Origin of the sequence: Exiguobacterium sp. UBA1053 (genome assembly GCF_002316465.1) — a bacterium.
Taxonomy (GTDB): domain Bacteria; phylum Bacillota; class Bacilli; order Exiguobacteriales; family Exiguobacteriaceae; genus Exiguobacterium_A; species Exiguobacterium_A abrahamii.
On the sequence record NZ_DCDO01000005.1, the window covers coordinates 1 to 57671 of the forward strand.

54 protein-coding genes and 1 pseudogene are annotated in these 57671 nt (G+C 47.0%); 28 read left to right on the forward strand and 27 right to left on the reverse strand.

Annotation, left to right across the window (positions count from 1 at the left end; translation table 11 throughout):
- Positions 1-323 precede the first annotated feature (323 nt).
- On the reverse strand, positions 324-1193 hold the full coding sequence (locus tag B3G15_RS04135; protein ID WP_035398755.1) for a nucleotidyltransferase-like protein: 870 nt from the start codon (positions 1191-1193) through the stop codon (positions 324-326).
- Between the two features lie 114 nt (positions 1194-1307).
- On the opposite strand from B3G15_RS04135, the gene B3G15_RS04140 reads away from it, so the two are divergent.
- Positions 1308-1670 carry a DUF2614 family zinc ribbon-containing protein gene (locus B3G15_RS04140; protein WP_029340912.1) on the forward strand — a complete coding sequence of 121 codons (363 nt, stop codon included), beginning with the start codon at positions 1308-1310 and terminating at the stop codon, positions 1668-1670.
- Positions 1671-1684: 14 nt separating this feature from the next.
- Here the strand turns inward: B3G15_RS04140 and perR are convergent, their stop codons facing one another.
- On the reverse strand, positions 1685-2107 hold the full coding sequence (gene perR, locus B3G15_RS04145) for a peroxide-responsive transcriptional repressor PerR (protein WP_373954792.1): 423 nt from the start codon (positions 2105-2107) through the stop codon (positions 1685-1687).
- 175 nt (positions 2108-2282) lie between these two features.
- On the opposite strand from perR, the gene B3G15_RS04150 reads away from it, so the two are divergent.
- The gene (locus tag B3G15_RS04150; protein ID WP_290716046.1) at positions 2283-3581 is read left to right on the forward strand and encodes a glutamate-1-semialdehyde 2,1-aminomutase; all 1299 of its coding nucleotides are present in this window, start codon (positions 2283-2285) and stop codon (positions 3579-3581) included.
- A 50-nt stretch (positions 3582-3631) separates the two neighbouring features.
- Here B3G15_RS04150 and B3G15_RS04155 read toward each other — a convergent pair whose 3' ends face one another.
- The 4 genes from B3G15_RS04155 to mutY all read right to left on the reverse strand — a co-directional run bounded on the left by B3G15_RS04155 (position 3632) and on the right by mutY (position 7556).
- A complete protein-coding gene (locus B3G15_RS04155; RefSeq protein WP_290716693.1) occupies positions 3632-5365 on the reverse strand; it encodes an ABC transporter ATP-binding protein in 1734 nt (577 codons plus the stop codon).
- A 90-nt stretch (positions 5366-5455) separates the two neighbouring features.
- Positions 5456-5998, reverse strand: coding sequence for a nucleoside tri-diphosphate phosphatase (locus B3G15_RS04160; protein ID WP_023467311.1), 543 nt, complete (start codon positions 5996-5998; stop codon positions 5456-5458).
- Positions 5999-6114: 116 nt separating this feature from the next.
- A complete protein-coding gene (locus B3G15_RS04165; RefSeq protein ID WP_290716052.1) occupies positions 6115-6540 on the reverse strand; it encodes an SRPBCC family protein in 426 nt (141 codons plus the stop codon).
- Positions 6540-7556, reverse strand: a complete 1017-nt coding sequence (gene mutY, locus B3G15_RS04170; RefSeq protein WP_214725254.1) for an A/G-specific adenine glycosylase — start codon at positions 7554-7556, stop codon at positions 6540-6542. The genes B3G15_RS04165 and mutY overlap by 1 nt, the downstream gene beginning before the upstream one ends.
- Positions 7557-7659: 103 nt before the next feature.
- Here mutY and B3G15_RS04175 point away from each other — a divergent pair, with 103 nt between their 5' ends.
- On the forward strand, positions 7660-8643 hold the full coding sequence (locus tag B3G15_RS04175; RefSeq protein WP_290716062.1) for a metal-dependent hydrolase: 984 nt from the start codon (positions 7660-7662) through the stop codon (positions 8641-8643).
- 45 nt (positions 8644-8688) lie between these two features.
- On the opposite strand, the gene B3G15_RS04180 is transcribed toward B3G15_RS04175, so the two are convergent.
- From B3G15_RS04180 to B3G15_RS04200, 5 genes are all read right to left on the reverse strand, one after another.
- The gene (locus tag B3G15_RS04180; protein WP_023467307.1) at positions 8689-8961 is read right to left on the reverse strand and encodes a YfhJ family protein; all 273 of its coding nucleotides are present in this window, start codon (positions 8959-8961) and stop codon (positions 8689-8691) included.
- The gene (locus tag B3G15_RS04185) at positions 8958-9278 is read right to left on the reverse strand and encodes a DUF1811 family protein (RefSeq protein WP_023467306.1); all 321 of its coding nucleotides are present in this window, start codon (positions 9276-9278) and stop codon (positions 8958-8960) included. The genes B3G15_RS04180 and B3G15_RS04185 overlap by 4 nt, the downstream gene beginning before the upstream one ends.
- A 60-nt stretch (positions 9279-9338) precedes the next feature.
- On the reverse strand, positions 9339-11399 hold the full coding sequence (locus B3G15_RS04190) for an ABC transporter ATP-binding protein (RefSeq protein ID WP_290716075.1): 2061 nt from the start codon (positions 11397-11399) through the stop codon (positions 9339-9341).
- Between the two features lie 14 nt (positions 11400-11413).
- The gene (locus B3G15_RS04195; RefSeq protein ID WP_290716078.1) at positions 11414-13141 is read right to left on the reverse strand and encodes an ABC transporter ATP-binding protein; all 1728 of its coding nucleotides are present in this window, start codon (positions 13139-13141) and stop codon (positions 11414-11416) included.
- A 321-nt stretch (positions 13142-13462) separates the two neighbouring features.
- Positions 13463-14281 carry a RecX family transcriptional regulator gene (locus tag B3G15_RS04200; protein ID WP_149426886.1) on the reverse strand — a complete coding sequence of 273 codons (819 nt, stop codon included), beginning with the start codon at positions 14279-14281 and terminating at the stop codon, positions 13463-13465.
- Positions 14282-14413: 132 nt separating this feature from the next.
- Here B3G15_RS04200 and B3G15_RS04205 point away from each other — a divergent pair, with 132 nt between their 5' ends.
- The 7 genes from B3G15_RS04205 (at position 14414) to B3G15_RS04235 (ending at position 20947) form a co-directional block, all read left to right on the forward strand.
- Positions 14414-15322: a TIGR01777 family oxidoreductase gene (locus B3G15_RS04205; protein WP_290716081.1), complete on the forward strand. Its 909-nt coding sequence runs from the start codon at positions 14414-14416 to the stop codon at positions 15320-15322.
- An 18-nt stretch (positions 15323-15340) separates the two neighbouring features.
- The gene (locus B3G15_RS04210) at positions 15341-16480 is read left to right on the forward strand and encodes an amidohydrolase (RefSeq protein WP_290716084.1); all 1140 of its coding nucleotides are present in this window, start codon (positions 15341-15343) and stop codon (positions 16478-16480) included.
- 230 nt (positions 16481-16710) lie between these two features.
- The gene (locus B3G15_RS04215; RefSeq protein ID WP_023467300.1) at positions 16711-17271 is read left to right on the forward strand and encodes a GNAT family N-acetyltransferase; all 561 of its coding nucleotides are present in this window, start codon (positions 16711-16713) and stop codon (positions 17269-17271) included.
- Between the two features lie 127 nt (positions 17272-17398).
- Positions 17399-18082, forward strand: a complete 684-nt coding sequence (locus tag B3G15_RS04220) for a response regulator transcription factor (RefSeq protein WP_023467299.1) — start codon at positions 17399-17401, stop codon at positions 18080-18082.
- The gene (locus B3G15_RS04225) at positions 18079-19473 is read left to right on the forward strand and encodes a sensor histidine kinase (RefSeq protein WP_023467298.1); all 1395 of its coding nucleotides are present in this window, start codon (positions 18079-18081) and stop codon (positions 19471-19473) included. Before B3G15_RS04220 ends, B3G15_RS04225 begins: the two co-directional genes overlap by 4 nt.
- Positions 19470-20036 carry a TVP38/TMEM64 family protein gene (locus B3G15_RS04230; protein ID WP_290716092.1) on the forward strand — a complete coding sequence of 189 codons (567 nt, stop codon included), beginning with the start codon at positions 19470-19472 and terminating at the stop codon, positions 20034-20036. The genes B3G15_RS04225 and B3G15_RS04230 overlap by 4 nt, the downstream gene beginning before the upstream one ends.
- A gap of 32 nt (positions 20037-20068) precedes the next feature.
- A complete protein-coding gene (locus tag B3G15_RS04235; protein ID WP_290716095.1) occupies positions 20069-20947 on the forward strand; it encodes an aldo/keto reductase in 879 nt (292 codons plus the stop codon).
- A 50-nt stretch (positions 20948-20997) separates the two neighbouring features.
- Here the strand turns inward: B3G15_RS04235 and rlmD are convergent, their stop codons facing one another.
- Positions 20998-22383 carry a 23S rRNA (uracil(1939)-C(5))-methyltransferase RlmD gene (rlmD, locus tag B3G15_RS04240; RefSeq protein WP_290716098.1) on the reverse strand — a complete coding sequence of 462 codons (1386 nt, stop codon included), beginning with the start codon at positions 22381-22383 and terminating at the stop codon, positions 20998-21000.
- 40 nt (positions 22384-22423) lie between these two features.
- The gene (locus tag B3G15_RS04245; RefSeq protein WP_023467294.1) at positions 22424-22636 is read right to left on the reverse strand and encodes an SE1561 family protein; all 213 of its coding nucleotides are present in this window, start codon (positions 22634-22636) and stop codon (positions 22424-22426) included.
- A gap of 84 nt (positions 22637-22720) precedes the next feature.
- On the opposite strand from B3G15_RS04245, the gene yfkAB reads away from it, so the two are divergent.
- The 3 genes and pseudogenes from yfkAB to B3G15_RS04260 form a co-directional block, all read left to right on the forward strand.
- Positions 22721-23833 carry a radical SAM/CxCxxxxC motif protein YfkAB gene (yfkAB, locus tag B3G15_RS04250; protein WP_214749592.1) on the forward strand — a complete coding sequence of 371 codons (1113 nt, stop codon included), beginning with the start codon at positions 22721-22723 and terminating at the stop codon, positions 23831-23833.
- A gap of 86 nt (positions 23834-23919) precedes the next feature.
- On the forward strand, positions 23920-24102 hold the full coding sequence (locus B3G15_RS04255; RefSeq protein WP_023467292.1) for a hypothetical protein: 183 nt from the start codon (positions 23920-23922) through the stop codon (positions 24100-24102).
- A gap of 71 nt (positions 24103-24173) precedes the next feature.
- Positions 24174-25325, forward strand: a pseudogene (locus B3G15_RS04260) (MFS transporter); the annotation flags it as partial.
- Between the two features lie 41 nt (positions 25326-25366).
- Here the strand turns inward: B3G15_RS04260 and B3G15_RS04265 are convergent.
- A complete protein-coding gene (locus B3G15_RS04265; protein WP_023467290.1) occupies positions 25367-25654 on the reverse strand; it encodes a hypothetical protein in 288 nt (95 codons plus the stop codon).
- A gap of 163 nt (positions 25655-25817) precedes the next feature.
- Positions 25818-26747: a DMT family transporter gene (locus B3G15_RS04270; protein ID WP_050677392.1), complete on the reverse strand. Its 930-nt coding sequence runs from the start codon at positions 26745-26747 to the stop codon at positions 25818-25820.
- Positions 26748-26932: 185 nt separating this feature from the next.
- Here B3G15_RS04270 and B3G15_RS04275 point away from each other — a divergent pair, with 185 nt between their 5' ends.
- Positions 26933-28882: a heavy metal translocating P-type ATPase gene (locus B3G15_RS04275; protein WP_290716117.1), complete on the forward strand. Its 1950-nt coding sequence runs from the start codon at positions 26933-26935 to the stop codon at positions 28880-28882.
- A 49-nt stretch (positions 28883-28931) separates the two neighbouring features.
- Here the strand turns inward: B3G15_RS04275 and B3G15_RS04280 are convergent, their stop codons facing one another.
- The 4 genes from B3G15_RS04280 to B3G15_RS04295 all read right to left on the reverse strand — a co-directional run bounded on the left by B3G15_RS04280 (position 28932) and on the right by B3G15_RS04295 (position 32365).
- Complete coding sequence (locus tag B3G15_RS04280; RefSeq protein ID WP_023467287.1) at positions 28932-29840, reverse strand: YihY/virulence factor BrkB family protein; 909 nt, start codon at positions 29838-29840, stop codon at positions 28932-28934.
- An 86-nt stretch (positions 29841-29926) separates the two neighbouring features.
- Complete coding sequence (locus B3G15_RS04285) at positions 29927-30355, reverse strand: NUDIX hydrolase (protein WP_058704970.1); 429 nt, start codon at positions 30353-30355, stop codon at positions 29927-29929.
- Positions 30356-30384: 29 nt separating this feature from the next.
- On the reverse strand, positions 30385-31296 hold the full coding sequence (locus tag B3G15_RS04290) for a PfkB family carbohydrate kinase (RefSeq protein ID WP_149426878.1): 912 nt from the start codon (positions 31294-31296) through the stop codon (positions 30385-30387).
- Positions 31297-31471: 175 nt separating this feature from the next.
- Positions 31472-32365 carry a 1,4-dihydroxy-2-naphthoate polyprenyltransferase gene (locus tag B3G15_RS04295; RefSeq protein WP_029340886.1) on the reverse strand — a complete coding sequence of 298 codons (894 nt, stop codon included), beginning with the start codon at positions 32363-32365 and terminating at the stop codon, positions 31472-31474.
- 159 nt (positions 32366-32524) lie between these two features.
- Between B3G15_RS04295 and B3G15_RS04300 the strand changes: the two genes are divergently transcribed.
- From B3G15_RS04300 to menC, 6 genes are all read left to right on the forward strand, one after another.
- On the forward strand, positions 32525-33910 hold the full coding sequence (locus B3G15_RS04300) for an isochorismate synthase (protein ID WP_290716131.1): 1386 nt from the start codon (positions 32525-32527) through the stop codon (positions 33908-33910).
- On the forward strand, positions 33900-35543 hold the full coding sequence (menD, locus tag B3G15_RS04305; protein WP_290716134.1) for a 2-succinyl-5-enolpyruvyl-6-hydroxy-3-cyclohexene-1-carboxylic-acid synthase: 1644 nt from the start codon (positions 33900-33902) through the stop codon (positions 35541-35543). The genes B3G15_RS04300 and menD overlap by 11 nt, the downstream gene beginning before the upstream one ends.
- Positions 35540-36316, forward strand: coding sequence for a 2-succinyl-6-hydroxy-2,4-cyclohexadiene-1-carboxylate synthase (gene menH / locus B3G15_RS04310; protein WP_290716137.1), 777 nt, complete (start codon positions 35540-35542; stop codon positions 36314-36316). Before menD ends, menH begins: the two co-directional genes overlap by 4 nt.
- An 18-nt stretch (positions 36317-36334) precedes the next feature.
- On the forward strand, positions 36335-37159 hold the full coding sequence (gene menB, locus B3G15_RS04315; protein WP_023469886.1) for a 1,4-dihydroxy-2-naphthoyl-CoA synthase: 825 nt from the start codon (positions 36335-36337) through the stop codon (positions 37157-37159).
- A gap of 62 nt (positions 37160-37221) precedes the next feature.
- On the forward strand, positions 37222-38604 hold the full coding sequence (gene menE / locus B3G15_RS04320; protein ID WP_290716145.1) for an o-succinylbenzoate--CoA ligase: 1383 nt from the start codon (positions 37222-37224) through the stop codon (positions 38602-38604).
- Complete coding sequence (gene menC, locus B3G15_RS04325) at positions 38601-39671, forward strand: o-succinylbenzoate synthase (protein ID WP_290716149.1); 1071 nt, start codon at positions 38601-38603, stop codon at positions 39669-39671. Before menE ends, menC begins: the two co-directional genes overlap by 4 nt.
- A gap of 294 nt (positions 39672-39965) precedes the next feature.
- Here menC and map read toward each other — a convergent pair whose 3' ends face one another.
- From map to B3G15_RS04350, 5 genes are all read right to left on the reverse strand, one after another.
- Positions 39966-40727, reverse strand: coding sequence for a type I methionyl aminopeptidase (map, locus tag B3G15_RS04330; RefSeq protein WP_023467279.1), 762 nt, complete (start codon positions 40725-40727; stop codon positions 39966-39968).
- Positions 40728-40740: 13 nt separating this feature from the next.
- Positions 40741-41931 (reverse strand): EAL-associated domain-containing protein, encoded by a 1191-nt coding sequence (locus B3G15_RS04335; RefSeq protein ID WP_023467278.1) that lies wholly within the window; start codon positions 41929-41931, stop codon positions 40741-40743.
- A gap of 72 nt (positions 41932-42003) precedes the next feature.
- Complete coding sequence (locus B3G15_RS04340) at positions 42004-42270, reverse strand: hypothetical protein (RefSeq protein ID WP_029340877.1); 267 nt, start codon at positions 42268-42270, stop codon at positions 42004-42006.
- Positions 42271-42376: 106 nt separating this feature from the next.
- Positions 42377-43933: a DEAD/DEAH box helicase gene (locus B3G15_RS04345; protein ID WP_290716156.1), complete on the reverse strand. Its 1557-nt coding sequence runs from the start codon at positions 43931-43933 to the stop codon at positions 42377-42379.
- 332 nt (positions 43934-44265) lie between these two features.
- The gene (locus B3G15_RS04350) at positions 44266-45120 is read right to left on the reverse strand and encodes a CvfB family protein (protein ID WP_023467275.1); all 855 of its coding nucleotides are present in this window, start codon (positions 45118-45120) and stop codon (positions 44266-44268) included.
- 233 nt (positions 45121-45353) lie between these two features.
- Between B3G15_RS04350 and B3G15_RS04355 the strand changes: the two genes are divergently transcribed.
- The 7 genes from B3G15_RS04355 to B3G15_RS04385 all read left to right on the forward strand — a co-directional run bounded on the left by B3G15_RS04355 (position 45354) and on the right by B3G15_RS04385 (position 52739).
- Entirely contained in the window at positions 45354-45521 is a 168-nt protein-coding gene (locus B3G15_RS04355) for a hypothetical protein (protein ID WP_023467274.1), read from the forward strand.
- Positions 45522-45646: 125 nt separating this feature from the next.
- Positions 45647-45952: a hypothetical protein gene (locus tag B3G15_RS04360; RefSeq protein ID WP_050678231.1), complete on the forward strand. Its 306-nt coding sequence runs from the start codon at positions 45647-45649 to the stop codon at positions 45950-45952.
- Between the two features lie 38 nt (positions 45953-45990).
- A complete protein-coding gene (locus tag B3G15_RS04365) occupies positions 45991-46248 on the forward strand; it encodes a hypothetical protein (protein WP_023467272.1) in 258 nt (85 codons plus the stop codon).
- A gap of 78 nt (positions 46249-46326) precedes the next feature.
- Positions 46327-47025, forward strand: coding sequence for a lysophospholipid acyltransferase family protein (locus tag B3G15_RS04370; RefSeq protein WP_290716165.1), 699 nt, complete (start codon positions 46327-46329; stop codon positions 47023-47025).
- Position 47026: 1 nt separating this feature from the next.
- Positions 47027-48928 carry an ABC-F family ATP-binding cassette domain-containing protein gene (locus B3G15_RS04375; RefSeq protein ID WP_214772543.1) on the forward strand — a complete coding sequence of 634 codons (1902 nt, stop codon included), beginning with the start codon at positions 47027-47029 and terminating at the stop codon, positions 48926-48928.
- A 171-nt stretch (positions 48929-49099) separates the two neighbouring features.
- The gene (locus B3G15_RS04380) at positions 49100-50941 is read left to right on the forward strand and encodes a GGDEF domain-containing protein (protein WP_290716173.1); all 1842 of its coding nucleotides are present in this window, start codon (positions 49100-49102) and stop codon (positions 50939-50941) included.
- Positions 50942-50951: 10 nt separating this feature from the next.
- Complete coding sequence (locus B3G15_RS04385; protein WP_290716177.1) at positions 50952-52739, forward strand: GGDEF domain-containing protein; 1788 nt, start codon at positions 50952-50954, stop codon at positions 52737-52739.
- A gap of 55 nt (positions 52740-52794) precedes the next feature.
- On the opposite strand, the gene B3G15_RS04390 is transcribed toward B3G15_RS04385, so the two are convergent.
- From B3G15_RS04390 to B3G15_RS04400, 3 genes are read right to left on the reverse strand one after another with little or no spacing between them, the layout of a single operon-like run.
- Positions 52795-53439, reverse strand: coding sequence for a hypothetical protein (locus B3G15_RS04390; protein ID WP_023467267.1), 645 nt, complete (start codon positions 53437-53439; stop codon positions 52795-52797).
- Positions 53436-54608, reverse strand: coding sequence for a DEAD/DEAH box helicase (locus B3G15_RS04395; protein ID WP_023467266.1), 1173 nt, complete (start codon positions 54606-54608; stop codon positions 53436-53438). The genes B3G15_RS04390 and B3G15_RS04395 overlap by 4 nt, the downstream gene beginning before the upstream one ends.
- Positions 54609-54636: 28 nt before the next feature.
- A complete protein-coding gene (locus tag B3G15_RS04400) occupies positions 54637-55065 on the reverse strand; it encodes a hypothetical protein (protein ID WP_290716183.1) in 429 nt (142 codons plus the stop codon).
- A 338-nt stretch (positions 55066-55403) separates the two neighbouring features.
- Between B3G15_RS04400 and pflB the strand changes: the two genes are divergently transcribed.
- A complete protein-coding gene (gene pflB / locus B3G15_RS04405; protein ID WP_290716188.1) occupies positions 55404-57653 on the forward strand; it encodes a formate C-acetyltransferase in 2250 nt (749 codons plus the stop codon).
- Positions 57654-57671 lie beyond the last annotated feature (18 nt).

Below are 57671 nucleotides of genomic sequence, written 5' to 3' on the forward strand. Positions count from 1 at the left end.
ACCGAAGTCCCGATTGACGAAGCTTGCACTTCATTCGTTTTTGTATTCCGTAGAATGCGGTTTTTGCCTCAGCGTTCAGTTTTCAAAGTTCGTCGTGTCGTTTTCAGCGACTTTAATAAGATATCACGGAATAACTTAAGCGTCAATCCCTTTTTGAAATCTTTTTTCTTTCTCGTCACCGTCCAGTGCGTGTTGCCCTGTCGACATGTATTAATATACTATCTCGGTATAATAACGTCAATAGTTTTTCTAAAAAAACTTTTATAATCTTTTCCCTTCCATATATAGCAAAAAACAATCAAATGATAAAATAAAGCCGATCGTCATACGACCGGCTCATACGTCACGAGTTCGACCCCTGCTCCTTTAGTTGTTTGATAAGAAATTCTGATCAGACCTTTTCGCATGAAGAAATCAATCAGACTACTTAAATCCACTTTGACTTCTTGCAGTCGCTCTTCTTCCATCAATTCATACATCGTCCAAGGACTTGTCCGCTCACGCATGATTTCGAATAAATAGCGTCCTCCCGATAAGACCTTAGACTGGAGAAGATGCTCAAGACCAATCAAGGCGAGGTGAATACGTTGATCTAATGTCTCTTCACTCATCAACAATTGTTCATATAGTTTATAAACATCCGGATCATCCAGTCGTGCTTGTTCCCAGACGACTGTCTCGGGATGTTTTCCTTTTTCAAGAACAGATAATCGCGCGAGATGATGCAAAGCGTGATGGACGTGTGTATAGGCATCATAATGATGTCCGCGACTGAACAAATTCCTTCCATCTTGGAAACGACGCAGAAGTTTAGCGAATGAGATCGTCATCTGTAGACATCTTTCCTCATCAGGAAAGTTTAAGAGTTGCCGTTTTAAGTCAACTAAATAATCGTTCCGTTCGAAAACGATCGTTCCTTCTGCAATCCAGTGAATCGCACGTCGATTGGCATTTAACAAAATCCAGCGTGATAAGACATCTTCATGTACGAGGTGTAATGACACCTTTAGTGTATTCAGTCGATAATGTTTGATCGTCCACTCGACTTCTGGGTCTCTCGTGATGACGACAAGAAGTGTATCAAATTGATCCGTCAAGGAATCCCGTGGTTGCCGTTTCTCAACAGCAATGATACCTTGTGTTTCACGATAAGCCGCGTATTCCGAATAAATCGTTCGTGTTGCTTGTTCCATGTACTTCTCACCCTTCTATACGAACTCGTCGTTACCATTTTCGACAAAAAAACAAGCTTTCCTCCTTCAGACAGTTGCACTTCTTATGCTAGACTGACAACAGGGGGAATTCACTTGAAAAAACAACGTAAAAATAAAATAAACCGCGCGCGAAACCTTGCTATGTTTCTTGTGTTCGGTGGGATGCTCGTCATGTATGGCGGTCTATTACTCAAACAATTTGAAATCATCATGGTCTTACTCATGCTTCTCGGTTTCGTCATGGTTCTTGCCAGTACGGCACTCTATTTCTTGATTGGTCTGACATCAACGAAGGCAGCCGTCGTCACTTGTCCAAACTGCGGAAAAGAAACAAAAGTCCTTGGTCGCGTCGACTTATGTATGCATTGCGATGAACCACTTACGATGGATCCGTCTCTTGAAGGAAAAGAATTCGATGAAAAATATAATAAACACAATAAACGAGCTCCCCGCTAAGGCAGCTCGTTTTTTTATTGGACATTCGATTGACAGTCCGGACAAGTTCCGTACACTTCTAATCGGTGACGATCGACTTTAAAGCCCGTTAAGTGCGCCGCAACCGTTTCGACATCATCGAGCACAGGATAGTTGAAATCAACGATCTTTCCACAGTTCTCACAGATCATGTGGTAATGGCGTGTCGTAACGAAATCGAAGCGACTTGAAGCGTCTCCGTAATTCATTTCCTCAACGATTCCCTTTTCTCGAAACACGCGTAAGTTATTATATACAGTCGCCACACTCATGTTTGGAAATCGATGTTCGAGTGCACGATAAATCTCATCCGCTGTCGGATGAGTGTGTCCCTTCGTTAAATATTCCAAAATCGCGTGACGTTGTGGTGTCATTCGAACGCCTGATTCCCGAAGTGACTTCACGGCGTCATCCAGCATTTCGTTAGCCACGTCCATCCCCTCATTTCTATCTTTCATTGATTATCAGATTGTAATCTTTATAATTAGTCTACCTACAAATAGGCATTCCGTCAACGGCTCTGCATCGGATTTGACGTCCATGATACAATCATATCGTGATATTTTTCACGAATCATCGATTGGAGGAATCCTCATGTCTACCCACACTACACGTCCTACTTCAGAGGCGTTATATGAAATCGCACAAGAGTGTATCGTTGGTGGCGTCAACAGCCCATCCCGTTCATTCAAAGCCGTCGGTGGCGGCGCACCTGTCTATATGGAACGCGGAGAAGGTGCTTACTTTTATGATGTCGATGGCAATCGCTATATCGATTACTTAGCAGCCTATGGTCCGATCATCACGGGACATGGTCATCCTCACATTACGGAAGCGATCACCCATGCTGCCCAAAATGGTCTTCTTTACGGCACACCACACCGTCTAGAAATTGACTTTGCACATAAACTACAAAAAGCGATCCCTTCGCTTGAAAAAGTACGCTTTACGAACTCGGGAACCGAAGCCGTCATGACGACGATTCGTGTCGCACGAGCGTATACGGGTCGTGAGCTCGTCGTGAAGTTCAGTGGTTGTTACCACGGTCACTCGGATCTGATGCTGATTGCAGCAGGAAGCGGACCAGCGACACTTGGTTCCCCAGATTCAGCCGGCGTCACGAAAGCGACGGCAAAAGAAGTCATTACGACACCGTTCAATGATATCGAATCGTATCGTCAAATCATGGAACAATGGGGCGATCAGGTCGCTTGTGTACTCGTCGAACCGATCGTCGGAAACTTCGGTATCGTCGAACCGCAACCTGGATTCCTTGCTGCGGTCAACGAAATCACACATGCTCACGGCGCACTCGTCATCTACGATGAAGTCATCACAGCCTTCCGCTTCACGTACGGCAGTGCACAAGAGTTACTCGATATCCGCCCCGATATGACAGCACTCGGCAAAATCATCGGTGGTGGTTTACCAATCGGTGCTTATGGTGGTCGTAAAGAAATCATGGAACACGTCGCGCCACTCGGTCCGGCTTATCAAGCGGGAACGATGGCAGGTAACCCGGCATCGATGGCTGCCGGTATCGCTTGTCTTGAACTACTTGAGCAGCCTGGTGTCTATGAAAAACTTGATCACCTCGGTGCCTTACTCGAACAAGGTGTGCTAGAAGCAGCAAAACGTCATGACGTCACGATTACGATCAACCGTCTAAAAGGTGCCATGACGGTCTACTTCACGGATGAAACAGTCATCGATTACGATGGTGCAGAACGTGCAGATAGCGAGATGTTCGGACGTTTCTTCAAGTTGATGTTAGAAGAAGGCGTTAACCTTGCCCCTTCGAAATACGAAGCGTGGTTCTTGACGACAGAACATACGGAAGCCGACATCACAGAGACGATCACAGCAGTCGATCGTGCCTTTGCTCGACTCTAAGTCTTCCTTCTAAAAAAGCAGCGATCCTCACGAGGATCGCTGCTTTTGTGTTATTCGACGAGTTCCAGATTTTGAATGGCATACAGTTCGAAATACGCACCCCGTTTTTGCATGAGGACTTCGTGTGTTCCGATTTCCGTAATTTGACCATTTTCGATGACGACGATCTTATCGGCATCAGTGATCGTTGATAAACGGTGCGCGACAGTAAACGTCGTCCGCCCTTTCGCGAGACGTGCTAGCGAATCTTGAATCATCGCCTCGCTCTCTAAATCGAGCGCACTCGTCGCTTCATCCAAAATCAGAATCGGTGGATTCTTCAAGAAGACCCGCGCAATCGCAAGACGTTGCTTTTGACCACCCGATAACTTAACGCCTCGTTCACCGACCGGCGTATGATAACCGTTCGGTAATCGTTCGATGAATTCATGGGCATTCGCTGCTTTTGCCGCCGCGATGACTTCCTCGTCCGTCGCGTCCGGATTCCCCATCTTGATGTTCATTTGGACCGATTCACTGAAGAGAATCGATTCCTGCATTACCATCCCGATCTGATCGCGAAGACCACGCAACTTCAAGTCACGAATATCAACGCCGTCAAGCGTGATCCGACCGGCAGACACATCATAAAAACGCGGAATCAAACTGACGAGCGTCGATTTCCCACCACCTGACATCCCGACGAAAGCAATCCGTTCACCTGCCTGAACGTCAAGCGTTAAGCGATCAATTGCTAGCTCGCCGCCTTCTTCGTAAGCGAAACTGATGTTTTCGAACTGAACGTTTCCGCGGACATCTTTTGGATCGCGTGCATTCGGTTTTTCCGTGATGTCATACGGCTCATCTAAAAACTCAAACATCCGGTCCATCGAAGCGATCGACTGCGTCAACGTCGTTGAGGAGTTGACGAGACGACCGAGCGGCGCATACAGACGGTCGATATAACCAATGAACGCGACCATCGTCCCGAGCGAGACTTGTCCATTCAAGACGAAGAAGGCTGCCGTTCCGAAGATCAGGATCGGTGCGAAGTCCGTAATCGTCGAGACGACGACGTACGTCCGCGCATTCCAGTTCGTTTGACGCAGCGCGGCTTTTAAGAAGCCATCATTTTGATGTTTGAACGCTTTGTTCTCGTGTGGTTCGAGTGCAAAACTACGAATGACTGCCATTCCGTTGACGCGTTCCGTCAAATGACCTTGTAGTTCCGCAAGGGCTGCCGAACGTTCCCGTGTCAATCCGCGTAAACGACCGTAAAAGAACTTAACGGCGAGGGCGTAGAATGGTAATGGAATAATCGCGACGAGCGTCAACTTCGGATCAATCGTCCACATGATCGCGATCGCGATGAAAATCGTGATCATATCAAGCCATAGGTTCATTAATCCCGTGACGACGAAGTCTTTCGTCTGCTCGACATCATTGATGATTCGCGAGATGACTTCTCCGGTTTTCGTATTCGAATAAAAACGAAGCGATAATTTCTGAACATGATCAAACAATCGATTACGAACGTCAAATAAAATCTTCGACGCGGACCATTGCGCGAGGTATTGACGGACGTATTCAAGCGGTGGCTTGACGATCAGGAAGATGAAGACACCCGCTCCGATCAAATACGCCAATTGTTTACTTTTTTCCGCCATCGGCATCGTGTTTCCAGTTAGGATATTGTCGATGATGTACTTATACAACAACGGAAGTCCAAGTGGGATCGAGAACTTGATGATCCCAACGAAAACCGTCAGGAGAATCTGTTTTTGATACGGCTTGACGAACGCCATATAGCGGCGGATCGAACCTTGTTTCTTACGTTTTGTTTGTGTTGCCACGTGTTTCACTTCCTTCAATTAAAAAAAGACGATGGCGAACCATCATCTCCGATATCTTGTTTCATATTCACGATACCACATATCCACGAAAGCCGGGTTAAATGGACCCTTCCGACTGCGGATCCATTGAATCAGGATTTGGACATTGTCTTTCAAAATACGATCGATTGCCTTCGGATAGTTCATCTCGCGGCGATGCTTCTCATACTCGTCCTCATCGAGGATCATGTAGGACATGTCCGGATACACTTTGATATCTAAATCGTAATCAATGTACTTGACTGCTCGATCTTTCTCATCGAACGTAGAAGGTGATCCAAGATTGCAGTAATAGTAAATGCCATCCTCCCGAATCATACAAATGACATTGAACCAGAGTTCTGTTGAAAAGTAACAGATTGCAGGCTCTCGCGTTCGCCACTGACGACCATCCGATTCACTGACCATGATGCGGTCATTGAACCCAATCAATTCTTCTTCCGTCGATTTCAGCACGAGCGTTTCTTCCCAAACTCTGTGTAAGCTCCCGTTATGTTTGAAACTTTGAATCTCAATCTTGCTACTTTCTTTTGGGAATCGACTCATGTGCTACTCCTTTCTAAAGCGTTTTTCTTCCATTCTGTTATACTCTCGTGCTTATTATACCCATTTTCAGAACGCATGAAAAACGAAAGGGTATTTTTTCAGAAAAATGACGGAATTCAGGCTTGAAAGTGATTCAAAATCGCATTTTTTCGTTGTTTGAACATCGGTTTCAAGATGAATGCTTCAATGACGAAGGCTGGCAAGAACGATGCATACGTCACTTCATCCACGAAAAAGACGCCAGATTCACGTTCTTCGACTCGGTGCACGTGGCACCATGCCCGGAATGGATACGGAACTTTTGTACCAACATCGACGAAGACATATTCTTCTACGAAAGGAATCCAAGACGTCCACGAGACAAATAGTGGAGAAACTCCGACACGTAGACGAATCGTATTTCCTGCTCGCGTCCGTGTATCACCCGAAGTCTTCACTTGCGGAAATACCGTCAATCGACTTAAGGCTTTGGCGTCACTTAAAAAATCCCACGCTTGCTCCTTTGATGTATCGACACGTGTCTCAAAACGAAAAGTATGCATTAGATCTCCCCCTTTAATAGTCGATCAATCTTCATTTGCGCGACAGATACCGGATGCGTCGCATACGTTTCCTGATCAACCAGTATTGTCTGGTCCGGCTGTTCCGTCACGCGATAGACGGCAATTTCCCAAATCCGGTGTGAGAAGATATGTCGGACGTGACCGACAAGCGTCCCATTACGATCTTCTTCTGCTTCTCGAAGTGGGTATTGCCACATACCTGCGAGCAAACCCGTTTCTGCTCGTTGTTCAATTGCGATTTTTCCGTTCGTTTCATAGACGAGAGCATCATACGGAATAATTTGCGTCTTCCCTTTCTTCGTCTTCACAGGTAGTTCTTCCTGTGCATTTCGATCATATGCGAAACAAACGTCTTGAACAGGACAGAGTCCACACATCGGAGACTTTGGCGTACAGACCATCGCACCGAGTTCCATCAAGCCTTGATTGAAACTGGACGGGTCAGCCGGATCAATCAATTGATGAACTGCTGCCTCAAACAATTTCCGTGTCTTCGGCGCAGCGATGTCTTCATAAATCCCAAGTACACGCGAGAGGACGCGCATCACATTTCCGTCTACTGCCGGTTCTGCTTGCCCATAAGCAATCGATAGAACCGCTCCTGTCGTGTACGGACCAACGCCCTTCAGCTGACTGAACAATTCCTTTTCATCGGGCACGATTCCATCATATTTTTCAACAACTTCCTGAACCGCGATTTGAAGGTTCTTGACACGGGAATAGTACCCTAAGCCCTCCCAGTGCTTCAGGACTTCACTTTGATCCGCTTCTGCTAAATCATGCGGTGTCGGAAAACGTTTCGTGAAGCGCTCATAATACGGAATGACTGTATCGACGCGCGTTTGTTGGAGCATGATTTCACTAATCCAGATATGATACGGGTTTTTGGTTCTTCGCCACGGGAGATCTCGCTGTTCACGAAGGAACCAGGCAATCAGTTCTGTGGTAAATTGTGTTTTATTAAAGTTTGTGAAATATTCTTGAACGACAGTCAAAAGGTTACCTCTTTTCTCTTAAATACGATATATTAATTAAAAATTACTCGGCAGAACCACGATGGATTCACCATCACGATTTCATAGAAGGAGCGAATTCGCATTGGATACTGGTACGCATATTGGCATGGGACTTTGTCTCGCCGCCATTTCGACGCTACACCCTGACGTCGCAGCGAGCACGACGCTGTTTGCTGCCGTGACGACGACAGCGCTCGTCGGCTCACACGCACCGGACTTCGATACTGTCTTTAAATTTAAAGGAAACAGCGCCTACTTGCGCCAACACCGCGGAAAATCACACGGTTTGATCGCTTTGCTCGCTTGGCCATTATTACTTTCGATCGTCATCGGCACGTTATTCGGTGTACCTCCGACTTCATTATGGCTGATGGCACAGATCGCTGTCGCTCTTCATGTCTTCGTCGATCTGTTTAACGCTTACGGCACACAAGCCTTACACCCGTTTAAAAAATCCTGGATTGGTTGGGGTGTCATCAATACATTTGATCCGTATTTGTTCACGATGTATTATGCCGCGTTCGGGATTTGGCTACTAACGAGAGCCACGATCGTCATCTTCCCGATTTTGATTGCTATCGTCATCATCTACTACGCTGTTCAATTCAAATTGCGAAATGATGCCCTTGCGACCGCAGCCCGCTATTATCGCGGTGCGCACAAGCTGTTCATCTCACCTGGCATGAAATGGGATGAGTGGCATGTCGCAGCACGTTTACGCGATGAGTATTCCGTCGTTAAGATCAACAGTGGAACCGTCGTCGAATGCGGAAACTTCCGGATCAAGGACGAACCACACGGTGACGCCTTGTACGAAATCGTCAAACAAAACGCTGACTTGCAAGCGTTTCTTGAGTTTTCAAAGATTCATACGTATACGGTCTCACGAAAGGACGGTATTGTCGAATACCGCTTTACGAACTTACGTTACTTCACGAAGGAAGTCTATCCATTCGTTGCCGTCGTCAGGATCAACGCTGCCACACAAGAAATCGTCAGCTCCTATACCGGCTGGGTCTTCAGCGAACGGACCTTGCAGAAAAAACTGTTCATCCCTGCATTATAAAGACAAAGCTCCGCGCAACGGAAATCCCGATGTGCGGAGCTTTTTTCATTCGACGTTTCGACCTGTCATCAAATGCTTGAATTTTTCGTTCGTCGTATTAAACCGGTGTAACATTGCCCCGTGCTGTTTGATCTGTTGTTCGACGAAATGAACTGCGACGGCTTCACCTTGATATTTCTCACCCGCGCGCGCGAGTGTCGCTTCGAAATCTTCCCAAAGCACTTCCACCCACGTCAGTGCTTCTTCCGGGGTTAATACTTCATTTACTTGCAATAATTCTTCAGCCAATTGCTGAAGGGCTTGTTCTCGATTCGTCATGTCTGTTCTCCCTCTCCTGTGAATAACGCGAGCGGAATCGCGACTTCCTGAGCGGTTCCTTCAAAATGTCCCCAGCCCATGACCCCATTGACGAAATGTAACTCAAATCGTGCCTCTTCTCCTTCGATTCGGTAAAAGGCTCCCCGTTCGAATCGTGCTGGATCGATCAAATAACTTTTCGCAATGGCGATTTTTCGCGTCACGACTTCCACTTCACTCACATTCCCATGTTGCTCCGCTTTTCGTTTTTGTTCACTTAATTTCGTGATCAACATCTCAAGCTCGTATTTCGATAATTGACTCATCCGTGTCTCCATTACAAAAACTCCCCCTCTTCGTTTTTCAGTATAAACGAAAAGGAGGAGAAACTGGATGGATTAGCTTGATTTCAATTCAAGATTCCGTTTACTTTGTAACGCATACATTTTCGCATAAATACCGGATGCTGCGAGGAGCACATCATGGGATCCTCTCTCGACGATCCGACCATGATCGAGAACAAGAATCTCATCCGCATCCTTGATCGTCGACAAGCGGTGGGCGATGATGAACGTTGTCCGCCCTTTCGTCAACGTCAGCAAGGCATCTTGAATGACCGCTTCCGTTTCCGAGTCAACGCTCGCTGTCGCTTCGTCAAGAACTAGGATCGCAGGATCGAACGCTAACGCACGGGCAAAACTGATCAACTGTCGTTCACCCGCTGATAACGTGGCACCTTTTTCGATGACTGGTTCATCGAGTCCGTTCGGTAAACGATCAATGAACCGATCCGCGCCGACGGCTTCGATCGCTTGGCGAACACGTTCCTCGGAAATGTCAGGATTGCCAAGTGTGATGTTCGAGCGAATCGTTCCTGTGAAGAGGAACGGATCCTGTAAGACGATGCCCATATGCTCACGGACCGCTTGTTTCGGCAAACGCGTCACGTCCTGTCCGTCAATCAACAACTGTCCTTTTGACGGATCATAGAAACGCATCAGCAGGTTCATGATCGAACTTTTCCCACTACCCGTGTGTCCGACAAGAGCAATCGTTGCGCCAGGACGAGCATCGATTTGAATTTCACGTAACACGGGATTTCCCGCTTCATAACTAAATTCGACGTCCTTGAAGGACACCGCTCCTTTAAACCGAGCAACGCGACCTTGTTCGACCGGCTCTCCCTTCTCGTCGAGCAACTGGAACATCCGGTCCGCTGAAACGAGTGCTTGTTGTAGTGGTGACAGCTGATTCATGATTTGGGTGACGGGTTCGAATAAACGGGACACATAATCGATATACGCATATAAGATCCCGAGCGATAAAAACGACCCGTTCGTCAGACTTTTTCCGCCGACGACCCAAATTAACAAAGCAAGCGTCAAGTTTTTCAAAAAGTAGGATAAGTTATGGGACATCAGGGCATCGAGTCGTAACAACTTTGCCCGTGTCTGATAGTTCTCTTCGTTTTTTTGTTCGAATTCAGCAAGGACTTCCTTCTCGCGTGCATAAGCCTGAATGATCGGCATCGTCTGGATGTTCTCATTCAGTTGACCATTCATGTCGGCAACGAGGGATCGGACCTTGAAGTTGTTTTTCGTCGCGAGTTTCTGGAACAGCTGAATCCAGAAATAGACGATTGGAATGATGATCAGCGAGACTAGTCCTAAGCGATAATCGAGGAAGAACATCGCAACTAGAATCCCCGCCATCGTGATGATCCCCGAGAAGACCCGGGCGAGCACACCGAGATATAGATCGCGAATCGTTTCCGTATCATTCGTGACTCGACTGACGATTTTCCCGATCGGTGTCTGGTCGAAATAACGAACCGGTAACCGTTGCAGATGCGTAAAGACATCAAGACGCATCCGTTTAATGATTTTATGAGCAGATCGCTGGAGCAAGATTTGCTGAATCCAGTTCAAACCAGCTGCTACCAGCAGCAAAAGGACGTAGATCAAGGACAACCAGCCGATTGCTTTTAAGTCTTTTGAATAAAAATCATAGACCTGTCCTTGTGTCAGTTTTTGAATATTATCATACGTGTAGACGTCGTCTCCACGCGTGACCGTCATCGTATTTCCACTGATTTTCCGCTCTCCTCCACTGACGACTTGTTTCGGTACGAAAAAGTAGCCGTTGGTCGTTTGGACGATCGAGACGGATTGAACGATCTGACTTTTAGAGACGTCTTGTGCTTTGGCGAACTGACGACCGTCATATGTGACCGCACCGTTCGATTTAACTTCGACCCAGTCCTTCTCAATTGCCACGATATGTTCATCAATGATGACTTTGGCGATATACGGACCTGTCAATTCCGCTCCGACTGCCAGTACGAGTAAAAATAATCCTAAAAAGATCGCTTGTTTCTCATGCATCGCATAGCGGATCAACGAACGGATCGTCGTCTTCCGACGTGCCGGATCGAGTTGGTATAATTCTAATTCATTCATGCAGAGGCACCTCCTTACATCTCTTCACTTTGTCGCTCGAATTGTTGAGCGTACCAGCCATTTTGTGCCATCAGGCTGTCATGTGTTCCTCGTTCAGAAATCATTCCATCTTGCAAGACGATGATTTCGTCCGCATGTGCCACTGCCGACAAACGATGGGCAACAATTAATGTCGTGGATTGGTGACGATTCGATCGAATCGAATCAATGATATGTGATTCCGTTTTCGCGTCTACCGCTGATAGTGAATCATCCAGCAACAGCAACTCTGGTTTTTTTAACATCGCCCGCGCGATTGACAGACGTTGCTTTTGTCCTCCCGACAACGTGACGCCACGTTCACCAACCATCGTCTCAAGTCCTTGTTCCAGCGTTTCGATATCTTTTTCGAACGATGCGAGACGAATCGCTTCCTGCAATTCTTCTTCTGTCGCTTCACCTGCACCGAACAGAATGTTATCCCGAACGGATTTTGAGAATAGTAAATGTTCTTGTGACACATAACCCGTCCAACCGCGAACCGTCTCTAGCGCAATATCTTCATACGGTACGCCGTTGACCGTCAGCATATCCCGTCCGATTGGATACTCACGTAAGAATTGACGCAAGAACGTCGTTTTCCCGGATCCCGTTGGTCCGACGATACCGATCGTTGATCCTTGTTCGATCGTAATATTCAAATCTCGCAAGACCGGATGGGCTGTCTCTGGATACGAGAACGTCAAATCGTTCATCTCGATCCGCTCGGGATGTTCGACGTGTTCCCGCGGTGTCGAAGCAATCAACGGTTTGACTCGCATCGTTGCTTCTAAGCGGTCAAGACTTGCTGTCCCGCGCTGGATGACATTGATTAATTCACCAAAGGCATACATCGGCCAGATCAGCATCCCGAGATAGATGTTAAAGGCGACCAATTGTCCGAGCGTGATGTCGTTCGTAAAGACGAGATATGTCCCGAACGATAAGCCGATCAAGTAACTGAAACCGACGAGCAATTTGATGATCGGTTCAAACAAGACATCGATTTTTGCGACGTGCATGTTTTTCTCAAAGACATCCGTCGTGACATCGTCGAAGCGTTTAACATCGACTGGTTCTTGTACGAACGAGCGGATGACACGCAGTCCGGAAATCGACTCGACGACCTGGTCATTCATCGTTCCGAATGAATCCTGGGCAGTGATGAAGCGTCCGTGAATTTGACTTCCGAGCTTATTCATCGCGTAGGCGAGAAGTGGCATCGGTAACAAGGCAGCGAGCGTCAGCTTCCAATCGATCGCCACCCCCATGACGACGAGGGTGATCGCTGTCATGTTCAACGAGTCGACGAGCGTCAAGACACCAAATCCAGCTGTCCGCTCGACCGCCTTCAAGTCGTTCGTCGCGAGCGCCATCAAGTCTCCCGTCCGATTCTTTTGGTAGAACGTCGGCGTCAGTTTCAATAAGTGCGTAAAGAAGCGACTCCGAAGTGTCCGTTCTAATAAAAATGCCGTTCCGAATAATTTCGCTAACCACAGATACGTCAAGATGAAGGAAACGATGGAAATGACTGTTAATCCGATGACGTATTGCAAGAGCGTCGCCTGGTCCATCGATCCCGACCGCAATCCGTCGATGACCTTACCGATTAGCCATGGCGGCGTTAAATCGATGAAGCCGGTGATGATCAATAAGACGACTGCTACGAGATACGATGATTTGTGTTCTTTTAGAAACCAACTCAATTGCCGAAATAAACGCATGAGGGTCCCCCCTTTACTGTGAAATGAAGTACTTTTTCCGAGCACGCAAAAAGGCATACGGATTTCCGGATGCAGTCCGAGAATCAGTATGCCTTGAAATAGGCATGATGCATTCTTGTTCGTCTGCGCGCTCGGGAGACGAATCCCCTTGCTCGCACATGAAATGAATTACTTATACGTGCTCAAGAGTCTCCGTCGTATTCAGCTGTTGGATATGAGTGAAACCAATTGGCTTTTTCATAGGACGGTTCCTCCTTTTCTTAGTCTGTGCGTAGAATAGCACAATTGTCGGATAATTGTCAATTTTTCGTCTTGCTTTTATTACTCCGCCTCTTCTTCTTCTTTGACTTGTTCGAGGACTTGAGCCGCTAAACCGTATGGAAATCCTTTTCGGACGAGTGCTTGCTTGACTTTTTGTTCGCGTTCGAACGGTTCAAGTTGTCGGTATTTCGGATAATACTTGCGCGCTTGATAAAGGGCCGCTTGTTCTTCTTCGTCACCTTCTTCAGCTCGAAACACCTCTTCAATGCCCGCTTTAATCAAATCGGACGAAAACCCACGCTGCATGAGCGTTAACTGCAACTTTTGTGTCAGTTCCCGCACGGAACGCCGTTGCAGCTCTTTTTGCTTTTGCCGCAAAAACTTCAGGACTTTTTCGTATTCCTCTTCATCCGTAAACGTCACGATCGCTTCATCAATCGCTGTCTTCGGTATCTTCAATGCCTCAAGGTCGCGGCGAATCCGTCCCGGACCTTGAGGTGTCGTCGCTTTTTTCGTTGCCGTATAAGCAAGTGCGAACTGTTGATCATCCAAATAGCGTTGCTCCGTCAATCGATCGATTGCATGTTTGATCGCATGCTCCGGTGTCTCTTTCTCTGTTAAATAGGCGACGACTTCACTCGTCGCCCGCATGCGGTACGATAAATGATTCAACGAGAGACGATACGCTTTTTGCTGTTCTTCAGCCGTTAACACTTCCTTGACGAAGTCGTCATCCAGTTCCTTATCGCGTTGTAGATTGTATTTAATTAAGATATCGACGTCTACGGCAAAGGCATATTCCTCTTTGCCATCGCGCTCGACATAGATGTTGAATCGTTCGCTGTTCTTTTTCTGCGTCGAGATCCGTTTGATCTTCATTTCGTTTCCTCCCCTAACCTGATTCGGTAGTTCTACGATATCATGAACAGGCAGGTCTATGTTTGAGTGAAACCATGGAACGGGAACAAATGGAAAGAAGCTACTTTTACTTATTTAGGGAGGATGGATTACATGAACATTGCGATTACCGGTGGAACCGGTATGATTGGTCAAGCCTTGACGAAACGTTTACTAGATCAAGGACATCACATCTTTATCTTAACGCGTCATCCGAAAGCAAATGACGCGCATGTCACATATATCAAGTGGATGACAGAAGACGCAAAACCGGAACAGCACTTAGAAGGCGTCGATGCCTTTATTCATCTTGCTGGTGCTTCGATCAACGACGGACGTTGGACAGATGAACGCAAACGCGTCATTCTCGACAGTCGCGTCAGCACGACGAAGGAGCTCGTTCGAATCGTTGAAGCACTCGATCAAAAGCCAAATGTCGTATTGTCTGCTTCTGCAGTTGGCATTTACGGACAAGATCGGCATCAAACCTTCTCTGAAGATCACCCCCTTCCACCGACCGCTGACTTCTTAAGTCATGTCTGTGTCGCGTGGGAAGACCTTGCCCGCCCGATTGCCGACGCTGGCATTCGACTTGTCCATCCACGAATCGGTGTCGTCTTAACGAAAGCCGGTGGCGCTTATCCGTTAATGCGCTTGCCTTATGTCTTGTTTGGTGGTGGGACGATGGGCGACGGGAAACAGTGGGTCTCCTGGGTCCACATCGATGATTTAGTCGATTTATTCCTATTCGCACTTGAGACCCCGACAGTCGAAGGACCGCTGAACATCACTGCGCCTCACCCGGAGACAATGCGGCGTTTCGGACAGACAATCGGAAAAGTCTTACATCGCCCACACTGGCTCCCGGCGCCACGCTTCGCGTTAGAGCTCGCACTCGGTGAAAAGAGTACGATTGTACTAGAAGGAGCTCGTGTTATCCCGAAAAAAGCGCTCGAAAACGGATACAAGTTTCGGTATGCTGAACTAAAGGATGCATTGCGAGCAATCGAGCATTCAAACTAGTACAGGGGTGGACGATACTTGGATATCTTAATTCGAAATGCACATATCTATCCGATTACTTCGGACAGTTTTTACGGGGACATCCGTATTCGTGATGGAAAAATCATTGAAATCGGTGAATTACTGGATCATTTAGACAACGATCAAGTCATTGAAGCAGAAGGTCACTTTTTATTGCCCGGTTTCATCGATGCCCATACACATCTCGGATTATATGACGAAGGTACCGGAACCGTCGGAAATGATGCGAATGAGACGATTTTCGCGATGACTCCTCATCTGCGTGCCATTGATGGCGTGTACCCACTTGATGAAGGATTTAAGGAAGCCGTCGAACACGGGATCACGACCGTTCAAGTCATGCCTGGTAGCATGAACATCATCGGCGGCGTCACGAGTGTCATCAAGACGCACGGACGGTTCATCGATGATATGATTCTTCGAAAGTATGCGGGTCTGAAGGTTGCGCTCGGTGAAAACCCAAAGCGTGTCCATAGTGCTGGTCGCGCCGGTGAACTGACACGGATGGGCATCATGGGGATGTTGCGCGAAGCCTTTCTTGAAGTTCGGACACAACGAGTTTCCGAAACGTTCGCCCATCAGATGATCAAACGGGTCCTTGATCATAAAATGCCGCTTCGTGTACATGCGCACCGAGCAGATGATATCCTTTCTGCCATCCGTTTTGCGGAAGAGTTCGATCTCGATTTGCGTATCGAACATTGTACGGAAGGTCATCTCGTCGCAAAAGAGATGGAACAATTACCAATCGAAAAAGTGACGGTCGGACCAACCTTCACGCGAAAGTCTAAAATTGAACTGAAGAATAAGACATGGGAAACTTACCGGATTCTTCATGAGCATGGTCTCGAGATCTCCATTACGACCGATCATCCGTACACCCCTGTCCAGTACTTGAATCTCTGTGCCGGTCTAGCTGCACGAGAAGGTCTACCGGTCGATGTCGCCTTGCGCGCGATCACAATTCATCCAGCTCGCTCACTCGGTGTGGACGATCGCGTCGGATCGATTGAGATCGGAAAAGACGCGGATCTCATCCTGTGGAGCCACTTTCCACTCGACTATTTAGCGAAGCCGCTCATGACGATGATTGACGGAAAAATTATTTTTGAACACGCTCAACTGAACTTGACTTAACCCTACCCCCGCCAGGTGTTTTTTGCACCTTTCGGGGGTTTTGAACGCTTACGGAAAACATCTTGTTTTTGTATCTTTTTTCACAAAAATTATTTTCTTGCAATTTTAAAAAAAGAAGGTAATATTATCTTATCCGACAACTGAAGAAGGCATACCATGCGCGGTTCAAACGAGTCAGACAGGTAGCTTTCGACAATCATTCTTGCGGTCCTAAAAGGAGGAATGGAAGTATGCTCAAGCAACGGGAGCTGAGCGACTGCGCTGATTTGTTCGAACTGATGCAGCATCAAGACGTATATCCGTACGTCCGCCAAAAAACACGGTACTTTGATGAATTTCTGTTTACTACAAAGCAGGCAATCGAAGAGGAAGAACGTGGTGAAATCGTATCACGTACCATCCTAGATGAATTCGATCAACCGATTGGTACGATTAGTTTACTCGATATCGAAGGACAATATGGGTTTCTCGGTACATGGTTAGGTAAACCGTATCATGGTAAAGGATACAATCATTTAGCGAAAGAAGCCTTCTTCTCTGAGCTGTTCTTCGAGCTTGGATATGAGAGTGTCTTCATGAAAATTCGCAAAAGCAATATTCGGTCACAAAAAGCAGCTGAAAAATTGCCGTATGCGTTCTGTGCGGATGAGTTGCGCCCTGCGCTTCTTGAGCAATTGAATGCCGGTGAGACACAGTTCACCCTATATGAAGTCTCTAAATCTAGTTTCCACATGTACATTCATGGTCGGGAACTCGAAACACTATACGATCACCAACAACTCGAAGCATGAGAGCCTTGTCTCTCATGCTTTTTTGTGTCCACGCATGCGCTTCTAAAGTTTGAAATGGTATGATAAATAAGAAAACTCATCTTTATGGAAGAAACACTTTCTTCTACAGGAAATGGAGCGAAGACTAATGCCAGAATCGTTTAACATTCTCGTAGTAGATGATGAAGCACAAATGCGTGACCTTCTCGTCTCGAATCTTGAAAAAGAACACTACACGACGATGACAGCTTCTAATGGACAAGAAGCGATCCATCTCATTCAACAAAATACATTCCATCTCGTTCTACTCGATGTCATGATGCCGGAAATGGATGGCTTGACAGCATGTATGCGCATCCGTGAATTCTCAAACGTTCCGATCATCATGCTGACGGCACGTTCGGATGAACTCGATCGCATTCACGGGCTGAAAATCGGAGCTGATGACTATATTACAAAACCATTCAGCCCTCGAGAACTGCTTGCTCGCATCGAAGCGACGCTTCGTCGTTCTCACCGCTTTACAGTTGATCAATCGGCTACTTTAACGCTCGGCATGCTCGAACTCGATACTGAAAGTCGGAGTGTCCACGTCAATGGCAAACCGGTCAGTCTGACACGTAAGGAATTTGATTTGCTGCACCTGTTCGCTCAAAACAATGATAAGGTCTTTTCTCGTGAACAGTTACTCGATCAAATCTGGGGTGCGGATTATATCGGGAACTTACGGACGGTCGATACACACATCAAAACACTTCGCTTAAAGCTTGGGGAAGCTGGTGGCTCGATTCAAACGGTCTGGGGCATCGGTTATAAATTCGAGGAAGTATGATTAAGCGCTATACGATCCGGCGCCGGATTTGGATCACGATTTGGTTCACAAGCGTTTTTTCCGCCATTTTATTCGTCTTGTTGACGTTCTACCTCTACGATCGGTTCTATCTTCAGACGCAGGAAGATATCTTATTGAACCGAGGCGAAAAGCTGATCAATATCTATGAATCAGAAGGACTGTCCGGTGCTTTTTACGATGGAATGACTTATACGAATGAATTGACGGAATCGAAAGTCTTCTTTATCGATTTCCTGAAGAAAAATCCAGCTGGACTGCGCTTTTTGACGAATGCGGATATCGAAGAACTTCGAAACGGTGAAACCGTCGTCTCCAGTCGGACCCATCCGATTGAAGGAACGGACATTTTGATGACCGGATTTCCAATCATCGAAAACAATCGACTGGTTGGTACGCTGATCTTGTATCTGGAACTCGGTCAAATCAGTGAACCATTCCGCCCACTCCGCCTGATGATCTTCTTCATGATCGGACTGATCGTCTTGAATCTCGTCATCTTCGGACGACAAATCATCGATACGATCATCCGTCCGTTGATCGACATGAAGCGCGCCTCGACTGTTTATGCACAAGGTGACTTTGATTATCGGATTCCGATTCAATCGGACGATGAGATCGGAGAACTCGCAGAAACGTTAAACAAGATGGCGGAATCGCTCGGAGAAGTCGACGAGCAGCGGAAGGAGTTCCTCGCGAACGTCAGTCATGAATTACGGACACCGCTCTCCTACATCCGTGGCTATACGGAGATGATGCAGGATGATTCGCTCGAGGAAGAAAAGCGTGCGCAGTATTACCAAATCATCGAGCGGGAAACGGAACGTCTGCAACGTCTCGTCAATGATCTACTCGATCTCGCTCAACTTGAACGCGATTCCTATCCGATGTCGAAACAACCACTTGTCTTCAGTCAAGTACTTGAAGATGTCATTTACCGGATGGAACCCATCGCCCAGTCAAAAGGAGTCACGTTCGTCATGAATCTCGACCCGGATCAAATTGTCTTAGGCGATACGGACCGCCTTGAGCAAGTCTTCGGCAATTTACTCGATAACGCCTTACGGTACACACCGCCTGGTAAACAGATTTTCTTATCGACTGAAACGATCGGCGACCGGACGCATTGTCTTATCCGGGACGAAGGAGAAGGCATTCCGGAAGAGCATCTTGATCGACTGACAAAACGTTTTTACCGTGTCGATAAATCACGGACGCGTAAAGATGGCGGAACCGGTCTTGGTCTTGCCATCACGAAACACATCATCGATCGTCATGATGGGACAATCCGGTTCGACTCCGTTCTTGGAGAAGGAACGACTGTCCACATCGAGTTACCGCTTCTTCCGGATGAAGAGGATGGATTCGAATGATGGAACATCATGTCATCCAAACCTTTGAACTCTTCGGACCGTTCGCTCCGTTCGTTAGTGTCTTAGTCGGCGTCGTCGTCAGTGTACTTGGTGTCCTACCGAGTACGTTCGTCACCGCTGCGAATCTCGTCTATTTCGGTCTATGGATGGGCACATTGCTCTCTTTCATCGGTGAAGTCCTAGGTGCGGTTTGTGCGTTTCTACTTTACCGAAAAGGACTGCGGTATGCCCTTCGTCGCCCACTTCCGGATCGATTCGCTCGTTTGCAACAAAAACTACAAGCACAACGAGGACGCGAAGCTTTTTTGACGATCATCTTGCTGCGGCTGTTACCGTTCGTCCCGTCTGGCATCGTCAATATCTTCAGTGCTGCTAGTGGTATTTCCATCCTACTTTTCCTGACTGCGAGTACGATCGGAAAAATTCCAGCCATGTTAATCGAAGTGTTCGCCGTCCATCAGTTCATGCAATCCTCATCCATCATCCAATGGTCGATTGCAGGCGTGGCACTCGTTGGTTATCTGGCCTATCGTATTCAACAAAAACGAGCATCATCGATATAAAACTACAGATTTTCTGAAAGGAAGTATTGTTCATGGAGTTAAGACGTTTTGGAACATCCGACCTACTCGTATCCCCGCTTGGGTTCGGAGCTGGTCACATCGGCGCAGAACAGATGACGGATCGCGAAGCAGTTTATTTACTCGAACAAGCACGTGATCTCGGCATCAATCTGATCGATACAGCACGCGGCTATGGCTTATCGGAGCAACGCGTCGGACAATTTCTAAAGAATCGTCGTCACGACGTCATTCTGTCGACGAAAGTCGGCTATGATGTTCCCGGTACGCAGGACTGGACCTTTGAAGCGGTCCATGGTGGCATCGATCAAGCCTTACAGACGATGCAAACGGATTATCTCGACATCGTACACTTACATTCTTGTAGTCAAGAAATCCTCGCCCAAGGAGATGTCATCGAAGCGCTTGAACAAGCAAAACAAGCTGGAAAAGTTCGCGTCATCGCTTATTCCGGTGATCGGGAAGACTTGACATATGCTATCGAAACGAATCGCTTCGACAGTTTCCAAACATCGTTCAATCTGTTTGATCAACGTGTCGATGATATCCTACCTACTCTTTCACATCACGGAGTCATCGCCAAGCGTCCGATCGGTAATGCCCCGTGGCGCTTCACGGAGCGTCCGGTCGGACAGTATGTCGAACCATATTGGGAACGTGCGCAACAACTCGCTTATCCACTCGAGGAATCGAGTTGGCTTGAAACTGCGCTTCGTTTCACGGTCTTTGAACCAGGAATCACGACAGCCATCATCGGTACGTCTCGACCAGAACACCTCGCGCTGAATCAGCAACTGATCGAGCGCGGTCCACTTCCTGCTGATCGTGTTGCTCGGTTGAAGGAACGCTTCGCTGAGTGTGACGCGACGTTCGGTTATCTTTCGCAAACATGATAAAAAGCCCGTATGTCCACTCGTTCAAAAAGTGCATACGGGCTTGTTACTTAGAACTTTTTCTTTTTCTTTTTTTCGAGCACGACGATTGCTTCGACGTGCGCTGTTTGTGGGAACATATCGTACGGCTGAATGTACGATACCTTGTATCCCGCTTTCATCAAGTGATCGCAATCGCGCGCAAGCGTCTGCGGATTACACGAGACATAGATGATTTTTTTCGCTTTAGACGAGATCATCGCATTCAACAATTGTGTATCGCAACCTGAGCGGGGTGGGTCGACGATGAAGACATCCGGAATCCAACCTTCCTTGACCCAACGCGGAATCCACGCTTCTGCCTTACCGACGACGTAGTGGGCATGGTCGAATCCGTATTGCTTCATGTGCGCATTGGCATCTTCGACAGCTTCTTCAATGATTTCCATACCGCGGACTTCTTTTGCTCCTTTAGCGATCCAAAGTCCGATTGAACCAACACCTGCGTAGGCATCAACGACACGTTCTTCGCCTGTCAAAGCAGCAGCACGCGCGATCTCTTCATACATCCGCTCTGCTTGTTCCGGATTCAATTGGAAGAAGGCACGCGGAGAAAGTTGATACGTGAATTCGCCCATCTCTTCTTCAATCCGTTCCACGCCACGCAAGACTTCCGTCTCTTCTCCGAAGACACGTGATGTCAACTTATCATTGATGTTCAGTGCAACCGAGACGACACCTGGAATGTCCATGATATCGCGCGATAAGCCCTCTAGATCACGGAAGCCGTCTTTAAAGGCAACGAGCACGACTTGAATTTCGCCCGTTTTGATTCCTGTCCGGACGACGATATGGCGCATGACACCGTCTTGTTTTGATGCATGGTATACGGGTACTTTATAGTCATTGAGTAATTTCGTGACAGCTTGGTTGACGCGAAGCGTATCCTTATTTTGGACGACACAATCATCAATCGCGACCAAACGATTCGAATTGGCGGAATAGAGACCGCTAACGATTTCATTGCCTTGTTTCCCGACGACGAATTGCGACTTGTTGCGGTATTCCCATTCCTTCGAACCGATCGTCGGACGGATATCCGCTTTCTCGACATTCAACTTCGTTGATTTCAAGAAAGCGTTGCGAAGCATTTCTTCCTTATAACGCAATTGTCCATCGTAACTCATGTGTTGTAATTGACAGCCACCACAGACACTATAGACCGGGCAAAGTGGAGTAACACGGTCTGGTGAACGATCGTCACGCTTTAAGATTTTTGCATTCGCATAGTTCGCATGAATTTCCGTGATCTCGATTTGTGCCGTCTCACCGACGAGTAGACCTGGGATGAAGACGATTTGTCGTTCAAGTGTTGCGATCCCTTCACCGTTGATTCCCATTCGTAGACACGTGACCGAACGGACCTCACCAGTCTTTAATTTGATTTTTGTTGCCATTGATTTCATCCTTTCCGTTTGTGCAAATGAAAAAGCGGTCTCAATCTACCGCTTTTTTCGTTTCTTCTTGTTCTTTCATATCCTTCGCATATCGAACGACCTTCGCCTTGAGTTGATCCAGTGATACGATCAGTCGTTCCAAATCTTCGATATCTGATGATTCATCGAGTGAATCGATTGTATGACAGAGAAGCTGCATTCTTGATTTTAGCACATTCATTTGACCAAGTTTATCAGTTCTTGCTTTTCCCATTATTCAGACTTCCTTTCTTCCGCTGGATTCCGACGTTATTTTAGCATACGATACGAAGTGGAGCACTAAAAAGGAGGAGTACCCATGCCACAATCATCACCCATCACGATCGCAAACGATCCGTGGGAAGCTTATCGTGACATTGAACAATACGGCACCGTCCGTTTGACGAACATCGAAGTCACGACGACAAAACTGTGTAACATGCGCTGTGAACATTGCGCCGTTGGTTACATGTTATCCAGTAGCGAGTCACCCGAGATTCCAGTCGAACTACTTATTCAACGTCTGGATGAAATCGAACATCTGCGTGCCTTCTCAATCACCGGCGGCGAACCGATGCTTTCGATGAAATCCGTCAAGGAATATGTCGTCCCTTTACTTAAGTATGCCCACGAACGTGGCGCTAAAACCCAAATCAACTCAAATTTAACACTTCCGTTATCTCGTTATGAATTAATCATTCCTTATCTAGATGTCTTGCACATCTCACATAACTGGGGAACAGCTGATGATTTCATCGATGGTGGCTTTGCGATGATGGAACGAAAACCGTCACGTGAAGCACGGACGAAGCTTTTCGAGACGATGAAAGAGAATGCCCGTGTTCTAAATGCACGTGGTGTCATCGTTTCTGCAGAGACGATGATCAATAAACGGACATTACCACACCTTGAAGCGATTCATAAGGAAATCGTCGACATGGGCTGTGTCCGCCACGAGGTGCATCCGATGTACCCCGCTGACTTCGCATCAATGATCGAAGCAGCTAGTTTATCTGAAATCCGTGACGGAATTCATCGTTTGCTTGACGTCCGGGATCCGAACGTCTGGATGTTATTCGGAACACTCCCCTTCTATGCTTGTTCGATGGAAGAGGCGGATTTAGAACTTCATCGTCGATTGCGTCAAGAGAAAAACGTCTCTGTTCGCAATGACCCTGATGGACGTTCCCGTCTTAACGTCAACATCTTTGATGGCGAGATCATCGTAACGGATTTCGGTGACGAACTTGCTTCGCTAGGTACGATTCACGAGACATCTTTCAATGATGCTTATGCCGAGTGGCAAGAGACAGAACTGAATAAAAGCTTGTCATGTCACTGCCCTGCGGTGCAATGCCTTGGACCTAACGCGCTTGTGAAAAACGCATATTACCCTGAGATTGATTTCACAAAACAGTCCAGCCGGCTTTAAAACTAAAAAAAGGTTTTGAACGATGGCATCCCGGGAAAAATGTCACAAAGTAGACACATTCTGTTTTTCTAAAAGGGGTGACCGGGATGGAATGGCTCGTAGGTATTGTCGCAATCATCGGTACGTTCAGTATGGTCTTGTTCGTCATGATGGTTGGTATTCGCGCTTCACACAGCATCGAACATGATGAAGTATTCGACCAGACAGACTGGGACGAACATCTTCTGCATATGCCGCGTCCGACACGTTTTGAACAAGAAAATAAATGAAGCACGCCCCGGTCTCCCGTTTCAGAGGCCGGGGCGTGTTATGCTAAAAGAAAAAAGAAAGGTCGTCGTTACTTGTGTCACGTCGTTTTGCTCTTATCTTATCGATCGTCTTCATTTCCGGATTCACGCAAGGTCTGCTGATTCCACTGTTATCCATTTTACTTGAACGCCAAGGAACCCCCGCTTTCATCAACGGTCTCAGCGCTGCCGTTCTCTATATCGGTGTCATCGTCGCCGCCCCTCTCATGGAAGGTCCACTACGACGACGTGGTTATATTCCGGTCATCTCGTTTGGACTCGCTCTTGTTGCAGTGGCGGTTTTCTTATTTCCACTCCTTCCAAGCGTCATTGCTTGGATGATTTTACGGTTCCTCGTCGGATTTGGTGATCAGACGTTACACTATGGATCACAGGTTTGGGTGACGTCCATTACCCCAAATGAACGGTTAGGACGAACGATGTCACTATACGGGATGGCATTCGGTCTCGGTTTTGCTCTCGGTCCTCTTGCGGCACCTCTCGTCGATGTCATCAACTGGCTACCATTCGTGTTGACTGGTACATTGACTGTCATCGTCCTGATTTTGTTATCGCGTATGCCGAACGAAAAACCGTCATCCGTCATGCCGGAGGAGCTGCAAAGCGCCGCCTCACGGTATAAACTTGTCCTATCAACTGCTTGGTTCACGTTACTTCCTGGCTTTACATATGGTTTTCTCGAAGCCACACTGAATGCCAGTTTTCCCGTTTTTGCGACGCGTAACGGGTACGGTCTATCTGAGACGAGTACCTTGATCACAACATTCGTCGTCAGCTCGTTGATCATGCAACTTCCACTTGGACGACTTGCTGATCACTTCGGAAAACGTCGGACGTTAGTAACCGTTCTTTCGATTGGCTCTGTTGCTTTCCTCATCGCTTGCTTCGTCTTCGAACGATATGGTTGGTTATTCACGATTTTTGCTATTAGCGGGATGGCACTTGGCTCGACGTACTCGCTCGGTGTCGCCTATATGACGGAACAGTTACCGCGACACCTTCTTCCGACGGGCAACTTGCTTGCAGGGATTGCCTTTAGTCTTGGTTCGATCCTTGGACCGATTGCTGGCAGCTTGTTCGTTCTGCTTCCAGGTATGCTTTATTTCAGTCTATTCGTTCTGGTTCTAGCGACACTTGCGTTTCTCTTACGATACGCGAAACGTCACGAATCATCCCGGATCTAAAACAAAGGATCTTGCGCTAATGATGCGCAAGATCCTTTGTTTTATTTCACGATTCCTTCTTGCCGAAAACTCCGCCAGAGCTTATCGTCGATCGCATACGGCTGTTCTTTTGCACGCTTCAGCTCTTCTGTCTCGAGCAGCACGACGACCTCTCGACCGTTGATTGACCACACTGAATCGTAACCTCTCTCCGCCTCGATGATTTCCACATCCACATCTCCATGGGTTTCCTTCAACTGCTGACTGACGCACGTTACGACGAACCGGGCAAACTCATCACGTGGACGACGAGTGGCAATGATCTTTCGAACGATCTCATTCCGTTCCATTCGTTTTCATCTCCTTCCGTTTTATAGTCGCACTAGCCTTTCAGACAAGGCCGAATCGGTCTTCACTTGACCGTACAGAAAAAAGCCGAACGGGTCGGCTTGAGCAACGAACGATTGGGAGTTACTTTGATTGAAACTATTTTTGCACGATTCTGAATCTTCGTCAACCTCGCTTTTGAAACCATACAGGAAGGTACGTCGAGACTAAAATACCACTGACGACGAAGAGTAACCCAAGCAACGCTTGAGGTGGAATCGTCTCGCCGAGAATCAAGGCCGATAAACTGACACCATAGATCGGTACGAAGAACATGAACAACGACACTTTACTGACTGGATTATATTTCATTAGTAAGTTCCAAAGCGTAAATCCAGTCGCTGATAAGAAGGCAAGATACACGAGCATCCAAGCACTTGTCGTTGAAAAGGTAAACGGTGCGACATGACCATCGAGAATGACTCCTGCGATAAAGAGACCGATTGATCCAATGACCATCGCCCATCCTGTCATCGGCGCCACCGGATAACGTGCTGAATATTCTTTCGCGATCAAGTTACCGAACGCTCCGGAAACCATTGCCGCAATCAACAGCCCTTCCCCTATACCGAACGAGACACCTTGTCCACCTTGCGGCCAGTTGGCCAAGATGACACCTGTGAATCCAAGGAATAAGGCGAGTCCTTTAAATCGATTCAGTCGATCGTCTTCGTATCGAAAATGAGCAAGTAACATCTGGAAGAATGAGGTCGATCCAGCGATGATTGATCCTTGCACTCCCGTCGATAAGGAGAGACCAATATAGAAGAAGACATACTGCAAGAACGTCAAAAAGAAGCCGAGACGACTATAGGCGTAGGTCCGCTCCTTCAGTGTAATCGTCTGTTTGAAGACGAAGACACTGACGACAAGTAATAACACACCTGCTAAAAAGAAACGATAGCTTGCAAACAGCAATTGCTCTCCGTATTCCGAAGATGTGATCTGTAATAAGTCATAACTTTTTTTAATGAAGGGAAATGCACTGCCCCACAAAAAAGTCGTCAGTAACGCAAAGACGACGAGTCCAATCCGATGGGTTAAAATTTTTTGCATCTTTCTAGTTCCTTTCCTGTTCCTTTTCACTGAAGCATGGTATAGTAATTCTACAGATAATAATAATTATAATCTAGAGACAATGAAACTCATTATCAATCAGTTAAACTCATTGATATATCACATTCTCATTCTCTTTCTATAATGATTTCATTTCTCATTTACATTTTGAAAGGAGTTTTAATATGACGACTTCCACTACTACCGATGTTCAACAGCGTTCCGTATTCCGTCATGCTTGGGATGAGCATCACGAATTGATTCTAGCATTGTTTAGCGGAATATTGATTTTAGTTGCTTACGGACTTGAAAAATTCAATGCGGCATCTGCCGTATATGTCACATTGTACTTATCGGCTTATGTAATCGGAGGATATGCGAAAGCGAAGGAAGGATTGACGGAGACGTATCAAGAAAAAACGTTGAACGTCGAATTATTGATGATTTTAGCTGCTATCGGTGCGGCTGCCATCGGCTATTGGATGGAAGGTGCGATCCTCATCTTCATCTTTGCGTTATCCGGTGCCCTTGAGACATACACGATGAATAAGAACGAACGTGCCTTGCAAAGCTTGATGTCCTTACAACCAGAGGAAGCAACACGTCTGAATGCAAACGGTCAACTCGAAGTCGTCGGAATCGAACAATTAGCGATTGGTAACCTCGTCTATGTTCGTCCTGGGGAGCGGATTCCAGTCGATGGTGTCATCGTACGCGGTCAAGCCGCGATCGAAGAAGCATCGATTACAGGAGAATCGATTCCGGTTGAAAAACAAACAGGTGATACCGTTTATAACTCGACTGTCAACATGAATGGTGTCTTGACCATTGAGATGACGAAAGCTGCTGACGAATCGTTGTTCCAAAAAATCATTCATATGGTCCAAAACGCACAAAGTGAACAGTCTCCATCTGCTCAGTTCATCGAACGTTTCGAAAGCCGTTATGTCAAAATCGTCCTCCTCGTCGTTGCACTAATGATGGTCCTCCCTCATTACGTCGTTGGCTGGACATTTGAGACAAGTATTTACCGCGCGATGATTCTTCTCGTCGTCGCCTCACCTTGTGCCCTTGTTGCGTCGATTACACCTGCTGCCTTATCTGCAATTGCCGCATCTGCGAAAAATGGCGTTCTTTTTAAAGGAGGCGCCCACATTGAGACGCTCGGTCAAGTCGATACGATCGTCTTCGATAAAACGGGAACACTGACAACAGGGAAACCCGTCGTCACTGAAAGTCGTTACGCGGAAGGCATGGACGTCCGAACAGTCCAACAAGCGGTCGCTTCCATCGAAGCGCAGTCGAACCATCCACTCGCACAAGCAATCGTCGATCACTTAAAAACCGATGTCCGCGAACCATCAACGTTTAAAGATGTGACAGGATACGGAATTGAAGCGACCGTCGATGGTGTCACGTATCGTATCGGTAAACGAGCGTTCCACGATGGTTTAGAAGATCCATTCGTTGCGATCGAACAGTCATTGAAAGAGCAAGGGCATACGATCGTTTATGTCAGCAATGGAGCACAGATCGTAGCGCTTTATGCGTTACGTGATACGATTCGTCCGGAAGCCAAAACAGCGATTGCTGCCTTAAATGATCTCGGCATCGCAACGATCATGTTAACTGGTGATAATCCGGTCACGGCAGCTGCTATTTCGCGTGAAGCAGGATTAACGGATTTCGTCGCTGAGTGCCTACCGGAAGATAAAGTCCGCTACATCAAACAATACCAAACAGAAGGTCGGACCGTCGCGATGGTCGGTGACGGCATTAACGATGCCCCAGCCCTTGCATTAGCACATGTCGGGATTGCGATGGGTGAAGGAACGGACGCTGCGCTTGAGACCGCTGACGTCGTCTTGATGAAAAATGATTTAGGTCGTCTTGCCTATGCTGTGCATAAAGCCCGGAAGATGAACCGGATCGTCAAACAAAACATCACGCTTGCGATCGGTGTCATCCTCCTATTGATCGCATCGAATTTGTCCCAGTTCCTCATCATGCCGTTCGCCGTCGTCGGACACGAAGGATCAACGATTCTCGTCATCCTGAACGGTTTACGCCTTCTTCAACAGGATGCTTTACCAAGTCTTCCACAGCGTTCATCTGAAAAACGATTAGCTGCTTAACCATCAAAAAAGCCTGACCGCCACATGGCAGTCAGGCTTTTTTGTACCTTCATCCGAACGTATTCGTCGGAATCGCATCAAGTTCAGCTTGTTCCTTCAAGCGCTTTTCTTCCATTTTCTTCGGATCCGCTTTTTTCATGAACCGTTCCCATGATGCGTTCAATTCAGAACCGAGTAAGATGATCAGCCCTGTGAAGTAGAGCCATAGTAACAAGATGACGACACTACCGAGCGAACCGTACGTTTGATTGTAATTCGAGAAGTTCGAGACGTAAAATCCGAATCCAACCGATAATAATTGCCAGACGATGACACCAAAAACGGCTCCTGGAATTGCTTCTTTGAATGTAATCGGGCGCTTTGGTGCGACGCGGTAAAAAATCGACAGGATACCAATCAATAGAATCGTCGACACGACATACCGTAAGACCGTCAGTAGGATTTTTTGCCCCATATCGATCGGCAGGACGAAATTGGCAAGATACGTGATGATCGGACCACCGAGAACATTCAAGACGATCAGCAGCAACATCCCGATTCCGAGTACGATCGTGAGCAATAAGGCAATCCCACGTGCTGCGACGAAACCACGGGGCGAGAAGTCACCATAGGCATGGTTCGCCGTCGTGATCAAACGATCGACTCCTTTTGAGGCGGACCAGACGGCAAGAATCGCACCGATCGATAACAATCCACCTTGTGGTTCCTTGATGGCTTGGAAAATCGTATCGGTGAATGTGTTGACGGCTCCACCTGGCGCTAAGTCGCGAATTTGTGATTCGAGCGTCTGACGATCGATGTCAAAGAAAGATAAGACGGAAATGACGAAAATGATACCTGGGAAAATGGATAAAAACCAGTAATAAGCGAGTGTCCCTGCATAATCCGTGATGTTATGATCGGACATTCGTTGCTTTAAGTTCAGGGCAAGCCCTTTTGGATCGCGTGAATGCGCCATCGTCATCTCTCCTTCATGAAAAAGAGGCAGTCGAAGACCACCTCATTGTTTTAATATACTTTTCCCATTTTATTTCAACTAAAACCTCATTCGTTTTCAGAAAGGATCAATTCATAGAATGGTTCTGTCATTTCTGCCAGCTGTTTGGCAAGTGACGGTGGACGAATCGGTAACGAAGGTAGCTCCGAACGCTTGATCCAGACCGGTGTATAACCCGATCCTTCCTCTTCGAACTCTTCACCCGTACCCGTGCCAAAGCGACCCCCAATTGTTTTCGCCCAAAAATAAGGATTGTCGAATCCATTAAAACGGACGATGGCGGCAATACCGGTCAACTCCACATCGATTCCAAGTTCTTCATGTGCTTCACGAATCGCTGTTTCTTCTAACGATTCTCCGTTATCTTTCCCACCGCCTGGAAAGACATAATACGTTTCGTTCGGTTTATCCCGTCGGATCAACGCAATTTCATCCTGTTCGTTTCGTAAAATGATTGCACTTCGTTGAATCGGCATGACGCCACCTCCCCTTTTATCATTTCTACTTATCGAAGAGCATCCAGCATTTCAGGAACGAGTCCATTTTCTGTCGAAGCGATGACTTCCGCTGCAACCTTCATGCCAAGCTTCAAGGCTTCTTCTGCCGGTCTCTCTTGTGTCAATTCAGACAAGACAGCAGAGAAGAATGAGTCGCCTGCTCCCGTTGAGTCAACGACCTTCACTTTTTTCGTTCCGACGTGACCTGATGTCGCTGTACGACGATCAACGTAGACCGCCCCGAGTTCACTCATCGTCACGACCGTGAATGGAGCACCTTTTTTCGCTAGCTCATTTGCTACATGAATCGCATCTTCAACCGTCACGATCGACAGATCAGACAGAATTTCCGCCTCTTCTCGGCTACAAATGAATCCAGTGAACCCTTGTAGCAGATGACGATTTCGTTCGATGACGCTCAAGTGACCACAAACACCAAACAATGGCAACTCCATTTTACGGCATAGATGAATCAAACGTTCTAAGACCGTAACGGATAAATCAAGATCGATCGCAACGGCATCGACCCCATCGAGTGCATAGATTGATTGACGTAAAATCGCCTCTTCGAGCAACTTCGCATCCGGTTGTTTCGAGATCGATGTTTGCAAGTCACCTTCGTTATCCATGACAGCTAGCCACATGCCCATTCCATGATCTTCTAACATTTCGACGTGATCCACATTTGCACCGTAAGATTTCAGCTCATCGAGCACTCCCACGCCAATCTGATCATTCGTAACCGTCGAGATAAAGCGAACTTCATTCCCGAGGACGGCTAGATTTTGTGCTACATTGCGTCCTGTTCCTCCATTTGAAAACGTGATGTCTCCTACGTTTTTCGCATCCTTATGCAAAGGAGCGAACGAAGTTCCTTTTATGTCGACGAATACTTTTCCGATTACCGCGATTTTATTCATTTCAGTTCCACCTCTAACCATATTTCCTGATTTCCGACCTTGTTTGATCTTTCAGGCACATTGCTTCAATTATAGTAAAATTTTAAATCAGTGACAACCGAAGTAGTTTTTTTCTAACTGTTCGCTATCTTCACGTTAAAAAAGCAGCAAGCGAATCGCCTGCTGCTCCAAAGAATCAGATATTCGCGATCACGAGACTGATTGCAAGTAATAGTCCGAAAATCGTGTTCACTTTACCGGTCTGTGCCATGCCAGGCATCAGCTTTTCCGGTGGCAAGTCTTCCCAGAAGAGACGGACCGCTTTGATCATGAGCGGAATACTCAATAACGCGAGTAACGCAAACCATGAGACTTCGAATGCGAGTACGGCAATAATGAGAGACAGGACAGCCGCCGCAAAAAATCCGATCAAGACGTACACGGCACGGCGATGTCCGACGAGACAGGCAATCGTTTTTCGTCCGTTGACCTTATCATTATCCAAGTCACGAATGTTATTCGCAAGTAGGATCGAACCAATCAAGATGGCGACTGGTACCGAAATCGCAACGGCTTCTGTCGGAACATAACCAATTTGTAAGTACGCCGAAATCGCGATGATGATATATCCCATGAAAAAGCCTGCAACGACTTCTCCAAACGGTGTATAGGCAATCGGAAGCGGTCCTCCTGTATAGATATATCCGACGAACATCGAAATGAGTCCTACGACAAGTAACCACCACGATGTCTCGATGCACAGATACACACCGAGTAATGCTGAGATGCCATACAATGTAAGTGCGAACGCTAGGATCGTTCCCGGCTTGAATCCGTCACGAACGATCGATCCACCGATTCCGACCGACTCCTCCGTATCTAAACCACGTTTGTAATCGTAGTATTCATTGAACAGATTCGTTGCGATTTGAATCAACATCGATGCGATCAACATCGCCACGAACAAATCCAAGCGTATCGATTCCACGCGTGGTGCGACAACTGCCGTACCGACGACGACCGGAACAAAACTTGCTGTTAATGTATGCGGTCGTGTCATTCGCCAATAGACAGCGATTGATTTATTCATATAATAACCCCTTTCCTGTCTAAGTGTATCGGGTTTCGTTTTTTGCTGTCAATGTTCAATCCGAGATAGCTTATTCCTTCTTTTTTGTCCGCAAAAAGTTTACACTTAGATTAAGTGAAACATATCACAGTATCTATAGACTAGGGGGCAATGAGCGGTATGGCTTACGCTCAACAAGAGCTAAAACAGTGTATCGGACAGGCCGTCAGTCAGGCGAACGCCTCACAACGACCTATACTCGCTTCGTATTCATGGGAAATCGAAGCAACTGACATGCGTTCCCTCGAACAGGGTATCGAGGAACGATTTTATTTCGCGACACCTGATCGCTCGATGCGGGCCATCGGGTTTGGCATCGTACAACAACTTCAGGCTTCAGGAACGGATCGTTTTTTACGGATTCAATCGCAATGGGCAAACTTGAATCGCGATCATGTCGGTCATGATTTATTTGCGTTCAGCGGATTTTCGTTTACCGAACTTAAACAACCGGATTATCGTTGGTCTTCCTTCGGAGACGCTTCGATGACGATTCCGAAGTTTTTATTTCTAGAACAAGATGGCAAGACACGTGTGACGATTTTTGCCCGCGTCGAGCCAATGGATCAAGTCGATTCTATCTTAAATGAACTCTCACTCGATTTCGCCAAAGTCAATCAACCGCAACCATCGACTGCGGCAGGCGTCACGCGCTTACGACTATCGCGAGATGGGAATGAAGCCTTTGAAGCTTCGTTCCATCAAGCTATGCACTACTTGGAGACGACACTTGAAAAAATCGTCCTGGCGCGCGAAGTCGTCTATGAGCTGGATCGTCCACTCGACGTAGCCGCTGTCGTCGCTGAACTCGAAGATACGCAGCCCGGCAGCTACGTCTTCTGTTTCCAACCAAATCCGGAAGAAGCCTTTATCGGCGCTACACCGGAACGACTCGTCTTAAAACGTGGACGTCGTCTTGAAACGGCAGCCGTCGCTGGTTCTGCACCACGCCACGCAACGGATGAGATGGACGAAGCACTCGGTCAATCGTTATTACAAGATCAAAAGAATCGGGTGGAGCACGGAATCGTCGCGGATTCGATCGAACGAACATTATCTGTTTTTTCAGAGGAACTGGATTGTCCGGATACGCCGATTCTCTTGAAGAATCGCCATATTCAACATCTTTATACACCGATCACAGCTCATTTAAAAGAAGATGTGACGTTATTCCAATTAATCGAAAAACTGCATCCGACACCTGCGCTTGGAGGCGAACCCAAGCAGTTAGCAGTCGATGCTATCCAAGAAATTGAGACGTTCGAACGAGGATGGTACGGTTCACCTGTTGGTTGGATGAACGGACAGGATGACGGGGAATTCATCGTCGCCATTCGATCTGGATTGTTTACAGAACGGGCGGTCATTCTTTACGCCGGTTGTGGTCTCGTCGAAGGCTCTCATCTCGATAGTGAACTGGCAGAGACGGAAACTAAACTATCACCGATGGTACAAGCACTTGGACACGTCGGTTCGATTGAAAAGGATGATATTTATGTTGACTAAGTGGATGCACACGTTAATTGATACGCTCGTCGCTTCTGGTGTCCGGGACTTCGTTATCAGTCCCGGTTCCCGTTCGACACCACTTGCCATTGCTGCTTTTCTGCATCCTTCTAGCCGTACCCACGTCCTTGTTGACGAACGGTCGGCTAGTTTTTTTGCTTTAGGTCTAACACGGACGGAAGAACGCGTTCGTCCCGTTGCGTTGATTTGTACAAGCGGTACCGCTGCGACGAACTATTATTCAGCCGTGACCGAAGCGAATATTTTTGAACTTCCGCTGATCGTCTTGACCGCCGATCGACCACATGAATTACGGAATGTCGGTGCGCCACAAGCTATTGATCAGGTTGGTCTGTACGGGAAGCAGGTTCGGCATGCGTTTGATCTTCCGTTAGCAGAAGAAGCGAGCCTTCCTTACGTCGCTCATGTTGCACAACGTGCAACCCTACTCTCTCTGACGGAACCAGCTGGCCCGGTTCAAATCAATGTTCCGTTACGTGAACCGCTCGTGCCGGAACTCGATCTCTTACGGACAGGGCGTCCGGTCGGTATTTTACCTGAACCGACACCGGGCGTAAACAACGCTTTAGCGACTGCACTTCAAGAAGAGCGTCTTCTTTTTGTACTTGGACCACAACTTACTGCGGCGGACAGTCAGGTTGTCATCTCGTATGCGAAACAAGCAGGGATTCCGGTGTTGGCGGATCCACTCAGTCAAGGACGACAATCGCATGATGCTCACGTTTTTGCCTATTACGATACATGGCTCAAACATCCCGCTACCGCTCAGCACGTCCGACCAGACCGAATCATTCGTTTCGGTGCCATGCCGACGTCAAAACCTTATCTGCTTTGGTCTCGGGAGATTCCGACGACGGTCGTCGGTCATCCAGGAAACTGGCGCGATCCACAGCTTCATTCGGATTTCGTAATTGGTCACGCGCGACAACTCGCGCATCATGAATCTGTTCCGCACGATCCTGCGTATCTGACACTGTTGCAACAGGCGGAGCGACGCGTCGCCGCTGCTTTTGCGACAATCGATCAAGAGGAGATGACGGAATATAACGTCGTCCGTGCATTGGCGACGTTACAGGACGGAAGTCTCTTTGTTTCGAACAGTATGCCGATCCGGGATGTCGATACGTTCCTACCGACAGGAACATCCCTTCGTCTACTCGCGAACCGAGGAGCGAACGGAATTGACGGCATTCTCTCAAGCGCTCTAGGAGCAACGTTTGATGCCACACATCGCTACTTACTCGTCGGTGACTTGGCGTTCATTCATGATATCAACGGTCTGATGACAGCACGGACGCTTCCGTTAACGATCATTCTCGTCAACAATGCAGGTGGTGGCATTTTTAGCTTTTTACCGCAACAACGACTTGAGCAAGAGGTATTTGAACCACTCTTCGGTACACCGCAGCATCTCGACTTCGCTTCTCTCGCTTCCGGATACGGTGTAACCTATCAGGCGATCGATTCCATCGCCGCGCTACGTCAAGCACTTGCGGAAGAGACGAACGTCACTCGGATTCTTGAAGTCAAGACGACACGAACAGAAAACGTACAGATGCACCGTTCGATCTGGGACGTGACGAATCATGCGTTAGCCGAGGTGTTCCAATGATTTTGCGTGGGCATACGTATCATGTGAAAATCGAGGGATCGGGTCCACCGCTTCTATTGCTTCATGGTTTTACAGGCTCCCTCTCGACGTGGGACATGCTAAGTGAGCATTTATCGACTCACTTCACCGTCTATCGCCTCGATTTGATGGGACATGGAAAAACGACACCGGCGTCTGAGCAACGAATGCGTTTGACGCAACAGGTCAAGGATCTCGAGGCACTGCTCGCTATGCGATCCGAGCCATGGATCGTCCTCGGATATTCGATGGGTGGACGAATCGCTTTAATGCTGAGCGTCGTCTCTGAGCAAATCGCTCGGACGATCGCTGTTAGTACGACACCGGGTATCGAGACGGCAATCGAGCGAAAAGTACGTCGTACATCGGATCGATTGCTTGCGGAGCGACTCGAAAAAGGCGGACTCGAAGCTTTCGTCGATCACTGGGAGACACTTGGACTATTTAAACCCCAAGCCCTTCTCCCGGAATCGCAACGTACGCGACTGCGTCAGGAGCGCCTGTCCCAAACGGTGGAAGGTTTAAGTGCTTCGTTACGTACACAAGGTACAGGAAGCATGCCATCCCTATGGTCATGCCTTCCGAAAGAGATTGATTGGATCGTCGGGGCAGAGGATGAAAAATTCCGTGCCATCGCTTCACGAGCGGCATCACCTGAAAAAATTCACGTGATTTTGCACGCTTCGCACGCCCCACATATCGACCAACCGCAAAAGTTTGTTACAATGGTAGAGAATCTACTTATTCATCACTAACATATTGGGGGAATTCACATGAAATATGCTCCGGAATGGGTATCAGCCCGCAGCTATGAAGACATCAAATATGAACAATGGAACGGGATCGCGAAAATCACGATCAACCGTCCTGAAGTTCGCAATGCGTTCCGACCACACACGGTCCACGAACTCATCGACGCATTTTCACGTGCACGTGACGATCAAAATGTCGGCGTCATCATCTTAACAGGTGAAGGCGATCTCGCATTCTGTTCTGGCGGAGATCAAAAGGTACGTGGACATGGTGGATATGTCGGTGACGATGAAATTCCACGCTTGAACGTTCTTGATCTTCAACGTTTGATTCGTGTCATCCCAAAACCAGTCATCGCTATGGTCGCAGGTTATGCGATTGGCGGCGGACACGTCCTTCACCTCGTGTGTGACTTGACGATCGCTGCAGACAACGCCCGCTTCGGACAAACTGGTCCAAAAGTTGGTTCATTCGATGCTGGATATGGCTCTGGTTACCTCGCACGCGTTGTTGGACACAAGAAAGCGCGTGAAATCTGGTACCTCTGCCGTCAATATGACGCACAGCAAGCACTTGATATGGGACTCGTCAACACGGTCGTTCCACTCGCAGATCTCGAGCAAGAAACGATTCAATGGTGTGCTGAAATCCTTCAACATTCACCAACGGCTCTTCGTTTCCTCAAAGCGGCATTCAATGCTGATTCAGATGGTCTTGCAGGGATTCAGCAACTCGCAGGAGATGCAACGTTGTTGTACTACACAACGGACGAAGCAAAAGAAGGACGCGATGCGTTCAAAGAAAAACGCAACCCAGACTTCGGACAGTTCCCGCGTTTCCCATAATGAAAAAAGGTTCAATCGTCTTACGACATTGAACCTTTTTCGTATATTCATCTCAAAAGGAAGTGACTATTTTGTATCCTTGGATCTATACACGGGCAAAAGAACAGCCGGATGACATCGCACTCATTACGGAAACAGAGCATTGGTCGTGGTCTGAACTATATGCACGCGCGCATCGCTTAGCGAGTACTTGGGCGACGATCGTGACACGTGGAGACCGGATCGCCCTGTACGGTCCATCGAGTGCGCGCTACATCGTCGCACTTCACGCAGCTCAATTGCTTGAACTGACCGTCGTCCCGATCAACACACGTTTGACGCAAACGGAAGTATTACGTCAATTCAAGCAGGCAGATGTACGGCTCATCGTGACGGACCGGACACTTGATACAAGGATCCCGTGCGTGGCTTTCTCTTATGAAAAAGAAGCACCTGACCTGTTGATACGCCATATGCCAAAGCAATACGTCCAATCGATGCTCTTTACGAGTGGTACGACCGGACATCCGAAAGCCGTTGAACAAACGATGTTGAATCATTTCTCGAGTGCGACGAACGCCGCGCGTCATATTGGATCACTGCCAGAGGATCGTTTTTTGATCGTCACGCCGCTGTTCCACATGAGTGGGTTAGCTGTCGTCTATCGGGCAGTCATCTATGGAGTACCAATCATTCTCGAGTCACATTTTTCACCAGAACGCGCCTTGCACTGGATTACGACAGAAAAGATCACCCATGTCTCACTCGTCTCGGTCATGCTTGATCGGTTGCTCGAAGCCGGACTACGTCGCCACGCGCTTCGCGTCGTACTGACAGGAGGCGGTCCTGTTCCATTACCGATTCTGACGCGTGCCCTTGATCGTAATATCCCGGTCATGCAGACATACGGGATGACGGAAACAGCTTCTCAAATCGCGACTCTTTTGCCAGAGGATGCCTTACGAAAGATCGGATCGGCCGGACAAGCGATTCATCCGACGCAAATCCGCATTACGCGTCACCAAGAGATCGAAGTCAAAGGCCCGACGATCATGAAAGGCTATTTTCATGATGAAGAGAAAACGGCAGACGCCTTTACGGCAGACGGATTTTTCAAGACTGGTGACTTAGGACGTATGGACGCCGATGGATACCTCTACGTCCTCGATCGTCGAAGCGACCTCATCATCTCAGGTGGGGAAAACATTTATCCGGCTGAAGTCGAATCAGCACTTCTCTCGATTGATGGGATTCAAGAAGCAGGTGTCGTCGGACGATTTGATGCTAAATGGGGACAGGTTCCGGTCGCCTTCATCGTCAGTAGACTCGATGAAGCCACCGTCCGAACGGAAATCAGTCAATTGCTCGCTAAATATAAATGTCCGGTTGATTATATCTATCATAGCGCGCTGCCACGCAATGCGAACGGTAAACTATTGCGGAAGCAACTGAAGGAGTCATTATGAGCATCACTCTCCGGTCTGCCGAACTGTTCGATGTTCCGCTCGTCTTTCGTCGTCCGATGCAAACCGCCCTCTCGACGCTGACAGTACGTCGGACGACGATTTTGCGTCTGACTGATTCGGAAGGACGAATCGGTTACGGGGAAGGTGTCGCGTTTGATACACCGTGGTATACATCGGAAACACAGCACTCTCTTCAAGGAATCGCTCCGCTGCTGTATCGATTACTTGAACAACCGCTCCATCATCCAGCAGACGTTACGGATCGCTTCCACATCGTGCAAGGTAATCCGATGGCAAAGGCGATGTTCGAAGGCGCGATCTATGAATTATTCGCAGCAGCTACCGGTCAATCGCTCGCCACGTATCTCGGAGGTGATGAATCATCTCTCGTACCTTGCGGGAAAGCACTCGGACGGGCTTCTGCAGCACAGACCGTCGAAGCCGTCGGACAAGCGATCGCTTCCGGATATGGACGGATCAAACTGAAGCTCGCTCCGACGGATACCGTCGTTCTTGAGCAAGTACGTGCCGCTTTCCCTGATGCGCCCTTGATGTTTGACGCTAACGGCAGCTTCACTGAAGCAGACTTCCCTCTATTACAACAGTGGGATTCATTCGGTCTCGTAATGATGGAACAGCCGCTCACAGCGTCGGATTGGTCCGGACATCAACGTCTCGCTAGACTCTTACAGACACCGATTTGTCTGGATGAATCCATCGTCGCTCCAGCAGATGCCGAGTTGATGCAGACGCTCCACGCCGGTCAGATTCTAAACATCAAGCCGGCACGCGTCGGTGGACTGACGAACGCTTTGTCCCTTCGAACAAAAGCACCCTACTGGCTCGGTGGGATGTTCGAGAGCGGTATCGGGCGTCGTCAGACCCTTGCTTTTGCAACACTGCCTGGACTCGCTTATCCGATCGATATGGCAAGTACTGCCGATTATTTCGAAGAAGATTTGCTTGAGACCCCGTATCATGTCGAACACGGACACATTCGTTATTCCGCTCCAGCCGTATCAGAGTCACAGTTAAACAAATTGGCAACGTCTCGGATATCCTTATAACAGGAGCACTACGACGAAAAAGGAGGCTGACTCAAAAAAGAATGACGCGTCTTTTCACGCCCTTTCCTCAGTCGAGACACAAGCCAGCTTTCCCTGCCTTATTCAAGCAGGAAAGCTGGTCTTGTTTGTCTCTGACAGCGCAAAGATGCGCTTTTTCCTGTAGGAGTTGCGTGAAACGCGTCATTCTTTTTGTTATGAAGTAAGGGTGGCAGATTATCATTCTGCCACCCTTACCTTTGTGGAAACTGACTTTTGAGTCAGCCCCCTTCTCGTGTTTTACTATATGAGCTTTTCTTAGAACGATTCTTTGCCTTCGACTTTCGTCAAAATCTCATACCCGTCCTTCAAGACGACGACCGTATGCTCGAATTGTGAGACGAGGCTCCGGTTCGGTGTGTATAACGTCCAACCGTCCCGCTCATCTTCGATACAGAACTCATCTCCTGTTGAAATGAACGTCTCGACAGCGATGACTTGGCCTTCCTTCAACAAATCATTCTCTTCACGATTGAAGTAGTTCGAGATGGATTCTGGCTCACCATGAAGTGTCTTACCGAGACCATGTCCCGCTAAGTTACGGATGACCGTGAAACCGCTCTTACGTGTTTCGGCATAGATTGCTTTTCCGATCTGGTTGACCTTCGTTCCGGCTTTGACTTTTTCAAGTCCTTTCTCAAGCGCCGTCAATGACACTTCAACGAGTCGGACATCTTCCGGACGTTTTGCTTCTCCTGCGATGACCGTCTTCCCTGTGTCCGAGTAGTAACCGTTCTTCACAGCCGAGACATCGACATTGACGATATCACCTTCTTGAATGACATACTTGCCTGGGATACCGTGTGCTGCGATATCGTTGACACTGATACATGTCGCTCCTGGGAAATCGTACATGACGATTGGAGCAGACTCTGCTCCCTGTTCCTTCAGGATGCGTGCTCCGATGTCATCGAGTTCCTTCGTCGTGATTCCCGGTTTGACGGCATCCGCCATCTCATCGCGTGCCATGGCGACGATTCGTCCAATTTCTCGTAATGCCTCGTAATCATAATCTAACACTTTCATTTCCTCCTCATTCACTCAATCGTTCTTGATATAGATAATCTGCAGAGATATCCGCAAATAAGAACATCCCATTACTGAGCGGCATACTAAAAGTCCGCGTTTGTTCACTCGAGCTGAAGTCGACGTACCGTTCGGACAAATATCCACTATGTCGTCGTTCCATAGCTACCGTCGTCCGGATGAAGTAAGGACGGAAACTCCAGTTGTACCCTTTGTAGAAGGAATACAGTTTCCACTCCCCACTCTTTTTACTGACGTTTGAAGATTGTTGGAATCCATTCGCATCCGTTATATAAAACCGGATGAATTCCGGCTCCATCTTCCGGGCGAGCGTCAGCAACCATTGATCGAGATCTTGCTCCGGCTTCAAGGACTGACAATCTTCATTAAATCGAACCGTCCAGTCTTGCTCTAGCTGAAACAAGCGATTCATCTGCTCGCGATCATATTTATAAAACATCGGGACTTCATGGATCAACACTTCCATACCAGGACAGGTCATGACCCATTCAGGTGATGCTTCTCCAAGTAGATTCCCCATGTAGTAACGTCCTCCGTGTTGCCACGCATACCGAAGTTGACCGAGATGACTGATGTTCTTATACAAAAGTGGCGCTCCAAGCTGGTCGCAAAGATGCTCCATCGTCTGTAAGAGATGTGGATACGACGCTGAGACGGTCTTTTTTTCAATCATGGAGGATAAATCGACGATCAACATATCCGGCGACATCGAAAAGACACGTTCAAGACTCGTTGCTTCCGCACGGTCCAGCGCTACCTTCAGTCCAGAGTTCTGGTAATACGCAACGATCCGACCCAGACGGTCAAAATCATCGACTTGGACATCCGTCAAAGTAACGTACATCCGCTCTTTTGGAAACGACGAGTCGACCGTCCGTAAGACATGCAAGAAGTCCTCCCCACCGTTTTCAAACAGCCAAGCTGGACGGCAACGGATCAGAATAAACGCTTGTGCATCGGAGGGTACTTTTTGGAATGCTTGACGGACGACATGCCCCATGACTTCGAGTTGATACTCGATTGGAACATCGTCTTCCTGAAAAAATGGTTTTAACGGTTCACCACGAAAATGGGACTGGATTTCATACCCTTCCACCTTAAAAGGGGCAGCGCCTACGATCGGTTGAAACCACGCCTCTATCTCTTCGGGATGAACGATGACATCTAATGCATCCATTCTATTCCCCCCTTGTACTCTTGTTCTATCTTAACAAAAAAAGAGCCTCTCTGTAACGAGAGAGCCCCTGTTTTACGATAACGTCGTATCTTTCCGCAATGCGATATACAAGTACACACCGAATGTCGCCGTCAAGTAGATGATACTCAGGACACCGTATTGGATTCCGACGGCTCCTCCCTTACCGATGGCTAGCACAAGAAAGATGATGCCGCCAAATAATAAGGTCGCCAACGGAATATAACGAAAATGTCCTTTTGTCGTCCGCTCACAAATCTTTTTCGTCGCGATAATCAGTGCAACGAGACAGACGGATGCTGCTACATAAATGGTATACACGAATGATTCAGCCCTCTCCCTATCGTTCATGGCTCATTTTATCATGACCGCTTAGATAAATCATAAAAAAGAACCGACTTGTCTGTGACAAATCGGTTCGAATCGTTTACTTTTCAAAACGTGGTTTACGTCCACCACGGTTACGATCGCTTTCGCTACGGTTGCTACGTCCAGCATAACCGCCTTCACGACGATCTGATGAAGAAGATGAACGACCACCTTCACGACGATCACTACCGCCACGTGGGTTGTTTCCACGGTATCCGCCACTGCGGTTGCCGCTTCCACCTTTGTTTCCGTAAGGACGACGGTTTCCACCACCGTTGCTACCGAAACGTTTCACGCGGATTGGTTCGATTGAAGAGATTTGGACTGGTGTTGCGTCCGGCTCTTTCGTCAATCCTTTAAGTGCTGCTGAAAGAAGTTCCACTGCTTCGTACTCTTCTAAGAGTTCTTGTGCAAGTGTCGTATATTCTTTTGAGTCTTTTGCTTCAACACGTTTGATGAGTTCTTGTGCAGCAAGTTTCAAGTTACCTTCTAAGATTTCATCAAGTGTTGGTGCATGACGACGTGACATTTTTTTGTTCGTGACACGTTCGATTGTTTTGATTTGACCGAATTCACGTGGTGTAACGAATGTGACAGCCGATCCTGTTTTACCAGCACGACCTGTACGACCGATCCGGTGAACATAGCTCTCTGGATCTTGTGGGACGTCGAAGTTGTAGACGTGTGTGACACCAGAGATGTCAAGACCACGTGCTGCAACGTCTGTCGCGACGAGGATATCAATCGTTCCTTTTTTGAAACGACGGATGACTTGGTCACGTTTTGCTTGTGTTAAGTCACCGTGTAAACCGTCAGCTGTGTATCCACGTTGGATCAAACCTTCAGTCATTTCGTCAACACGTTTTTTCGTACGACCGAAGATGATTGAGAGTTCCGGAGAATCCGTGTCGATCAAACGGCAAAGAACGTCGAATTTTTGGCTTTCTTTCAATTCGATGAATGACTGGTCGATGTTTTCAACTGTCATTTCTTTTGCTTTGACTTTGATGTGTGTCGGAGTCGTCATGAAACGATCTGCGATTTTACGAATTTGTGGTGGCATCGTTGCTGAGAATAAGAGTGTTTGACGTGTTTCAGGAAGTGCACCGAGGATTTTCTCGATGTCTTCGACGAATCCCATGTTCAACATCTCATCTGCTTCGTCAAGGATGACCGTTTGAACGTGATCGAGGTTCAACGTCTTACGGTTCATGTGGTCCATCAAACGTCCTGGTGTTGCAACGACGATTTGTGGATTTTTGCGAAGTGCGCGGATTTGACGATCGATTTGCTGACCGCCGTAAACAGGAAGGGCATGAACGCGTTTTACTTCACCGATCCGGTTCAATTCTTCTGCTACTTGGATTGCAAGCTCACGTGTTGGAGCAAGAATCAACGCTTGGATGTTGCGTGATTTTGCGTCAAGACGCTCGATTGTCGGGATACCGAATGCTGCAGTTTTACCAGTACCTGTTTGTGCTTGACCGATTAAGTCAACGCCGCTGAGTCCGACTGGAATTGTTTCTGCTTGGATTGGTGTTGCTTCTTCAAAGCCCATTTTTAGGACACCTTTGATAAGTGCCTCACTAAGATTTAATTCACGAAATGTTGTCAATGCTAAATACTCTCCTTTGTCATATGAAAAGCGTCTGCCACTAAACAGACGCTACCGTAACGAATACAATCGACTACCTATTATAACAGAATCTATCACATAAAGATAGAGTGGTTTCTCTTATAATAATGTTTAGGGAAGTCACCATCATAATCGTTGCCATAAGGGCGAGGGAAAGGCGAAGTGCCCGGACCGTGCGATGTACGTCATCGCGTGCCCCCACTAGTGATGGGGTATATTCAGTAAATGGTCGCCGGTAATCAAACCAGCCGCAACCACCAAAATGATGAATTCCTTACTATCTATTCGAAACGCAGGCTTACTCGGTCCGATTATTTCGTCAACCGAATACCCGTTTCATTTTTTTCTATTTTTTTATCTTTCAACAGGCGACCGAGCGCTCGTTTGAATGCTGCCTTGCTGAGACCGAATACTTCATCGATCGTCTCGGGAGCTGTCTTATCACCATACGGCATCTGACCATCATGTTCAAGTAGATGGTTCAGAATCAACTCCGCGTCTGTATCAATGGCTTCAAAGGCACGTGGTCGTGCTGAAAGTAATACTGTACCATCTGGTTTTACATTTGTCACTCGTAATTTCAAGACTTCTCCAAGACGCGGCCAGCGTTCCATCTCACGTTCATGCAAGAATCCGATCGATTGATCGTTGACCCAGACGTTAACGCCTGGTTCACGTTGTGAGAAGACGAGACCTTCGACGTCCATGTTGTTCCACTCCTCTGGAGCTGGCTTCGCACGTAAGTTGAAGTATGCATAAGGTGCAGGGTCTCCGAGTAACCGAAGCTTCTGATCATGTTTCAGACGAATAAAGAGTTGATCGCCTTCTTCTGGCCAGAACATCCGGCGCTGCGGCAAATCGTCGAGTGAGACGAGAACGTCTTTTTGAATACCGATGTTCGCGAACACTCCTGTGTTATAGCGTGTTCCATTAATCGTCGTCTTGACATAGTCTTCAAATGAAGCTTCTGGAATCGTCATCGATGATGCTAGACGCCCTTCATTATCTTGATACAAGAAGACTTCTACCTCTTCATCGAGGGCTACTTTCCGTGTTTGTTCATTGTTATGCAACAACACGTCTTCATTTCCATCTGTCAGAAACACTCCGAACTCTGCTTCGCGTTCTACTTTTAATGTGACAACCTGTCCTGCGCGTAATCCCATTTCGGGTTATCTCCTCTCTGTATTTGAATCGATTCCAGTCCTTGTGAATCGTTCTGCTGTTCTTTCCCTACCATACTATACTCTTTTTCCATTCATCTCTGATATCGACACAATGGTGACAGTTGTGACATATTTGTGAACGGAACACATTTGCGTGATTTTTTTGAAAAAAAGATATATGATTAAATAACAGGAAAAAGAAGGTTTAGTTTAGGTAAATATGGGGGATAAAAATGTTTCATAACATTCAATCGCGTTCGTTCGCACGACGCTTCACGAAAACATTGGTTTTTGCATTTTTTGCGTTCCTTGCTACGATTGGAATCGTCTTCGCAGAAGGATCGAACAGTACGGATATGACACCGAAGACACCAGCGCTTCAGCAAATCGACCGCCCTTAAAATCTACACCTTCCGTGTGGATTTTTTATTTTTTCCGGACATTTACAGGACGATAAAGGAAAATCACGACTTACCTCGAATTGTAATGGACATACCATTATTTTAATTTCGAGGAGGAAACGGACGTGCTCTTCTACTTATTCACGACGATTGCGGGTCTCATCACTACATATTTAAGTTTTGTTACCGGTTATTATACGAGTTCGATCGGTGTGTTCGTCTTTACGCTAGCGATTTGTCTGTCACTATCATCAATCCGCCAGCTGATACGTACGTCCTATCTGACTTACATTGAATACATCCAACACCGTCGTGTCAAAAAACAATACGAACGGATGAAAAAGCGTGAACTTTCTTATCAAGTCTCCTATCCTCAACAAGATTCCAGCACACCACTTGCATTCTCCGCGACAGACCAGCATGATAAGTAAAGAACACGATTTCATCATCTAGGAGGAACAGATTCATTATGAACGAAATCCCTTTATCAAACGGTTGGACACTTCGCTACTCCCCTGTCATCGATTTATGGTTGAAGGAAGATGGCGTACTGCTCGTAGATCACGAAGATAAGGTCCGCTTGACTCTCATTTTGGATGAGGAAACGATGGAAATCAAACAGATCGACAATACGAACGCTACGTTCTCTGTTGATCCAACGACACGTCGCCTCACCTTTGAACTAGGAGAAAGCGAAGAGGAATCTGAACCTCGTTACTGGGAATAATCACGCAGACCGGGTGCGACGCCCGGTCTTTTTTTGTACAATAACATCAGTAATGAAAAAAGGAGCTGTCACTTCACCATGATACGTACTGTCATATGGTTCATTTATTTTGGACTTGTCTTACCCTGTACCTTACCGTTTTTACCTAGTGCAAAACGTCGAACGCACCTCGCGCGCTATGCATTCGTCCAGCGTGTAGCAAGTGCCTGGGCAAACTCTCTTCTCCGACTCGCTGGTGTTCGTGTTAAAGTAACAGGTCGTGAACACATCCCAGCAAACGAACCCGTCGTTTTCATCTCGAATCACCAAGGGAACTTCGATGTTCCGATTCTACTTGGAACAATCGATAAACCGAAAGCATTCATCTCAAAAATCGAAGTGAATAAAATTCCAATCGTCAATGTTTGGATGAATCTGATGGGATGTGTCATGATCGATCGAAAAGATCGACGCCAATCGCTGAAAGCGATTCGTTCTGGTGTCGAGACGATCAAGGACGGACAATCGATGATCATCTTCCCGGAAGGAACACGCTCCAAAGGCGGTCCAATGGCGGAGTTCAAAGCGGGAAGCTTCACACTCGCGACCTCAAGTGGCGCTCGCGTCGTACCCGTCGCAATTTCAGGAAGTTATCGTGTCATGGAGGAGACGGGTAAGATTCGTCCTACCACGGTCGAAGTCACGATCTTACCGTCGATTGATCCGAGTACGATGACACAGAAAGAACTCGTCCAGACAGTCGAACAGCAAATCAAACAGATTGTAGAAGGTGTCTAATATGTTAATGAAAGCAGAAAATCTCAAAAAAGAATTCGCCGATAAAATCGTCTTCGAAGATGTGACATTCTCCGTCTCACCTGGCGACCGGATTGGCATCATCGGCGTCAATGGTACCGGTAAGTCGACACTCCTGCATATCTTGGCAGGTAAAGAGACGGCAGACGCTGGTACGATGCATCACCCGAATGATTATCGGATCCGCTTGCTATCGCAAACGACCGATTATCCGGAAGACCAAACGGTCATGGAAGTATTGTTGTCTGGTGATACACCAACGATTAACGCGTTACGTCACTATGAAACAGCGCGTCTAGCACTCGAACAAGATCCGACGAGTGAAACACTACTCAATCGCTTCATTACAGCTCAGACAGAAGTCGATGCTGCGCAAGCTTGGGACACGGAATCACGCTTAAAGATGATTTTAAACAAACTCGGCATCCTCGACTTGAACGCGTTGATCGGCTCTCTTTCCGGAGGACAACGCAAGCGTGTCGGACTCGCTGAAGCTTTACTTGATGAAGCCGATCTTCTCCTGCTCGATGAGCCGACGAACGAACTCGATGCTGAGACGATCAGTTGGCTTGAGACTCAAATCAAGGAATACCGTGGTGCGATTCTACTGATTACCCACGATCGCTATTTCTTGAATCGTGTGACGAATCATATGATGGAGATCGCGAACGGTACGGCTTATTTCTATGTCGGAAACTATGAATCGTTTCTTGAGAAACGTGCCGAACGCCGTGAACGGACGGCTTCTATGGAAGAAAAACGTCAAAACATCCTCCGTCGTGAACTCGCCTGGTTGCGCCGCGGAGCAAAGGCACGGACGACGAAACAAAAAGCGCGGATCCAGCGCGTGGATGCTTTACAAGACCTCTCGTACGAGGAAGAAGAATCAACACTCGAAGTACAGGTCGGTTCGACCCGTCTTGGTAAAAAAGTCATCGAAGCGCATGATGTCTCGCATCGATTTGGTGAACGGACTCTTTTTGAATCGTTTAACGCTCTGATCGGACGGAAAGAACGGTATGGTATCGTCGGGCGAAACGGGAGCGGAAAATCAACACTTCTTTCAATCCTTGCGAAACGCTTAGAACCAACAACCGGTGAAATCATTCACGGCGAAACGGTGAAGATCGGCTTTTATGGGCAATTTGCCGAATTCACGCATCCCGAACGCCGTGTCATCGATGAGGTCGAACGAATCGCAAAAGTCATCACGACACTCGCTGGCGAGGAGATCACGGCAAGTCAGATGCTCGAACAGTTTCTCTTTAAACCGGAAGCCCAATATAAACAAATCGGTAAGCTTTCCGGCGGCGAAAAACGACGTCTGAAATTGTTGACGATTTTGATGGAAGAACCAAACGTCCTCTTCCTTGATGAGCCGACGAACGACTTGGATACTGAGACGTTATCCGTACTCGAAGATTATTTAGAATCATTCCCAGGCACCGTCATCACGGTCAGCCACGATCGCTACTTCCTCGACCGGGTCGTCAATCGCTTGATTGCATTTGAAGACGGGAATGTCGTCTTTTATTATGGACAATATACAGACTATCTTGAGCAAATGACAGCACCCGTTCCCTCAATCGTTGTTGAAAAGACGGTTGAGGTTGCTACAGCACCAAAGATAGAGACGCCAAAGAAACTAAGTTATCAGGAGCAACAAGATTGGGCAATCATTGAACAACAAATCGAAGAAAGTGAGGCAGAACTGGAGCAATTAGAAGCCGAACTTGCTTCGGCAGGAAGCGATCTCGGTAAAGTCAATGAACTGTATCAAGCCATTGAAAAAACGAAAGCGATGCTTGATGAACGAATGGAGTATTGGACGTACCTTTCTGAAAAAATCGAGGCATTTGAAAACTATCGTCAATCTAATCAATAATTTCGATAAGCGGAGTTCTTCCTTAAAGAAGAACCCCGCTTTTTTCATGAAATGGGAATTGCCTCTTATTTTCATTTTAAATCTGAAAATAAATGTGAATTCAAACTAGATATCGGGTAATGTTATAGCATATTTCATTTTCATGGAAGGCTTGCGAAAGGAGGAGTTCCGGTGAAACGGATCGTTCAAAACATCTACCCTACCGTCGCATTCTACTTAGTTGTTACGTACACCCTACTCTGGCTATTGCCACAAGATCGCTCGTTACAACTTTCAGCGATCATTAGTCTAGTCGGTTCTTTCGTCATCTTCCTACTTAGTCAATCGAAGGCTTTCAAACAATCTTCCATTCCATATAAATGGTTATCGGTCGCCTTTTTCTCGTATTTTCTAGGCGATCTCCTCAATATGATTGGTCGTCTTTTTCAATGGAACGCTGTTAACCTGAACGTCTTATTAGATCTGCCTTATACGGTTCATTTAACGATGATGGTCATCTTCTTATTTCGGCAGTTGGATTTGACTTTGTTTCAAAAACAAAAATTATTGATTCTTGATTCTTTAACATTGTTCACTGTATCAATGATTGCTGGATACATCGCTATTTTCCGCTTTGTCCCCTCTTATACTAGAACGGTACTCGAGCAAATCAGTTGGACCTTCTATGCCTTCTTGACGATTCTGTTGACGCTGTTCTTTTTCTTACTTTATGCTTCTGGACTAAAGCGAAACGTATCGAGATTAGGGTTCCTCTTCCTAGTACTTGGAACGTTCGCGCTCGGTATGACGAACTTTATTTTTTATACGTTGTTATTGAACGGTGAACCGCGAATAGCTGGATTATTGCTTCCGCTATACCCACTCAGCGGACTCTTCATCCTTGCCTTCATGAATACTCGCGCTCTTCCCATCAGTCATGAACAACAAGCAACTCTTATTCGGGTCGAAACACTTACGCGTTCCTTGATGTCGTACATCTTATTATCTGTACTGATTCTCTATATTACATTCTTCCCTGTCTCCCAAACCTTCTTCTCACTTTCCGTCGGCATTACGTTTTTATTATTTTTAACACGACAGCTTTTTTCATATCAGGAAAATCTACGGTTGTTACAGGAAACAACAGCACTGCAAACGAATCTAGAAGACATTGTCCATCAAAAGACAGCACTCTTACAGTTAAGGGAAAAAGAACTAACATCGCTTTTTCTATCTTATCCAGAAATTGTTCTTGAAATCGATGCTACGTATCAGATTCGATCTGTCAATCCAGCTGCTGTCGAAGCTAGATGGAGCGATTTACCGCTCGGACCGAGCCAACGGCTACAACTTGATCGACTCATTCCATTGCTTCAACAAGCGCAGCTGATTTGTCCCTCTCACTTGCTACATGTACCGGCCACGGAGGAACATCCGGAAATCTTTTTGAATACGACAATCATCGATATCCCGGATCAACAACGCTATTTCGTCATCTTGGCGGATATCACGGAAGATTATCAACAGGAAGTATGGCTAGAACGTATGGGGTACCATGATTCGCTCACGCATTTGCCAAACCGGCGTTACTTCGAGGAACAACTTTATCTGACTCTGCCGACGTTAGAATACGGCTCCTTACTATTCATTGATTTAGACGGTTTCAAACAAATCAATGACACTTATGGGCATGATGTTGGTGACCTCGTGTTACAAGTGACGGCGAGCCGCCTTCAATCGATGACGACGTCAACTGATCTCGTTGCACGTCTTGGAGGAGATGAGTTCTTGATCTTCATTCAGGCATCTGCTTCGGAAACACGTCATTTTGCCGAACACGTTCTCGAAATTCTAAATCATCCGTTCTACATCCAGACACATACGCTTCAAGTCACACCATCAATCGGAATTTCCTTATACCCTGAAGATGGTAAAAGCTCTGAACAATTATTGATTCGAGCAGATGAAGCCATGTACCATATTAAGAAGACCGAAAAAAACAATTTTTTGTTCGCTACTCAAATTAAACGTTAGGAGGGAGTCCATGCTTAAATCGAACTATTTCATCCGTTGGTTTCCTGCCATGCTCGTCATATCTTTTGCTCTAATGATCCTTGCTACATGGACTCCTTCCATCTCTAATCGGATCGTTGAACAAGTACTACAGTATGCCTCTCTTGGATTGATTGCTTACTTTATTCTTACTGCTTATCGTAAGGAACAAACATTGGTCGTACCCAGACGAAAGTTTTGGCTGATCGCTTTAGGATCACTGGTTTTAACCTGCATCGGTTCCGTTCTTGAGACATTACATTTCTTCGATCAAGACTTTCCAGTTCCATCTATTTATAGCCTGATTTTATTTTCAATATCTCATTACGTATTCTTATACGCGATTTTTTACCGAATCATCACAAAACGGACACTCGGACAACACGTGCTCGCTTTCGTCGATGCCGCGATCATCGTCGTTTTCGTAGCACTTGTTGCGTTTCATGTCCTCAATGAATTGACGAATCCGGGACTGCAAACTGTTCCTTATGCCATCATCGTCATTACGAATACATCACTCGGTTTATTCGTCTTCTTCTATTTCACGTTCATTCAAGAAACTCATTGGGTATCAAGAATGGCATTATTCTTATTGTTCTTATCCATTTTCATTCGCGGTATCTACGAAGTCTCAAGTGTTTATTTCCCGGACTTCTCAGCAAATTATCTATTGTTTTTCCCGATCTTGATCCGTTTGGCGCAAAGTGCAGCTATTTTATGGCATATTGATCATATTGAAGAAGGAACCACTCGAACGAAAGTCATTCCCCGTTCCTGGCTCCCTCTACTGGCCGTTCCTTTATTCATTCACTATATGGTGGAACAAGAAGGCGGGAAGCTCGATATCTTCATCATTTTAGTTTTACTAATCATTCGACAAATCTTGATTGCTCGTCAGCATAGGTTGATCGTTGCACAATTACACGAACGGAATGAACAACTCGCTTCACGCATCGAACATCGCAAACAACAAATCAAAGATAGTGAACAGCAAGTCATCCCACTCTTTCTCGGTCATCCTGACCCGATGATTCGACTCGATCAATCCGGAACGGCACTATACGCAAATTTAGCTGCCCAACGTCTGTTTCATTTACCCGACATGACGATTGAACATATTCCTCGTACGATGCGTCACTTATTAGAAACACTTGAGACAGATATCGATGAGTATGAAGATGAACAACACAGAAAGTATGAGATCATTGATATTCCGATTCAGATTGCTGCCACCTCGATGGGGCGTTTCACGATTTTACATGACGTCACTGAACGAAAGCTCCGGCAAAAAAGGATCGAATACCACGCCTACCATGACGCCTTGACAAGTATCGGAAACCGTCGTTCGTTGGAGCGAGATTTTTCAAACCATCTCCTCGAGATGAATTATCTTGCGGTAGTCGATTTAGACGGTTTTAAGCAAGTCAATGATACGTATGGTCATGAAGCAGGTGATTACGTATTGATCGAAGTCGCGAAACGATTGAGCGAGCATACGAATTCTTTAGAACAGGTGTATCGACTTGGTGGAGATGAGTTCGCGATCCTCTTACAAGCCGATGATGAACTGTCCTTACGTCGAAAATGTAAATCCTTCTTACACTTTTTAAGACGTCCTTACGTTTATAAAGGACAATCCTTATTCGTTTCTGCAAGCATCGGTGTGACCGCGTGTCATAAGGCTGATCTTGAAACATGCTTAAAGCAAGCCGACCTTGCCATGTATCGCGTGAAACATCGGGATAAAAACGATGTCGCCCTATATCGAGCAGATTCATGAAAAAAACCTAGAATACGTTGACCATAATCGGGTCATGTGTCCTAGGTTTTTTCGATTATTCTTCTGGTCTCGGTGCAATATTGCCTTCTTCGATATCGAGGAGTAAGTCAATCAATTCCGCACAAAATTCTGGATACTGACGAAGCAACGCGTCTTCTCCTACTTCATCCACGAAGTCCGTCAACAAAGCGAGGACTTCTGGTACCAGTGCGCGCGCTACTTTCATATAGGCAATCGCAAAGCGCCATTTCCCAGAAATGTAGAGCAGTTTTCCAATCAACAAATCACCTGGTTCGACTTCAATCTCAGACAAATCCGTTTGATACGTCTGTTTTGACATTAAATCAACGACACCATCCGCCTCGACTTGAAACAACGAAGGCATCGGGTCCGCTAATCCACGCAAGGCGCGGTAGAGGCTAGGCGATAACTCTTCTTTGACCTGCTCAAGAAAACGACCGTGCGGCGTTTTTCCTTGATCATCCGTCTCATAGAAGATTGCCCAATCTACGAATAAGTCCCGGAACAATTCAGCATCTTTTAAATACCAACGTCCCTCCGTCGCAATCTCTTCAATGAAAGCGACCCAATCCGTACTACGCGCTGTCGCTGCTTCTTGATACATCTTCTTCAAGGCTGCATTCATTTCCGCTTCAGAAACCGTCGTCGGAAACGGAATTACTTTTCGATCGTTCTTCATTTCGATCGCCCTTTCCGGTGAGGAGTAGCCGGTCGTTTAATCGTCTGAGGTGCTGTGAATTCACGTTTTGGAATGACTTCCCCACGGTAAATTTCCATCGCTTCCATCTCGACGCCCATTTGCTTCGCAAGTGTTTTTAAGTGTTTTAAGTCTTGATCCGTAACAAGAGCAAGTACCATTCCGTTCGCGTTTCCACGTCCCGTCCGACCTGAACGGTGTACGAAATCGTCAAGCGACTCCGGCAAATCATAATGGACGACATGCGTGACTGCTTCGATATCTAACCCACGTGCCGCAAGACCTGTCGTGACGAGTAAAGGAAACTCTCCCTTTTTATAAGAACGCAATGTCTCCATCCGCTCTCGTTTGCCTTTTTCAGCGTCTAAAATCCGGTATTTCAATGAGAATTTACTCAACTCGCCATTCAATGGTCCGAGGAAGGAACGGTTATTGATGAATGTCAGTACTTTTGATCCTTGCATGTTCGCCAGACGACGTAACAATTCCGGCTTCTGACGACGTGAAGTCTCCAAATAACCAAATGTCACTTGTGTGCTGACGGCACGCTCAACACGAATTGTCTCAGGATTATTCGCAAGCGTCCGTCCCCATTCTGCTGTCCGTTCCGGTAATGTCGCTGAGACGAATGCTAACTGACGATCGCGTAGTGCACTGTTTGCGATCCGCGTCGCCGAGTCACTCATACCACTCTCATAGATTTGATCCGCTTCGTCCAAGACGATCAATTTCACCTTATGCATCTTCAGCTTCTTCGAATCAATCAACTCAACGAGACGCCCTGGTGTTCCGACGATGATTTGTGGTTTTTTCTTCAATCGTTCATATTGTCGTTTTAATTCAACACCACCAATGAATGCACCGGATTTGATACCACTTCCTTGGGCAAACAATTGAATGACTTGATGAATTTGCATGACGAGTTCCCGTGTTGGTGCCGTGATCACGACTTGCACGTGTGGTTCTTCTACTTCAATCTTTTCTAAAGCTGGAATGACATAGGCAAGCGTCTTCCCTGTTCCTGTCGGCGCTTCAGCCAGGACATCTTTTCCTTCTCGCAACAACGGAATCGCTTGTTCTTGAACAGGCATCAACTCGGTAAAGCGTGCGCGTTCCCATGCTTCCTGTAAAAATGGTTTTGTAAAGTTCATAACGATTTCTCCTACTCTCTTAATTCCATCATGCCGTTACGTATTCGACATGATCTCCTGATGCATCACGGTAACCCCGTAATGTCTGTGTATATTCATTTCCTGCGTCGAGCAATCGAATATGGAAGCGAATCTCGCTTTCACCGGCTTCTTCTTCTAGAATCTCGAATCCTTGGATGACACGATCCTGTAATTCTGCAGCGAGTGCCGGGTACTCCGCAAGACTCGCATACGTCGATTTTACGTCAACCGGACGACGAACAAGCGCAATCCAATACGATTCATCATAGCCGATAAAGTCCTCATAATCAAAATCATCTTCAAACCGAATCCAGAATCCATCATTTTCGAATTCCGTGATCATTCCCGTTCGCGTTGAACCGTCCGATCCGATTTTCAGCGAGACCCAGTCTCCTGACTGATACTCTCCTTGTTGTGTTAATGATACATACTCCATTTGGCACACCTCCACGTTCTATATTCCCTTTTTCATTGTCAACGATACGTCTTAAAAATACAAGGCACCGTAGCGTGACATTCCTCACAGTTTCAACTGTTCTAGTGAATCTTTTTCAAATCAACTCATACAGTTTCCAAAAAACCTTGAATTAGCAATCTAAAACTGTTTTTTTAAAACTTTTTCATATGAATACAGAAATAAAGAAAGCCCGTCATATCAACGTTTGTCCACTTGTTAAAACATTCACATGAACGTAAAGGGAATCTCCTTCTCCTTTTGTTACACTATTCACATAAGGAACTGATGATTAGCTCAATATTAGAGGAGTGGTATCCATGTTATTAGAAAAAACGAGTGCCTGGGCAAGCTTTACGTCGGGTGAATGGGTAAAGACGATCGATGTCGCAGATTTCATTCGACTCAACCGCACGGAATATACAGGAGATGATCACTTTTTAGTCGGTCCGACGCAAGCGACGGAACGGCTCTGGCAACAAATTCTACAGCTGACGAATGAAGAACGACAACGTGGTGGTGTGTATGCCGTCGATGCTAAAACACCATCAACGATCCTCTCGCATGATGCAGGGTATCTGAATCGCTCACTTGAAAAAATCGTCGGTTTACAGACAGACGAACCGTTTAAACGTTCGATTCATCCGAACGGTGGGATTCGGATGGTGAATGATGCCCTAGCTGCGTATGGCTTTGAAGCAGACGAGACCGTCACGAAAACTTTCAGCGAGTACCGGAAGACACATAACCAAGGGGTTTTCGATGCCTATACCCCTGAGATGCGCGCTGCACGTAAAGCCGGTATTATCACCGGATTACCTGATGCTTATGGTCGCGGACGGATCATCGGTGACTATCGTCGTGTTGCTTTGTACGGAACGGCACGCTTGATCGAAGAACGTAAGAAGGATTTAAAGGCACGTGGCGGGTTCTTATCTGAATCGATGATTCGCGACCGTGAAGAGATGAATGAACAGTTGCGCGCATTAACGGAATTGACCGAGCTTGGAGCTCGCTATGGTTTCGATCTCTCCCGCCCTGCAGAAACAGCACAAGAAGCATTCCAGTGGGTCTATCTTGCCTATCTTGCTGCCATCAAAGAGCAAAACGGGGCAGCCATGTCACTCGGTCGAGTCTCGACGTTCCTTGATATTTATGTCGAACGTGATCTTGCGGCTGGTCGCTTGACGGAAGAGACTGCACAAGAACTCGTCGATCATTTCGTCATGAAGCTTCGGATCGTTAAGTTCTTACGGACACCAGACTACAACGATCTGTTCTCAGGTGATCCGACGTGGGTAACGGAATCAATCGGTGGAATGAGTGAAGATGGACGATCAAACGTCACGAAAAGTTCATTCCGCTTCTTACACACGCTCTCGACACTTGGTCCGGCACCGGAACCGAATCTAACCGTTCTCTGGTCTACTCAGCTTCCACGCGGATTTAAGGAATTTTGCGCGAAGATGTCGATCGTTTCAAGCTCGATTCAATATGAAAACGATGATTTGATGTTACCGGTTTATGGAGATGATTACGGCATCGCTTGTTGTGTCTCCGCGATGAAGATCGGGAAACAGATGCAGTTCTTCGGTGCTCGAGCAAACCTGGCAAAAGCATTACTATATACGATCAATGGCGGAATGGACGAGAAGCTCAAAATCCAAGTCGCCCCAGCTACACCACTAATGCTCGACGAAGTACTCGATTACGAGACGGTCATGGCGGCTTATGATCGACAACTCGATTGGCTCGCGGAACTGTACGTCAACACACTGAATGTCATCCACTACATGCATGATAAGTACAGCTACGAACGGATTGAAATGGCTTTACATGATCCGGAAATCTTACGGACGATGGCATGCGGTATCGCTGGTTTATCAGTCGTCGCTGATAGTCTATCCGCCATCCGTTATGCGACAGTTCGTCCAATCCGAGATGCGGATGGGATTGCAGTTGATTTCAAGATCGAAGGCGAGTTTCCGAAGTTCGGGAATAACGATGAACGGGTCGATCAGATGGCGGTTGATCTCGTGACGCTGTTCATGGAGAAAATCCGTAAACATCCAACGTATCGCAATGCGCTCCAGACACAGTCTGTCCTGACGATCACTTCAAACGTCGTCTACGGTAAAAAGACAGGAAATACACCCGATGGACGCCGTGCGGGTGAACCATTCGCACCGGGTGCTAACCCGATGCATGGACGTGATACCCGTGGTGCTGTCGCCGCCTTGACGTCTGTCGGAAAATTACCATATGAACATGCGCTCGATGGTATCTCCTACACGTTCTCGATCGTGCCAAAAGCACTTGGTAAGGATGAAGACACACGTATTCGAAATACGGTCGGATTACTTGACGGATATATGGGCGGCACGACTTCAAAAGGACATCATTTGAATGTTAACGTCTTTGACCGTGAGACGTTACTTGATGCCATGGAGCATCCGGAACAGTATCCACAGTTAACGATTCGGGTATCCGGTTATGCTGTCAACTTCATTAAACTGACGCGTGAACAACAGATCGATGTCATTAATCGAACGTTCCATGGTTCTCTCTAAACGGTTGAGTATGTGAAA

Coding starts and splice junctions, on each gene's coding strand:
- B3G15_RS04235 (WP_290716095.1), top strand. CDS start 20,069: ATGGAGTTAAGACGTTTTGGAACATCCGACCTACTCGTATCCCCGCTT.
- B3G15_RS04295 (WP_029340886.1), bottom strand. CDS start 32,365: ATGAATAAATCAATCGCTGTCTATTGGCGAATGACACGACCGCATACA.
- B3G15_RS04225 (WP_023467298.1), top strand. CDS start 18,079: ATGATTAAGCGCTATACGATCCGGCGCCGGATTTGGATCACGATTTGG.
- B3G15_RS04335 (WP_023467278.1), bottom strand. CDS start 41,931: ATGGATGCATTAGATGTCATCGTTCATCCCGAAGAGATAGAGGCGTGG.
- B3G15_RS04290 (WP_149426878.1), bottom strand. CDS start 31,296: ATGAATAAAATCGCGGTAATCGGAAAAGTATTCGTCGACATAAAAGGA.
- B3G15_RS04160 (WP_023467311.1), bottom strand. CDS start 5,998: ATGAGTCGATTCCCAAAAGAAAGTAGCAAGATTGAGATTCAAAGTTTC.
- B3G15_RS04185 (WP_023467306.1), bottom strand. CDS start 9,278: ATGGAGACACGGATGAGTCAATTATCGAAATACGAGCTTGAGATGTTG.
- B3G15_RS04350 (WP_023467275.1), bottom strand. CDS start 45,120: ATGGGATTACGCGCAGGACAGGTTGTCACATTAAAAGTAGAACGCGAA.
- B3G15_RS04205 (WP_290716081.1), top strand. CDS start 14,414: ATGAACATTGCGATTACCGGTGGAACCGGTATGATTGGTCAAGCCTTG.
- B3G15_RS04155 (WP_290716693.1), bottom strand. CDS start 5,365: ATGGCGTTCGTCAAGCCGTATCAAAAACAGATTCTCCTGACGGTTTTC.
- menB (WP_023469886.1), top strand. CDS start 36,335: ATGAAATATGCTCCGGAATGGGTATCAGCCCGCAGCTATGAAGACATC.
- B3G15_RS04370 (WP_290716165.1), top strand. CDS start 46,327: ATGATACGTACTGTCATATGGTTCATTTATTTTGGACTTGTCTTACCC.
- menD (WP_290716134.1), top strand. CDS start 33,900: ATGTTGACTAAGTGGATGCACACGTTAATTGATACGCTCGTCGCTTCT.
- B3G15_RS04390 (WP_023467267.1), bottom strand. CDS start 53,439: ATGAAGAACGATCGAAAAGTAATTCCGTTTCCGACGACGGTTTCTGAA.
- B3G15_RS04220 (WP_023467299.1), top strand. CDS start 17,399: ATGCCAGAATCGTTTAACATTCTCGTAGTAGATGATGAAGCACAAATG.
- yfkAB (WP_214749592.1), top strand. CDS start 22,721: ATGCCACAATCATCACCCATCACGATCGCAAACGATCCGTGGGAAGCT.
- B3G15_RS04255 (WP_023467292.1), top strand. CDS start 23,920: ATGGAATGGCTCGTAGGTATTGTCGCAATCATCGGTACGTTCAGTATG.
- menH (WP_290716137.1), top strand. CDS start 35,540: ATGATTTTGCGTGGGCATACGTATCATGTGAAAATCGAGGGATCGGGT.
- B3G15_RS04165 (WP_290716052.1), bottom strand. CDS start 6,540: ATGCATACTTTTCGTTTTGAGACACGTGTCGATACATCAAAGGAGCAA.
- B3G15_RS04190 (WP_290716075.1), bottom strand. CDS start 11,399: ATGAATGAATTAGAATTATACCAACTCGATCCGGCACGTCGGAAGACG.
- B3G15_RS04355 (WP_023467274.1), top strand. CDS start 45,354: ATGTTTCATAACATTCAATCGCGTTCGTTCGCACGACGCTTCACGAAA.
- B3G15_RS04375 (WP_214772543.1), top strand. CDS start 47,027: ATGTTAATGAAAGCAGAAAATCTCAAAAAAGAATTCGCCGATAAAATC.
- menC (WP_290716149.1), top strand. CDS start 38,601: ATGAGCATCACTCTCCGGTCTGCCGAACTGTTCGATGTTCCGCTCGTC.
- B3G15_RS04150 (WP_290716046.1), top strand. CDS start 2,283: ATGTCTACCCACACTACACGTCCTACTTCAGAGGCGTTATATGAAATC.
- B3G15_RS04285 (WP_058704970.1), bottom strand. CDS start 30,355: ATGCCGATTCAACGAAGTGCAATCATTTTACGAAACGAACAGGATGAA.
- B3G15_RS04135 (WP_035398755.1), bottom strand. CDS start 1,193: ATGGAACAAGCAACACGAACGATTTATTCGGAATACGCGGCTTATCGT.
- B3G15_RS04195 (WP_290716078.1), bottom strand. CDS start 13,141: ATGCGTTTATTTCGGCAATTGAGTTGGTTTCTAAAAGAACACAAATCA.
- B3G15_RS04230 (WP_290716092.1), top strand. CDS start 19,470: ATGATGGAACATCATGTCATCCAAACCTTTGAACTCTTCGGACCGTTC.
- B3G15_RS04275 (WP_290716117.1), top strand. CDS start 26,933: ATGACGACTTCCACTACTACCGATGTTCAACAGCGTTCCGTATTCCGT.
- B3G15_RS04270 (WP_050677392.1), bottom strand. CDS start 26,747: ATGCAAAAAATTTTAACCCATCGGATTGGACTCGTCGTCTTTGCGTTA.
- rlmD (WP_290716098.1), bottom strand. CDS start 22,383: ATGGCAACAAAAATCAAATTAAAGACTGGTGAGGTCCGTTCGGTCACG.
- perR (WP_373954792.1), bottom strand. CDS start 2,107: ATGCTGGATGACGCCGTGAAGTCACTTCGGGAATCAGGCGTTCGAATG.
- B3G15_RS04180 (WP_023467307.1), bottom strand. CDS start 8,961: ATGACGAATCGAGAACAAGCCCTTCAGCAATTGGCTGAAGAATTATTG.
- B3G15_RS04245 (WP_023467294.1), bottom strand. CDS start 22,636: ATGGGAAAAGCAAGAACTGATAAACTTGGTCAAATGAATGTGCTAAAA.
- B3G15_RS04395 (WP_023467266.1), bottom strand. CDS start 54,608: ATGAACTTTACAAAACCATTTTTACAGGAAGCATGGGAACGCGCACGC.
- B3G15_RS04400 (WP_290716183.1), bottom strand. CDS start 55,065: ATGGAGTATGTATCATTAACACAACAAGGAGAGTATCAGTCAGGAGAC.
- B3G15_RS04365 (WP_023467272.1), top strand. CDS start 45,991: ATGAACGAAATCCCTTTATCAAACGGTTGGACACTTCGCTACTCCCCT.
- B3G15_RS04265 (WP_023467290.1), bottom strand. CDS start 25,654: ATGGAACGGAATGAGATCGTTCGAAAGATCATTGCCACTCGTCGTCCA.
- B3G15_RS04385 (WP_290716177.1), top strand. CDS start 50,952: ATGCTTAAATCGAACTATTTCATCCGTTGGTTTCCTGCCATGCTCGTC.
- B3G15_RS04300 (WP_290716131.1), top strand. CDS start 32,525: ATGGCTTACGCTCAACAAGAGCTAAAACAGTGTATCGGACAGGCCGTC.
- B3G15_RS04215 (WP_023467300.1), top strand. CDS start 16,711: ATGCTCAAGCAACGGGAGCTGAGCGACTGCGCTGATTTGTTCGAACTG.
- pflB (WP_290716188.1), top strand. CDS start 55,404: ATGTTATTAGAAAAAACGAGTGCCTGGGCAAGCTTTACGTCGGGTGAA.
- B3G15_RS04280 (WP_023467287.1), bottom strand. CDS start 29,840: ATGGCGCATTCACGCGATCCAAAAGGGCTTGCCCTGAACTTAAAGCAA.
- B3G15_RS04200 (WP_149426886.1), bottom strand. CDS start 14,281: ATGAAGATCAAACGGATCTCGACGCAGAAAAAGAACAGCGAACGATTC.